Below are 56,222 nucleotides of genomic sequence, written 5' to 3'. Positions count from 1 at the left end.
AGCAGGGGGCGGGCCGCGATCTCGGCCGCGGCCGTCGCGGCCTTGCGGGCCCGGGCGACCGCTCCGACGCGCAACGCCTCCTCGGCGGCCGCGACATGCCGTGCGGCCTCGTCCACGTCGGTTTCCACGTCGGTGTCCACGTCCGCCGTCGCCATCGGGCCGAACCGGTAGGCCCCCCGGCCGCCCGTCAGGAGCGGCGGAGCGCCCGGCACCGCGAGGACACTGCGCAGCTTGCTCACCACTGCCGAGAGCGAGGCCTCCCACGCCGGCGGCGGTGTTCCGGCCCAGAGCACGTCGGCGAGCTCCGCGCGCGGAACCGGCCGGGCACGATTGAGGACGAGATAGGCGAGGGCGAGCCGCCCCTGCCGCCCGGGCAGGGCGGCGTCCTCGATCCTCCGCTCGCCGATGGTCACCAGCAGGGCTCCGGTCAGAGCCACGTGTACGTCCACCGGCCCTCCCGGTTCACCACCGACGTGCACGGACACTCGTCCCCCGGGGCATCCGCACGAGCCGCGACAAGCGCTCGACAAGCCCACGGCAACGGCCGGTTCCTACGGTTCGCAGCAGAGTCTCCTCCGCAGACCGACGAGGGGGAAGGAGCATCCCGATGCCGACCGTGACGACGACGATGCCGAGCCCGGGCGCCGTGATCTGTGCCGAGCTGCAGCGAGATCCCACTCCGCGTCGCAGCGCCGTCGAGTACGTCGGCGGCCCGCGCTGCGGCGAGATCGAGGTCGTCGACCATCCGGGAGTGATGCCTCCGCGAACGCTGCCCGGACCCTATCGGCGGATGGGGCGCCGGCTCTGCGCCAGCGGCGCCCACCGCTACGAACACCGGCGCGGCGACGAATCACCCAGGTCGGCCTGCTCGGCAGGCTGACCGTGCCGAGCGAGGCTCGGTCACCCGACGAGCTCGCCGTCGACCACCCGCGGGCGGCCGGCACGCTCCCACTCGAGGAAGCGCTGCGTCTCGACGAGCAGCGCGCCGCCGAGCCAGACGGCGACGACGCCGTCGTCGACCAGGCCGAACACCGCGGTCAGGGCCTCCGGGACGAGGTCGACCGGCGACACGAGGTAGGCGACGGCCAGGATCAGGAGCCCGAGCCGGCCGCGGCCGAGCACGCCCGAGCGCCCGCTCAGGGCACCGCCCACCATGCGGGGCAGCGCACGCGCCCGGTCGCCCAGGCTCGGCGTACCCGGCTTGCGGCTCTGCACGATCACGCGGGCGAGGGTGAGGTACGCGGCCCGCCGCCCCGCGAAGGAGCGCGAGCCGGAAGAGGTCGTCATGTCCGGTTCAACGCCGGGCGCGTCGGGCACGTTCCTCCGCGGGTGGATGCCGTGTGTGACAGGCGCGACCCCGGGGTCAGCGCCGGAGGCGGCCCGACCCCGCGCGGCTCGTCATGGACCACACCACGACCCCGGCGAACACCAGCGCACCCACGGCGACCGCCCATGCCAGCACCTGGTACAGCGCTCCGGCCAACGTGAACGCCAGCACCACGAGGAGCGCGGCCCCGAGCACCCGCAGCATGGACACCTCCCGACTCGTGCGCCCCTCCAGGATCGCACGAACCGGACGAAGGGGACCAGCCCGGCCCGATCGGGTGATCGCGGCCATACCGCACGCCGGGCGCCGACCGGTGCGCGCGACGGACCGAATAGGTTGCGTCGGAGATAGCTTCCGATATATCGTGATGCCACGCGAGCTACTGAGAAGGACTCAGGGGAGGCTCGGACACCACGAAGGAGATCGACATGACTGCCATGAACCCGTCCTGGGACGCCCCGTTCGGCCCCCGGTTCGGCGGGCGCCGCGGGCGCTGGCACCCGCGTCCGCCCTTCGGCCCCGGCGCGCGCTCCGCCGTCGGCCCGGCCGGTCCGGACACCACCGTGAACATCGACGCCGACCCGGCCGGCGAGGGCCGGGATCGCCTGCGCGGCCGCCGTGGCGGCCGCGTCGGGCCCGGCGGCCCGTTCGGCCCGGGCTTCGGCCCGGGCGCACCGTTCGGCCCGGGCTTCGGCCCCTTCGGACGCGGCGGCCCGGGTCCGCGCGGCCGGCGCGGACGCCGCACCAGCCGCGGCGACGTCCGGCTGGCCGTGCTCGCACTCGTCGCCGAGCAGCCACGGCACGGCTACGAGATCATCCAGGAGATCGGCGAACGCTCCGGCGGCCGCTGGCGCCCGAGCCCCGGGTCCGTCTACCCCACGTTGAACCAGCTGGAGGACGAGGGCCTGGTCCGCGTCGAGCAGGCCGAGGGTCGCCGGGTCGTCCACCTCACCGAGGAGGGCACCCGGTACGTCGAGGCGCACCGCGAGGAGCTCGAGAAGGTCTGGGCCGCCTTCGCCGGCGACGGCGACGACGGCCCCGAGAGCGTGCTCTGGGAGCAGCTCGGCCAGCTGCACGCGGCCGCGCAGCAGGTGCTGGCGGCCGGCACGCCCGACCAGATCGAGCAGGCCACTGCCGCGCTCACCGAGGCGCGCAAGACGATCTACCGCCTGCTCGCGGAGTGACACCCCCCGGGCCGCACCATGGAACCATAATGCGGCCCACACCGCCCTCCGGAGCGCACTATGGAACCATATTGCGCTCCGGAGGGCCTTCCGGTCAGCAGTCCCGCAGCTCCGGGGACTGGTTGAGGATCTGCCCGCGCGGGCTGATGAACTCGCGGTAGATCTCGGAGTCGACGGCGGCCGGGGCGAAGGCGGCGACGCGGTGGCAGTTCTGGAAGGCCAGGACCACGCCGAAGTGCCGCTCCAGGGCGCCGCGGATCGAGGTGCTCGCCAGCGCCCGCAGCAGCTGGCCCCGCTCGTGCTCCGACGGCGGCGGGACCTCGTGCTCTCCGAAGGGCTCGTCGCCGGTGCGGTCGGCGGCGGCCGCCGAGACGACCTCCCACGCGTAGGGAAGGGAGTCGCGGACGACGGCGAGGAACTGCGCGTCGTCCATCTCGCGGCGCTCGGCGGCCTCGAGGACGGCGGTGGGGACGTCGAGGGACATGGTTTCCTTTCTGCAGGGTGAACGGGTGGTCGTGGAGCCTCAGGCGTGCTGCGGGCTCACGGGCAGGAAGTCCGGGACCACCTGGGCCGCGAGGTCGACCCCGGTGGCGCCGTCGCCCCAGGCCCGGGCGTTGCGCAGGTGGAAGGCCACGGTGTCGCGGTGGTACGCCGCCCAGTCGCGGGTGCGGCCGTCGAGGTCGGCGAGGACCCGGGCCAGCACGGTGAGGTTGGCGGGCTCCAGCTCGTCGACCGGCCGGGGCCGCCCGCGCTCGGCGGCGCGGACCCAGCCGGACTGGGAGAAGCAGCCGATCAGTGCGTCGCCGACCTCTCCGCGCAGGTAGGCGACGTCCTCGGCGTCGGTGACCTTGTTGCCCACCACGCGCAGCGCCACGCCGTGGTCCGCGGCGTGCGTCGCATACTGCCGGTACACGCCCACGCCGCGTCGGGTCGGCTCGCACACCAGCACGGTGAGGTCGAAGCGGGTGAACAGGCCGGAGGCGAAGGCGTCCGCCCCGGCGGTCATGTCGACGGCGACGTACTCCCCCGGCCCGTCGACCAGGTGGTTGAGGTAGAGCTCCACCGCCCCGGTCTTCGAGTGGTAGCAGGACACGCCGATGTCGGACTCGTCGAACTCGCCGGTCACCAGGTAGCGCACGGCGCCGACCTCCGCCGAGTACCGCCGCAGCAGCTCACCGGCGGGGTCGAGGTCGAGCAGCCGGGAACCGGGCCCCGGCGGGGTCGTCTTGATCACGACGTCGGCGGAGGGCAGCAGCGGGTTCTCGCCGCGCAGGTGGTCCTTCAGCCAGGCCAGGTCGCCGCCCAGCGCGCGCGGCGGGGCGTCCTCCGGATCCGCCCCCAGCGCGACGCCGAGGTGCTGGTTGATGTCGGCGTCGATCGCCAGGACCGGCAGGCCCCGCGCCGCCACGTAGCGCGCGAAGAGCGCCGCCGTCGTCGTCTTGCCGCTGCCGCCCTTGCCGACGAACGCGATCCGCATCGTTCCGCTCCCCTCCGTCATCGAGGATGGTAACGGTAACGATGTTCACCAACGGGTGATCAACCCGGGGGTCTCCTCAGGCCCGCGCGCGGCGCTCGCGGACCAACTCGCGCAGCGTGGGGACCACGGTGCCGGCGTCGCGGAGGTTGCGGCGTGCCCGCGCCCGCATCACCACGATCCCCACCAGGGCGATCGCCCAGAGGACGTACTGGACGGTCCAGGCCGCACGGAACGCGCCCGGGGTGTAGCCGCCGAGCACGTCGAGCACGAGCCCGACGACGAGCGCCAGAACCAGGGACGCGGAGAACCCGCCGACGTTGACGATCCCGACCGCCGTGCCCTGCCGCCGGCTCGGGTTGAAGGTGCGCGCGTAGTCGAACCCGACCATCGAGCCCGGCGGCCCCAGGGCCAGCACCACGATCAGCACGACGAGCAACCAGAGCGGGGCGGGCGGCGGGACCAGCAGGACCACCGTCCACATCGCCGCGGTCAGCGCGATCACCGCGATGACCAGGTACGAACGCCGGAACGGGTGCCGGGCGGTGAAGGTGCCGAACAGCGGGCCCGCCACGATCCCGACGCCCACCAGCAGGGTGAGCAACGCGCTCGCCGTCCCCGGTCCGAGGCCGTGCCCCGCGACCAGGTACGGCACGCCCCACAGCAGGCCGAACACCGTCCCGGAGAACTGCGTGCCCATGTGGGTGAAGAAGCCGAGCCGGGTGCCCGGCTCCCGCCAGGAGGACCGCAGCCCGTCGAGCACCTCGCGCGGGGTGGGCGCCTCCGGCCGGTCCGCCGACCCCGCCGGGCTCTCCCGGAACACCGCGAGCACGGCCAGCGCGGCCAGCAGGCCCACGCCCGCGGCGGAGAGGAACGCCGGTGTCCAGCCCGGCCCGTGCAGGATCGCCGCGAGCGGGACCGCCGAGAGCACCTGGCCGATCTGCCCGAGCAGACCGGTGAGCTGGGTGAGCACCGGGACCTGGCGGGCCGGGAACCACGCGCCCAGCACCGACAGCACACTGATGAAGGTGAGGGCGTCGCCCGCGCCGACGAGCACGCGCGCGGTGATGGCCAGCGGCAGCGAGGTCGCGAGCGCCAACGCGGCCTGCCCGGCGGCCATCAGCACCGCCCCGGCCACCACCAGGGCCTTCGCGCCGAAGCGGTCCAGCAGGACCCCGGTGGGCACCTGCAGCGAGGCGTAGACCAGCAGCTGCAGCACGACGAAACCGGAGAGCACCGCCGGGGTCGCGCCGAACCGTTCGGCCGCGTCGAGCCCGGCGACTCCGAACGACGTCCGGTGCATGACGCCCACCAGGTAGGCCAGTAGCCCTGCCGACCAGACCAGATACGCACGCCAGCTCCCCATCGGGCCCGATCCTCCGCCCTCGGACGACGACACGCCCGCGTCCGCCGACGACGTCACGCCCCGATCGGCCCGGATCACACCCCGAGCCCCGTCCATCGCCGGCGGACGGCCGTCGCCACCGGGCGCCGCACGGGGGATGCTGTGCGGGAGCCGCGGTGTCGCACGTCCGGGACGTACGTGGAGGATGGGCGGTGCAAGGGTCACGGAACGGACGCAGAACGGGCGGCCGACGAGGAGGTACGACAGGTGCTGGATCCCGCGGAGCTGTACCGGGTCGAGGAGGGCGTGACCGCCGACCCCGACGGATCGGTGCTGCTGGTGGTGCTCGACGGGTTCGTCGATGCCGGCGGTGCGGGGCGGCTCGCGGTCGAGGCCCTGCGCGAGGGCAAGGAGCCGCGCGTGCGCGCCTCGTTCGACGTCGACCAGCTCGTCGACTACCGCTCGCGGCGGCCGCCGCTGACCTTCGACACCGACCGGTGGACGGCCTACGAGCCCCCGGCGCTCGACGTCGTCGCCCTCACCGACGCCGCCGACGCCGAGTTCCTGCTGCTCGCCGGCCCCGAGCCGGACACGCAGTGGGAGCGCTTCGTCGCCGCGCTCGAGCAGCTCGTGCGCCGGCTGAACGTGCGGCTGGTCGTCACGCTCGCCGGCATCCCGATGGCCGTGCCGCACACCCGGCCGATCGGGGTGACCGCGCACGCCTCGCGCAAGGAGCTCATCGAGGGCCACCAGCCGTGGTTCGCCGAGGCGCAGGTGCCCGGCAGCGCGGCGGCCCTGCTCGAGTACCGGCTCGGCGAGGCCGGCATCGACGCGATGGGCTTCGCGGTGCACGTGCCGCACTACCTGGCCCGCGCCGAGTACCCGCAGGCCGCGCGCACCCTGCTGGACCACACCGCCGTCGCCACCGGGCTGTACCTGTCGACGGAGGAGCTGTCGAAGGCCGCCGAGCGCACCGAGGCGGAGATCGCCGAGCAGGTGGCCGGGTCGGCCGAGGTCGCCGAGGTGGTCGAGGCGCTGGAGAAGCAGTACGACGCCGTCGCCGCCGGTCGCGAGCAGGGATCCGGCGAGCTGGGCGGGGACCTGCCGAGCGCCGACGAGCTGGCCGCCGAGGTCGAGCGGTTCCTCGCCGGGCAGGGCGACGACAAGGACGGCGGGTTCGGCGAGGGCGGTGAGCCGGGCCGCTGAGGGCCCTCCGCCCGCGCTCGCGGCCCGCCGCGCCCGACCGCGGCGGGTCCAGGTCACGCGGTCACCTCAGCCCACGCACAGGCGGAGCACAGGAAAGGGGCGGATTCTCGGTGGTGCGGCGCGGTGGCGCCGGCCGGGAGCCCCCCTCACGGCCCGCCCCCGCGCCCCCTACCTCGGGAGGTGCGTGCATGACACCGGTGACGAGCCCCGGACGGCCGACCGACCGCCTGCCCCGGCCCGATCCCGTCGGCCCTCCCCCGGCGCGTACGGCGCCGGACGCATCGCCCTCGGACACCCAGCCGCTGCGGCCCGCGACGGCCCGCCGCGAGCCCGGGTGCGTCGGCTCCGCCTCGGTGCGCGGCCCGCGCCGGACCGCCGCCGACGCGACCGCCGTCCAGGGGGCCGGCGCGGACCTCGCGGTCGCCGTGGCCGACGGCGTCGGGGACACCGACCTGGCCGCGCGGGCCGCCCGGGTCGCCGCGGACGTGGCGACGACGATGGCCCCGCTGGCCGGGTCGCGCGAGGCGCTGCTCGCCGCGCGGGACGCGGTGCGGCTCGAGCCCGACGACGCCGACGCCGTCATGGTCGTGGCGGCCGGGCTGCCGGGCGGCGGCTGGTCCGTGTCCTGGGTCGGCGACTGCCGGGCCCTGCTCGTCACCGACCGCGGCGTCGCACGGCTCACCCACGACCACACGGTCGCGCAATGGCTCCGCGACCGCGGCAAGGACGCGTTGCCGGAGTGGGAGCACGTCGTCATGACGACGGTCGGCAGTGCCGGCCCCGACACCCTCGGCCACGTCCGCGGTCCGGCCGCTCAGGGCACGCTCGTGCTGGTCAGCGACGGGGTGCACCGCCCGCTCGACGACGCCACGATCGCCTTCCTCGTCCGGCGGGCGGTCACGCCCGCCCGGGCGGCGCGGGATCTCGTGGACGCCGCCCTCGCCGCGGGCGGCCGGGACAACGCGAGCGCCGCGGTCGTGCCGGTGCCCGCGGCCTGGGCCTGACGACCCGCGGCCGCAGGGCCGGGGGTCGGGTCCCTACAGCAGGTCGAGGGCGGCGGCGACCACGCTGTCGGCGTCGATGCCGTGGTAGCGGTACACGCTGTCGAGGTCGCCGGACTGCCCGAACCGCGTCACGCCGAGGTGCGTGGCCCGGACCTGGTTGATCCCGGCGAGGAAGGCCAGCGTGTGCGGGTGCCCGTCGAGCAGCGTCACCAGGGGGGTCGCGCGGCGGCCGGGGAACGCCGCGTCGAGGACCCAGGTGTCCGCGCTGCCGTGCCCGGCCCGGGCCTGGAGGGCGTCGAACACCAGCCCCGGACTCGTCACCACGACCACGTCGACGGGCGTGCCCAGCGACTCCAGCCGCTCGGCCGCGGCCAGTGCCTCGGGCACCATGGCGCCCATCGCGGCGATCGTCACCGCGGGCCGCTCGCCGGTCCGCAGCGGGTAGGCACCGGCGACGACCTGCCGGCGCCGCCGCTCCCGGGCCGCCGGGTCGGTCGGCACCGCGGCCAGCGACTGGTCCACCGGTCGGGTGGACAGCCGCAGGTAGGCGCTCGTGCCGTCCGGGCGACCGAGCCGGGCCAGCGCGGCCAGCAGGGTCCACTCGACGTCGATCGCGAACGCCGGCTCGTAGGTGGTGCAGCCCGGCTGCTCCAGCCCCACCGACGGGGTGGTGATCGACTGGTGCGCCCCGCCCTCCGGCGCGAGCGACACCCCGGACGGCGTGCCGACCAGGATCGACTGACCGCCCGCGTAGATGCCGAACGACCACGGCTCGAGCGCCCGCTCGACGAACGGGTCGTAGAGCACCCCGATCGGCAGCAGCGGCTGCCCCCACCGGGACCAGGTCGCGCCCAGCTCACCGAGCGCGCCGACCAGGTTCCCCTCGGCGATGCCCAGCTCGATGTGCTGCCCCGTCGGCCGTTCCCGCCAGTGCAGGATCGTCTCCGGGTCGTCGTCGAACCAGTCCTTGCGCTCGGCCGGCGACCAGACCCCGACCTTGTTCACCCAGCCGCCGAGGTTGGTCGAGCTCGAGACGTCCGGGCACAGCGTGACCACCCGTCGGGCGGCCTCGGGCGCCTCCCGGGTCAGGTCCAGCAGCGCCCGGCCCAGCGCGGCCTGCGTGGTCGCGCGCCCCGACGGCGTCCGCCCGATGTCCGTCGGCAGCGCCGGCACCGGCACGCCCTCGACCGGGCCCCGGCGCAGCCGCTCGGCGGTCCGCGCGCACAGCCGGCCCGCCGGCGAGTCCGGGGCGAAGCGCTGCCAGGGGGCCTCGAGCGACATGCCCGACCGCCCCGCCAGCTCGGCGATCTGTTGGGCCGACAGCAGCGACGAGTGGTTCTGCGGATGCCCCTCGCTGGCCAGCCCGAAGCCCTTGACCGTGTAGGCGAACAGCACGGTCGGGCGGCCGTCGTCGATCTGCGCGAAGACGTCGCCGACGGCCTGCAGGTCGTGCCCGCCGAGGTTGCGGATCGCGGCGTGCAGCGTGGCGTCGTCGAGCGTGCCGACCAGCTGCGCCAGCTCCGGCGAGTCCGGCAGCCGCTCGCGCAACTGCTCCGGGGTGCAGCGCAGCAGCCGCTGGTACTCCGGGTTGGACATCTCGTCGATCCGACGGCGCAGCACCTCCCCACCCGGCCGCTCGAACAGCTCGTGCAGCAGGCGCCCGTACTTGACCGTCAGCACCTGCCAGCCGGCCGCGGCGAACATGCCCTGCAACCTCGGCGCGCCGATGTTGGGCACCACCCGGTCGAGGCTCTGCCGGTTCAGGTCGACGATCCACACGACCTCGCCCAGCTCGGCGACCATCGGGTCCAGGATCGCCTCCCAGACCGCGCCCTCGTCGAGCTCGGCGTCGCCGACCAGCGAGTACTGCCGTCCGGCGCCGGTCTGCTCGCCCAGGGTGGCGATGTAGCGCCGCGCCAGCGCGCCCCAGATCGGGGCCGTGGCGCCGATGCCGACCGACCCCGTCGAGTAGTCCACCGGGTCCGGGTCCTTCGACCGCGACGGGTAGGACTGCAGCCCGCCGAACTCCCGCAGCGTGGTCAGGTAGGACTCGTCGAGCTCGCCGAGCAGGTAGTTGATCGCGTGCAGCACCGGCGAGGCGTGCGGCTTCACCGAGACCCGGTCGCCGGAGCGCAGGTGCTCGAACCACAGCGCCGTCATCAACGTGGTCATCGACGCCGACGACGCCTGGTGCCCACCCACCTTCAACCCCGTCGGGTTGGGCCGGACCCGGTTGGCGTGGTCGATGATCGCGGTGGCGAGCCAACGCACCCGCTGCTCGATCTCCCCCAGTACCGCGAGCCGGTCCCCCGCGCCGGTGGGGGCGGCGGAAGCGGACGGTGCGGTCATCGACGACTCCTTCGACGGTGGGCAGATGTCCCCGACAAGGGCACCACCGCGCTCAGCCCTGCACAAGTGGAGGACCTCGATGCGTGCAGAATGCCCGTGGCACCGTCGGACGTGCGGAGAGGCGCGAGCAGGATGCACGACCCCCGGCCCGGACCGGTCGACGACATCGACGCCCGGCTGCTGCGCGCGCTGGTCGCGAACCCGCGCGGCACGGCGCTCGCGCTCGCCGAGGCGGCCGGTCTCTCCCGCAACACCGTGCAGGCCCGGCTGGCCCGGTTCGAGGAGCGCGGGGTGCTGCGCAGCGAGGAGCGTCGGATCGACCCCGCCGCCCTCGGCTACCCGCTCACCGCCTACGTCACGGTCGTGGTCGTGCAGCGGCTGCTCGACCCGGTGGCGGAGGCGCTCGCGGCGATCCCGGAGGTGCTGGAGGTCGTCGGGGTCTCGGGGCAGGGCGACCTGCAGGTGCAGGTCGTGGCGCGGGACGCGGACGACCTCTACCGCATCGCGGGCCGCCTGCTCGCGATCGACGGCGTCGAGCGCACCACCACCTCGCTGGTCATGCGCCGGCTGGTCGACCACCGCGTCACCCAGCTCCTCCCCTGACCGTGCGTGGCGGGTGGTCCCGGAGCCCCACGTCCCGCGCACGGGCGACGCGGTCGCTAGCGTCCGATCATGAGCTCCCTGCTGCCGTCGACCGAACGCACCCTGCTCGCCCGCGTGGCCCGTGCGCAGCGCGACGGGCGCTGCCCCTCGCTCGTCGCCGGCGTGGTGCGCGAGGGTGTGCCGGCCTGGTCCGTGGGTCGCGGCGCGGTGGAGGAGCCGCACACGGACGTCCAGTACCGGCTCGGCTCCCTCTCCAAGACCGTCTGCGCGGTCACCGTGTTGCGGTTGCGCGACGAGGGCCGGCTCGATCTCGACGACCCGCTGGAGACGCACGTGCCCGGCACCCCGCTCGGCGACCGCACGCTCACCCAGTTGCTCTCGCACACCGCCGGCGCGACCTCCGAGAGCCCCGGGGCCTGGTGGGAGCGCACCCCCGGCGGCACCCTGGACGAGCTCGGGCTGACCGGGGAGCACCGGGTCCTGCCCGGCGGTCGCCGGTTCCACTACTCCAACCTCGGGTTCGGGCTGCTCGGCGAGCTGGTCGCGCGCGTGCGCGGGCGCGCGTGGGAGGACGTGGCCCGGGACGAGGTGCTGCTCCCGCTGGGGATGCGCCGCACCACCCCGCGCCCCGAGGGCCGGGCGGCGCAGGGCTACGCCGTGCACCCCTGGTCGGACGAGCTGCTCGCCGAACCCGAGTACCACGCGGGCGTGATGGCCGCGGCCGGGCAGCTGTGGTCCACCGCGGCGGACCTCGCGCGGCTCGGCGCGTTCCTGCTCGGCGACTCCGGCGACGTCCTCTCCCCCGCGACGGTGGTGGAGATGACGCTCCCGGCCGGTGTCGACTTCTCCGGGCCCACCTGGTCGTCCTACGGGCTGGGTGTGCAGGTGCAGAAGCACGAGGACCGCACCCTGGTGGGCCACGGCGGCTCCATGCCGGGCTTCCTCGCCGGCCTCTGGGCCGACCGCGAGGAGGGCACCGCCGCACTCGCCCTGGCGAACGTCACCTCCGGGCTCGACGGCGCTCTCCCCGCCCGGCTGCTGGCCGACCTCCGCGCGGCCGAGCCGACCGTCGTCGGGGCCTGGTCCCCGGCGCCCTCGCCGGTCCCCGCCGAGCTGCTCGGGCCCTGGTACTGGGGCCCGTCACCGTACGTGCTGCGGGCGGTTCCCGGCGGGTTGCTGCACCTGGGCGGGCTGGGCAGACCGGGCCGCTCGTCCCGCTTCGCGCCCCGCGCGGACGGCACCTGGGTCGGCCTGGACGGCTACTTCGCGGGGGAGACACTGCGGCTCGACCCGGTCGCGCTGAACCTGGCGACGTTCGTCTTCACCCGCTCGCCGTACGACCCGGCCGCCCCGATCCCGGGCGGCGTGGACGTCCGCGGGTGGTCGTCGAACGGTTGAGGTCCGCCTCGACCTGCCGACCGGGGTCAGCTCCGGTCGTCGCGCTCGGCGCCGTGCACCAGCCCGCTCTCGGCCAGGTGCTTCGAGACGTGCTCGGTCAGCTCCGCACGGCGTTGCCGACGCTGGATGCGCAGGAAGGTCCTCCGTTCCAGACGGAACTCCCGGTAGAGCCCGACGCACATCAGCAGCATCACGAGGCTGAACGGGAAGGCGATGACGATCGCCGCCGTCTGCAGTGCGGACAGGGCGTTGCCCTCGGTGCTCGCCAACAGCAGTCCGATCGCGACGAGGCCCTCGGCGGCCGCCCAGAACACGCGGCTCCAGACGGGAGGGTCGGTCTCGCCGCCCGACGCGAGCATGTCGACGACCAGCGAGCCGGAGTCGGAAGAGGTCACGAAGAACAACACGATCAGGATGACCGCGCCGAACGCCACCACGGACCCGGCGGGCAAGCCCTCGAGCAGGCCGAACAGCGCGCCGTCGGTGTCGACCGAGCCGTCCGGCCCGACGAGCCCGCCCGATCCGTTCAGCTCCCGCTGCAGGGCCGTGCCGCCCATGGCGGTGAACCACAGGAACGTCACCAGGGAGGGCACGGCGAGCACGCCGACCACGAACTCCCGCACCGACCGGCCACGGGAGATCCGCGCGATGAAGACGCCGACGAACGGCGCCCAGGAGATCCACCAGCCCCAGTAGAAGGTGGCCCAGCTGGCCTGCCAGGCCTGGCCCTCCGCGCCCTGCAGCGCCGTGGTGTCGAAGCTCAGCGCGAACAGGTTCTGGAAGTAGAGGCCGATCGACTGGACGAAGTCGCGCAGCAGGAAGAGCGTCGGCCCGGTGATGACCACGAACAGCAGCAGCGCGACGGCCAGCCCCATGTTCGTGTTCGACAGCCACTTGATGCCCTTCTTCACGCCGGTGACGACGGAGAAGATCGCGAGCGTGGTGATCCCGCCGATCAGCACGACGAGGGTCAGGTTCCCCGGGTCGCTGACGATGCCGAGGAAGTCCAGGCCGGAGGCGATCTGCAGCACACCCAGGCCCAGCGACGTCGCGACACCGAACAGGGTGCCGACGATCGCGATGACGTCGACGACGTCCCCGACCCAGCCCTTCACCCGGCTCCCGAAGAGCGGCTCGAGCGCCCAGCGGATGGACACCGAGCGGTTCTTGCGGTGGATGGAGTAGGCCACGGCGAGGCCGACCACGACGTAGATCGCCCACGGGTGCAGGCCCCAGTGCAGGAAGGTCTGCACGAGGGACTGCTGGGCGAGCTCCTGCGGGGTCCCGACGACGCCTGGTTTGGGCGAGGCGAAGTGGTTCAGCGGTTCCGCGACGCCCCAGAAGACCAGGCCGATGCCCATACCCGCCGCGAACAGCATCGCGAACCACGAACCGAGACCGAACTCGGGCTTCTCCTCGTCCGGCCCGAGCTTGATGTCCCCGAAATGGCTGAAGCCCAGCCACAGGGCGAACACCACGAACCCGGTGACCAGCAGGGTGTAGTACCACCCGAAGCCGCCGATGATGGTGCTCTGCACGGCGGAGATCCCGCTGCTCATCGGGTCCGGGAACACGATGGTGGCCACGACGAACAGGGCGATGACGGCGGCCGCCGGGTAGAAGACGGCGGGCGCGACCGACCGTGTCTCACGGCCCGGAGCCGGTCGCCCCGGCTCGTGAGCCGTCTCCGCCGGTGTCTCTGTGGGTGTCGCCACAACTCTCCTCGTCGTTCAGGTCTGCGCCGCGGCGCCCGGCCGTCGAGCGGGCGCGCGGCGGCGCCGTCCGGCCGGTCGCGGCACCCGGGCCGTGGCGCCCGCATCGATTCGCCGGTGCGCGCGCCGGTCCGCTGCGTCGAGTCCGGTCGGGCCATGGTAGGTGGACCCGAGGTCGCCGGCAGTGCGGCGGCGGGACAGCGCCGCGTCCGTCACGACCGCACACATCCGACGGCCGGACAGGATCGCATCCGCCGCGTCCGCCGGGGCGCCCACCCCGGACCCGGAGCGCCCTCGGGGGCCTGCCAAGGTGGACCGCGATGCGTCTCGTCTTCGCCCCCGGTGACGACCAGGGCTACGCCGGAGCTCGGGACCGGTTGCTGGAGGCCTTCCTGACGTGGGCCCGCCGGACCCGGGTCTCGGCGGACGTCTTCCTGGTCGCCGCCGCGCTCGACTACAAGTACGCGCTGGACCGCAGGCTCGGCCGCTGGACCCGCGCGCACGTCGCCGACGCCCTCGGCATGTGGTTCCCGCGCCACGTCACCGTGCTCGACGCCGAGGAGGTCCCCGAGGCCTTCCACGCACTGATCGACTTCCTGGCCGACGCGGACGGGCTCGACCACCGCTCGGCCTCCCGTGCGGAGCTGCACGCGCAGGTGCGTGACTCCACGCCGGCGCTGCTCGACGGCATCGCCGACGAGCGCAACTACGACCTCGGCAAGTTCTGGGGCGTCCAGCTGCGCCGGCACGGCGTCGATCCCGCCGATCCCCGTGCGGTGCAGCGCTTCCTCGACCGCGCCCGCTCCGGCGAGGTGCACATCGACCGGGCCGCCCTCGCCGAGATCACCCGGCGCGAGGAGGAGACCTCGCGCGACCCGGCGCCCGCGCCGGAGCTGCCCCCGGTGCTGCTGCCCAGCGCGGCCGAGATGGTCACCGCCGCGCAGGAGAGCAGCGCGCTCGACCTGCTCCGCAAGCTCACGGTGTGGGTGCGGGCGGGCCGCCGGCTCACCCGCGACGGCAAGCTCGGCCTGGCCGACGCGCTGTCCCTCGCCGACCTGCTCGGCCTCGACCAGCTCTACCGCGACAGCGCCCGCAGCAGCACGGACCTGCCCGAGACCTCGATGCTGCTGCACTGGGCCAAGGCCGCGCGCCTGGTCCGCCCGCTGCAGGGCCGGCTGGTCCCGGTGAAGAGCGCGGCGAAGGACCTGCACCGGCCGATCGAGCTGTGGCGGCGGGTGTTCTCGGCCGTCGGGCGGATCGGCGACCACCTCGGCGGCACGGACGTGTTCGGGGCGCCGTCGTTGTTCGGCATGTCGCTGGCCGACGCCTTCCCGATCCTCTGGCTCGAGCTCTACGCCGCCGGCGGCGGGCCGGTCCCGGTCGAGCTGTTCCACCGGCTGGTGCGCGAGGCCGTCAACGAGGAGTGCGGCTGCGTGGTCGACGACCTCGCCGGCGACGCCGAGGGGCGGCTCTGGCGGCGGGACGTCACCGCCCTGCTCGACGCGCTGGAGCTGCTGGGCGCCGTCGAGCTCGGCGAGCTGCTCGACGCCGAGGAGCTCGACGGGCTGGTCGAGCTCGCGGGCCGGGACGACCCCGACCCCACGATCGTCTCGCTCACCCCGATGGGGCTGTGGGCGGTGCACGAGACCCTGATCGACCAGGGTCTGCACGCGCCGCTGCCCGGCGAGCTGGCCGACGAGGACCTCGAGTACGTGTGCGTGCGCATGGCCGAGGTGCGCAGTGCGGTCGCCCAGGCCGAGCTCGACGCCTGGGTCGCCGCCCGCACCCCCGCCGACGCCGCGCGGGAGATCGGCCGGTTCCTCGCCCGCACGGACGACCCGGTGCACCGTGACCTGGCCCTGCACGCCCTGGCGCGCACCGGCCCCGCCGGGCTCGCGCAGGCCAAGCGGCTGCGCGGCGAGCCGGGCGCAGGTGGTCGCGGCGACCGCTACGACGACCGCCCCGACTCCCACTCCGAGAAGCTGCTCCCCTCCTGACCCACCCGCGAGTCGCGCCCTGAGCTCCCGCGAGTCGCGCCGTGTGCTCCCGCGAGTCGCGCCCAGGCCCCCCGAGTCGGGGGCTACGCGGCGACGGGGAGGTGGCGGCGCGAGTGCCGAAGGATCGTCGCGGTCCCGCCCAGCGCGACCAGCACCAGGCAGCCCAGCAGTACCGGGTAGCTCGCCACCCCGCTGAGCACCGCCAGGATCGACGGCAGCAGGAACCCCACGTAGGCCAGCGCGTAGTAGACCCCGGTGAGCGCGGCCAGCTCCCCCGGCCGGGCCAGGCGCTGCAGCTCCAGCAGCCCCGACACCATGGCGATGCCGTACGCGGCCCCGAGGGTCACGGCCGCGGCCAGCGCGACGACGGGCGAGCGGACCACGGCCGCGACCGCGCTCACCGCCAGCCCGGCGGACATCACGACCATGGAGATGACGACACCCCGCGCGCTCGTCGTCCGGTCGAGACGCTTGGCCAGCGGCTGTACCAGCGCGCCGGCGCCGAGCGTGCACACGGTGAGCAACGTCGAGTAGGCCAGCCCCCACGTCCCCAGCCGGTCCCCCACCAGCTGCGGCATGATCGCGTACGCGACGCCGGCCGAGCCGAAGATCCACGGCGCCATCGGTGTGATCACGCGGCGGAACCGCGGGTGCCGGACCCCGGCGAACCGCCCGGTGGTGCGGGCCGACGGCTCCACGCGGGTCTCGGGCAACCGGACGATCCCGACGAGCGCCGCCGCGGCCAGCACCGCGTGCACGACGTACGGCAGTTCCCCCGGGGAGGGCGCCAGCTGCGCGAGCGCGCCCGCCACGCCGGCGCCGAGTCCGAACCCGAGGGTCAGCCACAGCGCGCCTCGCCGGGTACCGGTGGCGCGCTCCGCGCCGCCGCGCACGGACAGCTCGGTGACCCACGTCGACCCGACGGCCATCGCCACGGCGACGCCGACACCCGTCACGAACCGGCCCGCCGCGATCCAGCCGACACTCCCGAACGCCAGGAACACGCTCGCGAGCAGCGACGCTGCCGTACCGGCGAGCATGACCGGCTTGCGGCCGTACCGCTCCGACAGCGCCCCCACGGTCAGCAGACCGGGCACGAGACCCACCACGTACGCGCCCAGCAGCGCGTCGACGGTCAGGATCGAGAGCCCGGACTCGCGGTACATGACCAGCAGCGGGGTGAACTGGTTGCCACCCCAGCCGCACACGAAGACCGCGCCCGCGGCAGCGCGCCAGAGGTTCTGCTCCCTCAGCGACCGACTCACCGTCGGTGTGTCCCGTCCAGGTGCGCGCGCAGCGCGGGGGCGAACGCCGCCTCGTCCCGTGTCTCGACGATCCCGATCAACGCCTCGTGCTGGCCCAGCACCACCGGCAGCTGCTCGGGCACCGGGCCGAGCGCGTGCACGCTCATCCGCCGCTGGCGGTCGGCGAGCGTGGTGTAGAACCGCATGGTCAGGGCGTTGCGGCCGGCCGCGACGAGGGTGCGGTGGAAGACCTCGTCCGCTTCGGCGAAGGCGGGCAGGTCGCCCCGCTCGGCGTGCCCGCGCTGGACGTCGAGCGCCGCGCGGAGCTCGGCGACCGCCGCGGGCACCTGGTCGGGGCGACGCAGCAACCTGCGGACGGCGGCGGTCTCGACGGCCTCGCGGGCGTCGAGCACGTCGTCCGCCTCCCCCGGCGGCACGGGCACGACGACGGCGCCGCGCTTCGGGATCAGCGTCAGCAGGTCCTCGGCCTGCAACCGCAGGAACGCCTCGCGCACGGGCGTACGGCTCACACCGAGCCGCGCCGCGATGTCGCCCTCGCTGAACAGGTGCCCACCGGGCAGTTCCCCGGTGAGCACCAGCTCCTTGGTCAGGGCGTAGGCCCGGTCGGCCGCAGGCGCGCGGCCGTCGGGGCCGGACGGGGAGGACGCCGGGGCGGTGCCGCGATCCGGGGACACGCCCCGGACCTTAGCAGCTCGGATGCAAGCTTGTATCTATGCTTGCCGTCACGCCCTCACGCGAGCGGGGCGTCGTCGCCGTACCGCACGGCCGGCGCCTGCCCGGTGAGCTCGTCGCAGAGATCGGACAGCCGCGAGTCCAGGCGCTGCTGGACGCGCTCGAGCGAGTCCAGTTCGGTCATGATCTCCAGAGTCGGGCGGGGCCCGTCGATGCCGGACAACGCCCGGCGCAGTTCCCCGCGGAGCTCGCTGATCCGCTCGCGGCACTCCTCGACGGCGCTGCGGTGCGCGGCGAGGCGCGCCCGCTGACCGGCATCGAGCGAGTCGGGCACGGAGTCGAGACGCTCCTGCAGGCGGTACGGGTTCACGGACGTTCCTCCCCGGTGGTGGACGGGCGGCGGCGACGAGATCGACAGTGGTGCCGATCACAGTGATCGCCGACACACGCGACGGTAGCCGAGGGCGCACCTGATCGAAAGGTGAAGCGTGAACGCGTCCCGGCTTCCGGGGACGGCCCGGTCGGGGCCGGGCCGGGGAGATCAGGCGGAGCGGCGGTCCTGCTGTCGCGGGATCGCGGCGAGTGCGGCCGCAGCCCGCGGGTCGAGCGGGCTCTCGGTGGCCTGCTCCGGGACCGCGACGGCGCCCGTGGGCCGCTGCCGCTCGCGCACCAGGTCGGTCGTGAGGTGGTAGTGCCCGTGCCGGGAGCGCTTGCAGACGTAGGCCCGCTGCGCCCGCGCGCCCAGCTCCTCCAGCTCGCGCGCGGCGGCCTCGGCGGACTCCCGGTCCGGGTAGATGACCTTGCCGTCCGCCCCGATCCCCTGCCGGCGCGGGGCCGTGCCGGCGAGCTCCGCACGGCTCGGCTTGCAGAAGACGGGACGGCCGGTGCTCATCAGCCGCGCGTAGCGCAGCAGGACGCGGGCGCGTTCGGGGTCACGGACCGGCCCCCGGGGCTCCATCGGCTCGCGCTGCCCGGCCTCCGGGGAGACCCGCGGGTGCGGGATCAGGCGCCGGACCCTCCCGAGGTCGGAGGGCGACGGAGCGTGGCGCGGGACCGACGGCCGCACGCCCTCGGCGTCCCCGGTGCCGTCGGGGGTGCCGTGCTCCTGCTCGCCGTTCATCTCGTCCTCCGACCGTCCGTCGCCGTGGATCACCCGTCGTCTGCGGAATCGTGGTGGCCATCCTGCCCCGTTACCGGCCGGCCGCGGTGTCCCACGATCGTGTCGTTTCTCGTTCCCGATCACGGTGGGTAGCGACTGGTCGCCGGTATGACGACCGTGCGTGCCCGGATCGGTGCACAGCACTGCAGGACCGTCGACGCCGCACCTATGCTCGAACCACTCGGGGGAGGTGCGATGGGGCAATCGGGCGTATGGGTCGGTCTGTTCCGCCGTTCCCCACTCGCGCCGACCGTCTTCGAGGTCCTTCCCGGCGCCCGCCCCCGGGTCCGCGCGTGGCTCGCCACCCAACGCGTGGCGACGGCCTGGACACGGGACCCGCACGCCCCCGCCCTGGAGGCGTGGGCCCTGGCCGACGGCGGAGTCCTGGCGGTCGCGCGCTGGGCGCGCGCCGAGGTCCCCGCTGCCGCCGACGCGCTCCCCAGCGGTCTCCTGGTCGTCGGGTTCGGGGCGTTCCGGCTGCTCACCGCGGTGCTCGGGGTGCCCCGGCCGACCCGCCCGCTCCCCGGGGAACCACTGTCCGACCTCGACGCGCTCCGCCGGGCCCACGAGGCCGCCTCCGCCTGCTCTCCGGACGAGATCGAGCAGGCCGAGCTCCTCGCGACCTGCGTCGACCGACCGACCCTGCGGTGGGTGGCGGCCGCCCTGGCCGCCGCGACGGCCTCCCGCCCCCTCGCGGCCGGCGCGGCGGCGGCGCGCCCGACCCCGGGCCCGGCACCGCGCCCGTCCCCCCGTGACCGCCCGCCCACGACGGGCACACTCGCGGGGTGACCCGCTGGGTGCTGCACATCGACCTGGACCAGTTCCTGGCCGCCGTCGAGCAGCGGCGGCACCCCGAACTGGCCGGCCGGCCCGTGGTCGTCGGCGGCAACGGCGACCCGGCCGCGCGCACCGTGGTGGCGACCGCTTCGTACGAGGCGCGCGAGTTCGGCGTGCACTCCGGGATGCCGATGCGGCTGGCCGCGCGGAAGTGCCCCGACGCCGTCTTCCTCCCCGCGGACAACCCCGCCTACGAGGTGGCGTCGGCCGAGGTCATGGCGGTGCTGCGGGAGTTCCCGGTGGTCGTCGAGGTGATCGGCTGGGACGAGGCGTTCCTGCAGTGGGACGGGGAGGACCCCGAGGCCCTGGCCCGGGCCGTCCAGGCCGAGGTGCGGGCGCGGACCGGTTTGTCCTGCGCGGTCGGGATCGGCGACAACACGTTGCGCGCCAAGATGGCGACGGGCTTCGCCAAGCCCGGCGGCGTCCACCGGATCACCGCGCACACCTGGTTCGCGACCCTGGGCGAGCGGCCGACCGAGACCCTGCACGGGATCGGCGTGAAGACCGCCCGCAAGCTCGCCGAACTGGGCATCCACACCGTGAGCCAGCTCGCCGAGGCCTCGCCCAGCGCCGTCGGCGACCGGCTCGGCCCCCGCATGGGCCCGTACTACGTCTCGCTCGGCCGCGGCATGGGCCGCACCGAGATGGAGGCTTCGCCCTACGTCCCGCGCTCGCGCAGCCGGGAGACCACGTTCCCGGAGAACCTCGAGGACTGGGCGGCGGTGCTCGCCGAGGTGTCCGCCCTGGCCGCGCGGGTGGCCGAGGACGTCGCCGCCGAGGACCGCGACGTCGCCCGGGTCGGGGTGAAGGTGCGCTTCGCCCCGTTCCTGACCCGAACCCGCAGCGTCACCCTGCCCACCCCGACGCGCGACCCCGGGGTCCTCGCTGCCGCCGCCCTCGAGGTCGCCGGCCGGTTCCGCCGGGACCGCGCCGTGCGGCTGCTCGGGGTCCGCGCCGAGTTCGTGGACGACACGTGACGAACGGACCGGTCGTTGCGACGGATGGCCGACACCCTGCTGCACCCACGTGGAGATCTGGTGCCGGGCCCGCTCGTGCGGCCGCCGGTGCGGCCGCCGTTGGCGCAACCCGCGGGCAGCACGCCGGCGCCGCCCGACGCCCCTTATCCGGGCACCCCGGATGCCGGGATGACGCGTTCCGGGGCAAGACCTGGGAGCCGTGCGGACGCTGTAACGGCCGGTGCCGGGAAACGGAGCTCAGGGGGCGCGGGACGACCGCTCGGCGCACGGTTCCCCGGAATCGTCGGTGCCCGGTGGGACGCTCCGCTGCGCACCGGCATCCGCTGCCCCGGAGGAGATCGCCATGCCCTTCACCGACACCACCTGGCCGAACGGCTCGCCCTGCTGGACCGACATCGCCGTGCCCGACCTGCCGAAGGCGCTCGACTTCTACGGCGCCGTCGTCGGCTGGTCGTTCGCCGACACCGGGGAGGAGTACGGGCACTTCACCATCTGTCAGACCGAGGGCCGGGCCGCCGCGGGCATCGGGTCGGTCATGCAGGAGGGCCAGCCGAGCTTCTGGACGCTCTACCTGGCCACGGACGACGTCGACGCCACCGCCAAGCTCGTCACGGACGGCGGCGGGTCGGTGCTCGCCGGACCGATGGACATCCCGGACACCGGCCGCATGGCCGTGTGCACCGACGCGACCGGCGGGGTGTTCGGGCTGTGGCAGGCGGCGGGGCAGGTCGGGATCGAGGTGTTCAACCAGCCCGGGTCGCTGGTCTGGGAGGACGCCCGGCTCACGGACGTGGCGCGCGGGCGCGAGTTCTACGCGGGCCTGTTCGGCTACTCGTACGCCGAGGTCCCCGGCATGGCACTGGAGGAGTACGGCACGTTCGGGCTCGACGAGAACCCGCTCGGCGGGATGGGCGGCACGATGGGCGCACCGGAGGGCACCCCGAGCCACTGGCTCGTCTACTTCGGGGTCGAGTCGGCCGATGCCGCCGTCGCCGCCGCGTCCGAGCGGGGTGGCACGGTCATGATGCCCGTCCAGGACACTCCGTTCGGGCGGATGGCCGTGCTCGCCGACCCCTTCGGCGCCCCGTTCGCGGTGCACCAGGAGACCGCGGCGGCGACCGACCAGGGCTGACCACGCTTGCTTTGCTTGTGTCAAGCAAACTACTGTTCCCGGTAACCGACCGGGAAAGCAGGTGGCGCCCTCGTGTCCGAGACCGTCCGCGGCAGGGCGCCCGAGGAGGCGCCGCCGGCGGCGGACCCGCAGGACCTCGCCCCCGAGCCCCGGAGGTGGTGGGTCTTCGCGGTCGTCGGCACCGCCCTGCTGATGTTCTCGCTGGACCAGACCTCGGTGGCGACCGCCCTGACCACGCTCCAGCGGGACCTGGGCGCCAGCCTGGCGTGGACGAGCTGGACGGTCACGATCTACGCGGTCGGCCAGATCCTCGCGCTCCCCCTGGGCGGGCGGCTCGGCGAGCAGTTCGGCAGGCGGCGGGTGTTCCTGTGGGCCGTCGCCACCTTCGCGGTCGTCTCCTGCGCCTGCGCGGCGACCACGGGGATCGGTCAGCTGATCGCGTGCCGGTTCGTGCAGGGTCTGGCGGGCGGGCTCATGCTGCCCGCGGCCAACGGCATCGTCGCGCACGCCTTCGGCCGGGACCGCGACCGGGCGCTGGCGCTGTTCACCAGCGTGTTCCCGATCGGCGCGATCCTCGGCCCGCTGGTCGGGGGCGTGATCCTCACGGTGTGGTCCTGGCACGGGATCTTCCTGGTCAACCTGCCGATCGGCGCCCTGCTCGTCGTGGCCGGGACACTCCTGGTCCGGGACCCGCCGCGCAGTCGGCCGGAACGCGTGGACCTCGCCGGCATCGCGCTGCTGACCGGCACGCTGCTCGCCGCGATGGTCGCGATCACCCGGATCGGCTCGATCGGCGACGGGGTCGCGGGCCCGGTCGGCGTGGCCGCGGCCGCGGTCGTGGCCGCGACGCTGGGCTGGTCCTTCCTCCGGCACGCGCGCCGGCACGCCGATGCCGTCGTCCCGGCCCGGCTGCTCGCCGGCGGCGGCCTCGGGATCATGAACACGACGAACGTGCTGTTCGGGGCGGCGATCATCGGCTTCTCCGCGCTCCTGCCGCTCTACGCACAGGTCCGCTACGCACTGCTCCCGCTGGCCGCCGGGGTCCTGCTCACCGCCCGCGCGGTCGGCACGATCGCGTCGTCCGGGGTGTCGGTCGCCCTGCTGCGCCGCGCCGGACACCGGCCGTTGCTGCTCGCCGGGCTGGGCGGGATCGTGATCGGCCTGGTCCTGGCGGCGCTGCCGCCCGCCGGGTTCCCCCCGGCGGTGTGGCTGAGCGTCGCCGCGACCGTCACCGGGCTCGGCATGGGACTCGCGGGGCCGGCCGCGAACAACGCCGGGATGCACCTCGTGCGCGACGACGTCACCGCCGTGTCCGGCCTGCGGATCATGTTCCGACAGATCGGCGGGATCGCGGCGGTCTCGGTGACGACCGCGGCCGTCACCGCCGCGGACGATCCGGGCCTCGCCGCCGCGGTCTGCTTCGTCGTGCTGGCCGGCCTGCTCACCGTGGCGGCGGTCGCGGCCGCCCGGCTGCCCAACCACCGCGGCCGATGGTGACGTCCACTAAGGTGATCGCTCGTCACCTATCGTGGAGGTCGCGATGGCCCGCGTGTCCGATCTGGGCGGCACTCCCGGTCACGGCCGCGTCCCGGCACCCGAGCCGGGCGAGCCGGTCTTCGGCGAGCGTTGGGAGGGCCGCGCCTTCGCCCTGACGGCCTTCACCATGGGCCGGATCGCCGGCCGCAACCTGGAGGCCTTCCGGGAGACCCTGGACGGGCTCTCCCCCGCCGAGTACCACGGGTCCGGCTACTACGGCCGGTGGCTGCACGCCGCCGAGGCGATGCTCGTGGCCTCGGCGATCCTCGCCCCCGGCGCGGTCGACGCGCGCGCCCGCCGGCTGGCCGGCGAGGCCGTCGACGAACCGCCGGACCCGGTCGCGCCGGCCAGACCCGACTACGCCCCGACCGCCCCGGGCTCGTTGCGCACGATCGAGGCGGCACCGGCCTTCGCGCCCGGCGACGCCGTGCGCGCGCGGGAGGGTGCCCGGCTCCCCGGTTACGTGCGGGGGCACGTCGGGACCGTCGCGGGGGTTCGGCCCGCGCACGTCCTCCCGGACACCCATGCGGTGTTCGCCGGCGAGAACCCCCAGCACGTCTACACGGTCCGGTTCACCGCCCGGCAACTCTGGGACGAGGGCTCCGACGAGGCCGTCGCCGTCACCGTCGAGCTGTTCGAGACCTACCTGGAGCGCGCGTGACCGACCCCCTCCCCCCGGCCCTGCGGGCCGAGGCCCTCGAGCAGCTGCTCACCGAGCGGGGCCTCGTGCGCACCGACGTGATCGACGCCTTCGTGGCGAAGTACGAGTCCGAGGTGGGCCCGCGGGGCGGGGCCACGGTCGTCGCACGGGCGTGGGTGGACCCGGAGTACAAGGCCCGGCTGCTCGCCGACGCCACGCCGGCGATCAAGGAGGTCGCCTGGGGCGGCGGGGCGAACGGCGAGCACATCGTCGTCGTCGAGAACACCCCCGACCGGCACCACGTGGTGGTCTGCACGCTGTGTTCCTGCTACCCGTGGCCGATCCTCGGGCTGCCGCCCTCCTGGTACAAGGACCCGGCCTACCGCGCACGGGTCGTGCGCGAGCCGCGGGCGGTGCTCGCCGAGATGGGTCTGGAGCTGCCGGCGGACGTCGCGATCGAGGTGCACGACTCCAGCGCCGAGGTGCGTTGGCTGGTCCTGCCCGAGCGCCCCGCCGGCACCGAGGACCTCACCGAGGAGGAGCTCGCCGCACTGGTCACCCGGGACGCGATGGTCGGCGTCGCGACGGTGACCGCACCGTGAGCGCCCCGCTGGCCGTCGACGGTCCGGCGGCTCCCCCGCGCAGCAACGGGGAGCTGCTGTTCACCGCGCCCTGGGAGTCGCGGGCGTTCGGTATGGCGGTCGCCCTGTACGAGGCCGACGCCTTCGCCTGGCCGGACTTCCAGCAGGCGTTGATCGCGCGGATCGCCGCCTGGGAGGCGGCCCCGGCCGGCGAGTGGAGCTACTACGCGCACTGGCTGGCCGCGTTGGAGGACGTCCTGGTCCGGACCGACCCCGCCCTGGCCGAGGCCCTCGGCGAGCGGGCCGCCGCCCTCGCCACCCGCACGCCGGGCCACGACCACGACGAGCACCGCAGCGACCACGGGCACGGGCACTGATCCGCTCCGCGGGACCGAGGAGACCGCGCGCCGACCCCGTCCTCCTGCTCGCGCCGGCCGGGGCCGTCGCGCACTCTCCTAGGATCGGAGCGTGGAGAGCTGGACGGCCGCGCAGTGCGCGGAGGCGTGGGGCGTGCGGCCCGGAACCTGGGCGAGCTACGTCTCCCGCGGCCAGGCGCCCGCCCCGCTCCCGGGCGACGGTCCCCGTCGCTGGGCCGCCGAGGAGGTCCGCGCCTTCCCCCGCCCCGGTGCCGGCCGCTCGCGCGCGGGCGCCGGCGACGAGGCCCGGCAGCTGCTCGCCGAGATGAGTGACGTGGCCGCGCGGATGGAGGAACTGCGCGCCGAGCAACGTCGGCTCCTCGTCGCGGGACGCGAGCGCGGCCTGGAGATCAGCCCCATGGCCAAGGCCCTCGGGATCTCCCGGCAGACCGCGTACTCCTGGCTGGGATGAGCAGCGGGACATCGGCGGGGGCCACGGTGGAGCCACCCGGCGGCCGCGGTGCGCTGCGCCTGCTGCAGGCCGCGGTGGCCACCAGCAGCCTCGACCGCTTCGCCATCTCGCCGCTGCTGCTGGCGATCGGCACCGAGCTGGGGGCGTCGCTGGCCGAGTCCGCGGCGGCCGCGTCGGCCTACTTCCTCGCCTACGGCCTGCTCCAACCGGTGTGGGGCATGCTCGGCGACCGGATCGGTCTGGTCCGGGTCATGCGGATCGCGCTCGTGGTCGCCGGGATCGCCGGTGTCGCGTCGGCGTTCGCCCCGTCCGTGCTGGTCCTGGCCCTGCTGCGGACGGTCACCGGGGGCTGTTTCGGCGCGGTGAACCCGGCGGGCCTGGTCTACGTCGGCGACACCTGGCCGCAGACCGTCCGGCAGCGGGCTCTCGTGGACCTGGCCGCGGCGACGTCGTTCGGCGTCGCCGTCGCGACGGCCGGCGCGGGCGCCCTCGGCGACCGCGCGGGGTGGCGGGTGGTCCTGGCGGTCACCGCCCTCCTCGCGCTCGTGCTCGGCGTCGTGCTGCGCCGGCTGCCCGAGCCGCCGCGCAAGGTGCCCTCCCGCCCGCTGCAGGCGCTGGGGACGGTGCTGCGCGAGCGGTGGGCCCTCGTCGTGCTGGTCCTGGTGTTCGCCGAGGGCGCGGTGGTGATCGGCGTGCTGACCTACGTCGCGCCCGCGATCGAGTCCCTCGGCTTCTCCCCGACGGTCTCCGGGATCGCCGCCGCCGGGTACGGCGTGGGTGTGGTGCTGTTCTCCCGGTCGGTCCGGCCGCTCGTCGGCCGGATGTCGACGGCGGCGCTCGCCACCGTGGGCGGCGTCCTGCTGGTCGCGGGGTGGGGTGTCCCCGCGATCACCGTCACCCTACCGACGGCGGTCGCGGGCGGCCTGCTGCTCGGCGGCGCCTGGGCCTTCCTGCACTCGACCCTGCAGAACTGGGCGACCTCGGTGGTCCCGCAGGAGCGTGCGACGACGATCGCGCTGTTCGCCGCGACCCTGTTCCTCGGCAGCGCAGCCGGGACCGCGGTGGCCGGGCCCGCTGCCGACGCGCGCGACTTCCCCGCGCTCTTCCGGGTCGCCCTCGTGGCCGCGGCGGTACTGGCGGTCGCGGCCCCGCCGCTCGTCGCGCGCTACGCCCGCCGTACCCCTCCGGCCTGACGACGGCGCCCCCACCACGGCGGAGGCACCGTCGTCCGGGAGCTCAGCCCACCGGCTGCGGGTCGCGCTCCACCCGGAGGTCGAGCCGGTCGTCCTTGACGCCCACGTGCACCCGGGCACCCTCGGCGATCTGCTCGGCGAGGAGCAGCCCGGCCAGCCGGTTCTCCAGTTCCCGGCGGATGGTGCGGCGCAGCGGCCGGGCACCGAACTCGGGCTGGTAGCCGTGCTCCGAGAGCCACCGCACGGCGTCGGGCTCGACGTCGAGGGCGATGTGCTGCTCGGAGAGCCGATCCTCGACCTCCCGCAGCAGGTGACCGGTGATCTCCTCGAGCTGCCCGGGCTCGAGCCGGCGGAAGACGATGGTCTCGTCGATGCGGTTGAGGAACTCCGGCCGGAACACCTCGCGCAGCCGCGGCATCAGCCGCTCCCGCAGCACCGCGTCCTCCGGCGAGTCGGACGAGCGCTCGGCGGTGGAGCCGAAACCCAGGGTCGCCCCGCGGCTGGTGATCAGCTCCGAGCCGACGTTCGAGGTCATGATGATCACCGTGTTGCGGAAGTCGACCGTGCGGCCCTGCCCGTCCGTCAACCGGCCGTCGTCGAGGACCTGCAGCAGCGTGTTGAACACGTCCGGGTGCGCCTTCTCGATCTCGTCGAGCAGCAGCACCGAGTACGGGCGGCGGCGCACCGCCTCGGTGAGCTCGCCCGACTCGCCGTAACCGACGTAACCGGGGGGCGCGCCGACCATGCGCGCGACCGTGTGCCGCTCGCCGTACTCGCTCATGTCGAGGCGGACCATCCGGTCCTCCTCGCCGAACAGCGCCACGGCGAGGGCCTTGGCCAGCTCGGTCTTCCCGACGCCGGTCGGGCCGAGGAACAGGAAGCTGCCGACCGGCCGGTCGGGGTCGCCCAGCCCGGTCCGCGAGCGGCGGATCGCCTCGGCCACCGCCTCCACGGCCTCGTCCTGCCCTACGACGCGCTGGTGCAGCTCGTCCTCCAGGCGCAGCAGCCGCTCGCGCTCGGACTCGGTCAGCTGCGCGATCGGGATCCCGGTCGAGCGGGAGATGACCTCGGCGATCTCCTCGACGCCGACCTCGGGCACGCCCCGGCTGCCGCCGGTGCGGGCCGCGAGCTCGGCGCGAACCTCGGCGATCCGGTCCCGCAGCTCCCCGGCCCGCTCGAACTGCTCGTCGGCCACGCACTGGTCCTTGTCCCGGGTCAGCTGCTCGAGCTGCTGTTCCAGGTCGCGGCGGTCGACGCTCGGGGTGCGGGTGCGCAGCCGGACGCGGGCGCCGGCCTGGTCGACCAGGTCGATCGCCTTGTCCGGCAGGAAGCGGTCGGTGATGTAGCGGTCGGCGAGCTCGGCGGCCGCCTTCAGCGCGTCCTCCGTGTAGCGGACCTGGTGGTGCGCCTCGTAGCGGTCGCGCAGCCCGCACAGGATGGCGTAGGCGTCCTCCACCGACGGCTCCGGCACGTAGACGGCCTGGAAACGGCGCGCCAGGGCGGCGTCGGACTCGATGTGGCGGCGGTACTCGTCGAGCGTGGTCGCGCCGATGACGTGCAGCTCGCCACGGGCGAGCGCGGGCTTGAGCAGGTTGCCGGCGTCCATCGACCCGCCGCCCTCGCCGCCGCCGGCCCCGGCGCCGACCATCGTGTGCAGTTCGTCGATGAAGACGATGAGCTCCTTGGTGTTCGCCCGGATCTCCTCGATCACCGAGCGCATGCGCTCCTCGAAGTCACCGCGGTAGCGCGTGCCCGCGACGATCCCGGACAGGTCGAGCTGCACGACGCGGCGGCCCTGCAGGGTGTCCGGCACGTCCCCGTCGGCGATCCGCTGCGCGATGCCCTCGACCACGGCGGTCTTGCCCACCCCGGCCTCGCCGATCAGCACGGGGTTGTTCTTGGTCCGCCGCGAGAGGACCTCGATGGTCTGCTCGATCTCGTCGGCCCGGCCGATCACCGGGTCGAGCCGACCGTTGCGGGCCGCCTGGGTGAGGTCCTGGCCGTACTGGTCGACCGTCGGGGTGGCGGAGTTCGCCGGGGTCTCGGGGGCGGGTCCGGGACGGGACCCGGCCGGAGCGGCGAACCGGGCCTCGGCGAGCAACCGCCCCGCCGCGGACTCCTCGTTCGCGGCCAGCGCGAGCAGCAGGTGCTCGGGCCCGATGTAGGTGGAGCCGAGCGAGCGGGAGATCTGGTGCCCGTCGAGCAGCGCGCGCTTCGCGGCGGGCGTGAGGGCGGGGGCCCGGTTGGTCTGCTCGCCGCGCGGCAGCCCCTCCTCGAGGGCGCGGGAGACGGTGTCCGGATCCGCGCCGGCCCGGCTGAGCCACTTGCGGGTGGGCTCGAACCGGGTGGTCGCGAGCAACATGTGCGTGGCGTCCAGGTCGATGTCGCCCCGGTCGATCGCCTCCTGGGCCGCGGCGGCCATGATCTCCTTCGCGCCCTGGCTCATGAGGCGCGTCAGGTCGATCCGGTGCACGGGGCCACGTGGATCGCCGGGGCCCATGTGCGGGAAGCCGGATCCGGGCCCGAAGAAGCCGGTCACGGGGAGTCTCCTCTCGACGGGTGTGCGACCGGGATGTGTTCCCGTCGAACACCCGGCGAAACCGTTCGGGTGGCCCGCGCCACGCCGCCCCGGAGACACGATCGGGGCCCTCGCTCACCACACGTGAACGAGAGCGCCGTTCGCTCACGCCCTGGTCGGCGCCGGCTCAGCGGCCCTTCCACACCGGCGCGCGCTTCTCGGCGAACGCCGTGGCGCCCTCCTTCGCGTCCTCCGAGGAGAACACCGGGCGGATGATCGGCTCCTGCTTCGCCCACATGTCGGCGAGCGTCCAGTCCACGGTCTGCCGGGCGACCTCCTTGGTCGCGGCCACGGCGAGCGGCCCGTTCGCGGCGATCGTCTCGCCGAGCGCCACCGCGCCGTCGAGCGCGCCGCCCTCGTCCGTCACCCGGTTGACCAGGCCCACCTCGGCGGCCCGCTCCGCGGAGATCGGGTCACCGGTCAGCAGCAGCTCCAGCGCGATCGCCGGCGGCAGCCGCCGCGGCAGGTGCAGCGCGGCCCCGCCCGCGGCGATCAGCGACCGCTTGACCTCCGGAACCCCGAACCGCGCGGTCCGGGCGGCGACGACGAGGTCGCACGCCAGCAGGAGCTCGAACCCGCCGGCCAGCGCCCACCCCTCGACGGCACCGATCAGCGGCTTGCGCGGCGGGGTCTGGGTGATCCCGCACAGCCCGCGGCCCTCGATCGCCGGGCTCTCCCCACGCAGGAACGCCTTGAGGTCCATGCCCGCGGAGAAGGCGCCACCGGCGCCGGTGAGGACGCCGACCCACAGTTCGTCCGACGCGTCGAGCTCGTCGACGGCCGCCGCGATCCCCTGCGCCACACCGAGGTTCAGCGCGTTCTTCTGCTCCGGCCGGTTGATCGTGATGACCTGCACCGCGCCCCGGCGCTCGACGAGGACCTCGTCCGACACGTTTCCTCCCTCTGCCCGCCCCTCTGCCCGGCCCTCTGCGTGCCCGAGCTGAACGAACGCTCTACAAGAACACCTTAGGGTGCGTCCGGCCCGCCCGACAGCCCGACGGGGCGGCCGCCGGCGAGCCGGCGAACGGGTGCCGGCCGTCGCGGGTCGTCCCCACGACGCAGCCGACCCCGGACACGCCACCGCCCGTCCCTCGACCGTGGAGAGTCGACTCCGGTCGGTGGACTTTCCTTGCCGGGGCCGACCGACCGAGCGATGATTTCCGTGCACCCAACGGGCACGGCCCGTGACGGAGCGTCAGCACGATCCCGGCGGCAGCAAGGAGACGACGATGTCGGGCGATCAGGATCCGCACAGCGACTACGGCTACGACCTCGCGCACGAAGTCACGATCGCCCTGCGCACGCCGACGCGGCGCCCGCGCACCGGCGTCTCCGTCCCCGCCCAGATCCTGCGGCGGGAACTGGACCTGGACGCGGACGCCGCCCTCGACGCCGTCCCGGAGGTCTGACCCCCCACGCGAGTGACCGGGTGGCCGCGCGGTCGGCCGCCGGGGGTTTGAGGCGCCGCGCCTCTCAAGCGGCCTCAACATTCGCGCGCTAAAGCGCGCTGCTTCTGCTGTTCCGAAGCCGTGGAATCGGCACACGGGCAGGCCGAAACACGTGGTCTTTGTCGCGCCGTGGAACTGGCCTGCATGTATGTGCGGCAGAACTGCTCCCAGGAGTTCCTGGGTGATCTGCGCGGTGTCTCGCGGTCGACCGTGTCGCGCATCGTCGCCGAGCTGGTACCGGTCGTGGCCGAGGTGCTCGACGAGTTCGTGCCCGATCCGGCCGCGGCCATCGAGCTGGTCCAGGGCAGGGTGCCCCTGGTGGACGGCACGCTCGCCCGATGCTGGCCCTACGCCGACCCTCCCGAGCTGTGGAGCCGCAAGTACGCCACCACCGGCTTCAACATCCAGGTGGTCGGCCTGCTCGACGGCCGGCCGGTGTCCATCTCCGATCCGCTACCCGGCCGCACGCACGACGCACGCGCTTTCAACGAAACCCCGATCGTCGACATCGTGCGGGCCTCCGGCGGAGGAATCGGCGACAAGGGCTACCAAGGATGCGACGCTGTGGCCACCCCGCGGAAACGGCCACCCCGCGGCGAACTCAGCAGACGCGACAAACAATGCGACGCCGAACACTCGGTGCTACGCGCCCCCCTCGAACGCCTTGGCGCAGCCGTCGAAGCCTGGCGGATCCTGCACACCGATTTCCGTCGGCCATTCCACACCTACATCGACACGGTCAAAGCGACACGAGCACTGCTCTTCTTCACGGAAACATGGGGCTTTGAACAACACTCCCTTTTCTCAAACCTTGATGCCATTACCGCATGTGAAAGACAGCGTTTCAACCCTAAATGTGTAAAACGCGCGGGCGGTCGGCGCGAGGAAGTCCTCGACGGCGGTCACCTCAGGCCTCCAGGGTGGACCGGGTGGCACCCGCGGGCCGGGCCTGCTGCGCCGCGAGCAGCTCGGTGCGCAGCGCCTCGTCGAGCGCGACCTCGACGACGGTCAGGGCCAGGGCTTTCGCCCCGTCGAGCAGCGCTGCGTCGGCCGCGGGCGAGGCGGCGACGGCGGTGAACTCGGCGTTGTGCACGATGGCCTCCACCGGCCCGACCGAGACGAGCGGGTGAATCGCGGGCAACACCTGCGAGACGTTGCCCATGTCGGTGGAGCCGCCACCGAGGATCCGCGTGGGCTCGAGCTCCCGACCGAGCCCCGCGAACACCCGGTTCCAGGTCTCGGCGAGGCCGCGGTGCGGCGCGAGCGGGGCGTAGGGGTGCTCGGTGCGGCGGTGCTCCCAGGTGCAGCCGGTGGCGACCGCACCCGCCTCGAAGCACGCCAGCACCCGGCGGCGCAGGTCACGCCACTCGTCGAGGTCGTAGGCCCGGATCTCCAGGGACACGACGGTCCGATCCGGGATGATGTTGGTGGCCTCGCCGCCGTGCGACACGTAGGCGTTGACGTTCACGTTCGGACCCAGCTGCTGCCGAAGCAGGCCCAGCGCGGTCAGCGCGACGGTCGCGGCCGCCCCGGCGTTGATTCCTTTGGTCGGAGCGCCCGCGGCGTGTGCGGCCCGACCGGTGTAGATCACCGCGAGGCGCTCCACGGCGGTGGTGCGCATCGCGTCCGCCGGCGCGTCGGCGCCGGTGCCGCCGTGGGCCATCAGGGAGAACGTCACATCCTCCCAGGCGCCGGCGAGCAGCAGATCGACCTTGCCGCCGCCGTGCTCCTCGGCCGGGGTGCCGAGCAGCTTGACCCGCAGGCCCAGCTCGTCGGTGACCTCACTCAGCGCCACGGCGGCGCCGACCCCCATCGCGGCGATCAGGTTGTGCCCGCAGGCGTGCCCGACGTCGGGCAGGGCGTCGTACTCGCTGCACACGGCGACGGTCAGCTCGCCGTCGCCGGTGACCGCCTCGACCGCGGTCGGAATGGCGTACGCGCCGACCTGGGTCGCGAATCCGGCGTCGGTCATCGCCTGCCCGACGAGGGCCGCGGCCGTGTGCTCGGCGTATCCGAGCTCGGGGTTCGCGTGGATGGCGTGGCTCAGCGCGATGAAGCGGTCGGCCTGCTCGTCGACGGAGCGCACGACGCGCTCGCGCAGCTCCGCGGCGAGCGCGGCGCGGGTGGGGGCGGTGGTCATCGGGATCTCCTCAGCAGTAGGGGACGGTCACGGCGAGACCCCCGTCGGAGGTCTCCTTGTAGCGGTGGGACATGTCGCGGCCGGTCAGCCGCAGGGTCTCGACGACGACGTCGAGGGGGACCCGGTGGGTGCCGGTGCCGCGCAGGGCCAGCCGGGCGGCGTTCACCGCGGTCCCGGCGGCGATCGCGTTGCGTTCGATGCACGGGATCTGCACGAGCCCCGCGACGGGATCGCAGGTCAGGCCGAGGTGATGTTCCAAGGCGATCTCGGCGGCATTCGCGACCACGGCGGGGGCGCCGCCGAGGACGGCGCAGTACCCAGCCGCGGCCATCGCGGCGGCCGAGCCCACCTCGCCCTGGCAGCCCACGTCGGCACCGGAGATCGACGCGTTGTGCGCCACCACCCCGCCGATCGCCGCGGCGGTGAGCAGGAACCGCGGGACCGCCTCGGCCTCCCGGGTCCGAGTCGCGGTCAGCTGATAGTGCAGCACGGCGGGAACGATCCCGGCCGCCCCGTTGGTGGGCGCGGTGACCACCCGGTGGCCCGCCGCGTTCTCCTCGTTGACGGCCATCGCGTAGGCAGGCAGCCACTCCGGCGAGTCGAGCGGAACGGCCTCGGCGCGCAGGGCGTCGGCGAGTGCCCCGGCCCGACGTCGGGTGCCCAGCCCGCCCGGCAGCGTCCCGTGCGCGGCGAGCCCTGCGGTGAGACAGGCGCGCATCGCCGCCCACCGCTCGGTCAGGCCGCGGTCGAGCTCGGCTCCGTGTCGAGCGGTCTCGTTGCGCCGCACGATCTCCGCGATGTCGCAGCGCTCCGCGGCGCAGTGGTCGAGCAGCCCGGCCGCCGTGGTGTACGGGTGCGGGAGCGCGACCGTGCGGTCCTCCCCCGCGATCCCCTCCTCGACGACGGCCCCCCCGCCGACCGAGTAGAAGACGCGCTCGGTCACCGCGGCCGCACGCCACGCGCGCATCCGCAGGGCGTTGGGGTGTCCGGGCAGCCGCTCGCCCGGGACGAGCCGCACGTCCTCGGTGCGCACCGACACCGTGTGCCCGGAGGCCAGCCGCAGCGGGCGGCCCGGGCCGAGCGCCGCCCAGGCACCGTGTACCTCGGCCGGATCGCAGGTGGCCGGATCGAGCCCGCGCAGCCCGGCGACGACGGCGTCGGGCGTGCCGTGGCCGATCCCGGTGGAGCCGAGGGACCCCAGCAGCTCGACGTGCAGGCGCGTGACGTCCGGGCCGAGCGTCCGGGCGAAGGTGGTGGCGGCGCGCATCGGCCCCACGGTGTGCGACGACGACGGCCCGATCCCGATCGCGAAGAGGTCCAGCACGGACCGCAGCTCGTGGGGGCGGACGGCGGCGGTCACGCGGGGACCTCAGCCGTGACCTCGGCCTGGACGGCACCGGCGGCGCGGGCGCCCCGCCGCACGCCGATCGCGAGCGCCGCGACCACGATCGCGAGCCCGGCGCAGATGCACCAGACCGCGACGTACGCGGACTCCGCCGCCACCGCCTTGCCGTTCGACCCGGTCATCACCAGGGCGGACATGACGGCGGCGAAGACGGCACCCGCCACTGCACCGGCTGCCGTGCGGGCGGTGTTGTAGAGCCCGGAGAGGATGCCGACCGAGTCGCGCGGCGCCCGCTCCACGACGATCGTCGGCAGCGTCGCCGCGACCAGGCCGCCGCCGAAGCCGAGGCCCGCCTGCCAGAGCAGGACGAGTGCGGCGTCGACGTGCAGCAGGGCGGTCAGCAGGTACGAGACGGCCGAGATCAGCGTGCCAGTGACCAACACCGCGGTCTCTCCGACACGCTCGGCGAGCCGGGCGGCAATCGTCGTGGCCAGGAACATGAAGGCGCCGAGGACCAGCAGGGCCCCGCCGAGCGCGGCACCGGTGAGCCCGAGCCCGAAGCCGGTGGCCGCCGGGTCGGTGCCGAGGAAGACCGCCGTGGGGGCCGAGCTGCCGAACAGGTGCGCACCGAACACGAACGCAACCAGCAGGGGCAGGCCCTGCCCGCCGCGGCGCAGGACGTCGAGCGGGACGAGCGGGTGGGTCGTGCGGTTCTCCACCCGCCCCCAGACCACCAGCAGCGCCAGACCGCCCAGGATCCCGACCAGGGTGCGAGCGTCGCCCCAGCCCCACCGGCTGCCGTTGCCGACGGCGCCGAGGAAGAGGACCAGACCGACCGCGAGCAGCACGGCGCCGGGCCAGTCGATGCCGCCCGGCCTGCGGACGGTCGTCTCCGGGACGAGCCGGGCCAGCAGCAGCACGACGACGATCATCATGACCGCCGGGATCCACAGCGTCGCGGTGAGGCCGAGGAACTGGCGGGCGACACCCGCGAGCAGCAGGCCGAGGCTCCCACCGATGGTCAGCGCGCCGACCAGCAAACCGATCGCCCGGCCGGCCCGCTCCCCCGCCCGCTCGCGCACGATCGCGAACTCCAGCGGGAGGAACGCCGTGATCGCACCCTGCAGGACCCGACCGACGAGCAACAACGGGAACGACGGGGCGAGGGCCACGATCACCGAGCCGAGTGCGACCAGCGAGGCGGCCACGACGAGCAGGCGCTTGTGGCCGTAGACGTCACCGAGCTTCGACAGGAGCGGCACACAGACCACCGTCGACAACAGCGCCGAGGCGGTGATCCAGTTCGCGTCGGCCGAGGTCAGGCCGTAGCGCTCGATGAAGCTGGGCAGCAGGGGCGAGATCCAGCCCTGCGTGATCCCCGACGCCAGCTCCGTGACCACCAGGAAGCCGACGATCGAGGTGATCCGCGCCGGGACCGGCGCGGGCACTGCGGCAGGGGGACGGGTCATCCCGACACGCTCCATGGGGCTCCGACGACTGAGACCGGGCAAGAATCGACGATCACCACGGGCGAATCCCGGTTCTGCAGGATCTGGCACCGCTACGATCTCTCTGTGCAGGATTCGCCCCTCCTCGACGACCTCGACCGGCGGGTCGTCCACGCCTTGCAGCTCAGCCCGCGCGCCTCATGGGCGCAGGTGGGCGCGGTCCTCGGGGTCGACCCGGTCACGGCGGCCCGGCGCTGGGAGCGTCTCCGCGCCGACGGCGTCGCCTGGATCACCGCGTATCCCGCCCCCACTAGCACTCGGGGGCCGATGGCATTGGTCGAGATCGACAGTGCGGGCCGGTCGTTGGACATCGCCGACCGACTGGCCGACGACCGAGAGTGCGCCACCATCGACATCACGTCGGGCGGCCGGGACCTGATGCTCTCCGTGACGGCCCGAGATCTGGCCGGGCTGACCGACTACCTGCTGCACAGGTTGGGCGCGTTGGAGCACGTCCGGTCGATCCGGACACACCTCAGCACCCGGGTGATCACCGAGGGATCGGGCTGGCGGCTCCCGGCGCTCACCGAGTCCGAGCAGGCCCGACTGCAGGTGGCCAGCGGGCCGGTGGACCGTGCCGCGACCGCCGTGCTCAGCGCGGCCGAGCGTGCCGTGCTGAGCGGCCTGGTCGCCGACGGCCGGGCATCGACCGCCGAGCTGGCCGCCAGCACCGGTATGAATCCGCGGCGGGTCCGCGACCTCGTGCGAGACCTGCTCCGATCCGGGCGGCTGGTCCTGCGGACCGAGCTGCAGGCCGAGGCCAGCGGGTGGCCGATCTACGCGTGGTTCTTCCTCCGCGTGCCCGCCGCCGCGGCGACCACGATCAGCCCGCGGCTGGGCAGCCTGCCGGAGATCCGCACGGTGCTGCAGATCGCCGGTCCGAGCAACCTGATCATGGCGGTGTGGCTGCGCGAGCTCACCGACGTGAGCAGGCTCGAGGCGGCCGTCGAGAGGCAGCTCAAGGAGGTCGAGATCGTCGACCGCTGCGTGGTCCTGCGCTGCACGAAGCGGGTCGGCGTGGTCCTGGACGAGACAGGACGACGCGTGCGCACCGTCCCGATGCTCTGATTCTCAGCGCTCTCCTACGGCCCCCGCCGACGAGCACCCCTGGCCGGAGACCCTGAGGCCCCGGTTCGGCAACGTGACGCCGCTGCACTACACACGTGTGCAGCCCGAGCTCGTGGTCGAGCTGGACATCGACACAGCTCGCGATCATGGACACTGGAGGCATCCGACCGGGTATCGCCGGATCCGCCTTGATCTCCGTCGTGAGGATCTGGGCACCTTGCCGGAGGGCAAGGCCCCTCGTCGTGCGCGCCGCCCTGCTGGACCTGAGCGCGTTCGTCGAGACGATGCCCGTACCGCCGGATGACGCGGCTGCCGGAGCGGCGTAGCTCGACCTCGCGCCGTCCTCGCGGGGCGTCCTGACAGGCTGCCGAGTGTGATCGATGGTGGGGCCGGTGGTACGCCGGTCGAGCAGCCGGACCAGCCGCGCAAGCTCTCCGAGGAGGAGGTCCAGCGGGGTCTGCTGCTGACGTTCGATCGCGTCGCGCGGCTACGGGACGTGATCAGTCACGACGACCGAGTGCCGGAGCCGGGCAGTCCGCTGCGTCACCCCCCGGCAGGCGCACCGCGGCGGTCCTCCGCCCCGCGCGGTTCCTGCCCCGGCCGAACCAGGAGGCCCATCGCGTCCTCCCCTGTCGCCGGTGTCCTCGGCATGATGGCCGGAGCCGATCCACGACAGGAGGAGGAACCCGTGAGCGACGGCTTCCACCCGGACTTCCCCGCCCGGCCCGGGGACGCGCCCGCCGTGCTGCCGGACCGGGCGAGGGTGCACCTGGTCAAGGGCGGCGAACTGTCCCGCGACACCGCCCAGACCACCGGCATGCGCCGGCTGGAGGCGGTGAGCGGCGCGACCGTCGGCTCGGAGAAGCTGTGGACCGGCGAGACACACGTGGCACCCGCCACGAACTCGGGCGACCACCACCACGGCGAGGCGGAGACCTCGATCTACGTGGTCAGCGGCCGGCCCCGGTTCGTCTTCCACGACGGCACCGGCGAGGTCGTGCTGCAGACCGAGCCCGGCGACTACGTCTTCGTGCCGCCCTTCGTCCCGCACCGCGAGGAGAACCCGGACCCGGAGGTCCCGGCCGTCGTCGTGATCTCCCGCAGCACGCAGGAGGGGATCGTCGTGAACCTCCCCGCGCTCTACGCCCTGACCGACCCGCCCGCCGCACCGGAGCCGTGAGGGGCCCGTCCCGCCTCGGAACGCGCGAGCTCCGGTTCGGCCGACGCATCGCCCCTACTCGGGAAGCGGGTCCACCGCCCACTGCCGCAGCAGCGCACGCAGCGCGGTGACCAGCACCAGCGGCTGGTCGAGCATCGGGTGGTGCCCCGTCGCCGGGAGGTCGACGATCGGGACGCGGTTGCCGAGCAGGCCGTCGATCTCGGCCGCCATCGAGGGCGGGACCAGCCCGAACTCCGAGCGCAGGAAGCCGGCGCGGCACTTGAGCTCCGGCAACAGGTCGCGCAGCAGCACCCGCTCGGCGAAGAGGCCGGGATCGAACTTCCAGCTCCAGCCGCCGTCGACGGCCTTCACCGACTCCTCGGCGATGTGCCGGCGCACGTAGGGCAGCAGGATCTCCTGCGTCGGCATGGTGGTGAACCGGCCGAGGATCGTCTCGCGGTCGTCGTACACCTTCGCGGTGCGGTTCTTACGGCGCAGCCGCTCCTCCTCGGGCGGCTGCTCGTTCAGCGGCGAGTCGATGATCACGACGCCGTCGGCCTCGGCGCCCGACCGCGCGCCGACCGTCGCGGCCACCCAGCCGCCCATGCTGTGTCCGATCACGGTGGGCGGCCCGGCCGTGCCGCCCGCGGCCGCCACCGCCATGACCTCGCGGGCCCACAGCTCCAGGTCGTAGTCCGGGCGGCGGTCGCTGTCGCCGTGCCCGGTCAGGTCGAGCGCGACGACCCGGTGCCCAGCCGAGAAGAACGGCGCGATGTGGTCCCACCAGCCGGAGTGCGCGGCGCCGCCGTGCACGAGGACCAGCCCGGGCCGGCCCTCCTCACCCCAGGCGCGGTAGTGCACGCGCGCACCCTCCACCTCGGTGTCGCGGTGCACCGGCGGTTCCGCCAGCGCGGTCCGGAACCAGCGGGGGGCGTCCTCGGTCACGGTCGGGTCCACCCCCGGATCGTCGCACGTGGCGCCCGCGCCGGTCGTCCCCGACCACCGTGACGAACGACGTCACTCCCGGCGCGGCGCCGGACTACGGCGCGTCGTGGAAGATGATCCCGAGCACGAACCGCTCCCCCGTGTGCACCGCGCTCACCCCGTGCCGCAGCAGCCGGCGATGGTCGCCGCGGGCCCCGCGCACCGGCCGGTGGTGTACCGGGAACACCACGGCGTCGCCCCGTCCGGGCCGCACGACGATCGGCCGCGACTGCTGTCGCGGCACCTGCTCCACGAACACGCTCTCGCCGCCCGTGAAGTCCACGTCCGGCCGGCTGAGCATCACCAGCAACTGCAGCGGGAAGGTCAGGTCGCCGTAGACGTCCTGGTGCAACCGGTTGTGCCCGCCCGGCCCGTAGCGCAGCAGCAAGGGCGTCGGCCGGCGCTGGCCGTGCTCCGCGCACTCCGCCCGCAGCCCGGCGAGCGTGGGCGGGAAGGTGCGTTCGCCGAGCCGCTCCGCCCACCGGTTCGCGATCTGCGCGAGCGGCGGGTACCACTCCTCCCGCAGTCGCCGCACGAGGTCGGGCACCGGGTCGGCGAAGTAGCGGTACGTCCCCTCGCCGAACGCGTGCCGGGCCATGACGACCGTGCTGCGGAAGCGTGCGTCGTCGTCGAACAGGGCGGCCACCCGCGCGCACTCCTCCGGGGACAGCACCCCCGGAACGTGTGCGACACCGGCGCCGTCGAGCTGCTCCGCGAGATCCATGCCTCCACCCCACCAGCGGCGGCCGCCGGGGTCCGGCGGGAATCGGACGTCGAGCCGTAGCCCGGGTCTGTCCGCCTCCGTTCACTCAGAGCCGGGTGCGGACGTGCTCCCGGGCCAGTCGCCGGCGGCGATGCGCGGCCATCCGGACCGGCGCGTCCGTCCAGCCGTAGCCGTCGTGGCCCCCGATGCGCTGGACGAGCGCGAGGAACACCCGCCCGCCCAGGACCTCGGTGCAGACCTGCAGGTAGGCGCCCTCGGGGGTCTCCTCGTGCAGCACGCCGAGGTCGCGGTAGGCGGCCAGCCGGTCCGACGACAGGGCGAGCCGGGCGTCGAGGTCGGCGTAGTAGTTGTCCGGGATCGCCAGCAGCGGCGCCCCGGCCGCGCGGGCCGCCCGGGCGGCGTCCACGACGTCGTCGACGGCGAGGGCGACGTACTGCGGCTCGGACACCCCTGGCGCCCACTCGCCGCGGCGCAACAGCGACACGGTGAGCGCGAGCCGCACCCGCCGCTCGGGGTCGGCGACGGCACGGCTGCGGACCAGACCGAACGGCGCGGCGAACTCGCCGGTCGCGGCCGGTTCCAGGCCCAGCACGGTGCGGTAGAACAGGGCGGCCTCGTCGAAGTGGTCGAAGGGCTGGGCGAGCCCGACGTGGTCGATGCCGGTCACCCCGATCCCCGCCCCGGCCGCCCCGTCCGCCTCGGCGGTGGGCACGAAGTCGCCGGTCCAGTCCTGCCCCTCGACTGCCCGGGCGCCGGTGCGGCAGAAGAACACCGCGGTCCCGTCCGGCGCGGTGACGGCGGCGAGATCGGCCTCGGCCGGGCCCCGCTCGCGGGGTGGGCGGGGCGCGTCGAGCCGGGTCGCGCGGCGTGCCGCGGCGGGCGGGTCGCCCGACTCGACGGCCAGCGCGGCGACCGCGACCGGACCCCCGGACCGGTTGACCAGGATCCGGGCCTCGCCCTGCTCCCAGCGCTCCACCGGCTTCGTCCGGTGCCGGCCGGTGCGGACGAAGCCGAGTGCGGCCAGCACAGGGGTCAGCGACTCGTCCGCCGAGAGCTCGACGAAGGCGTGCCCGTGCAGCTCGGGCGCGGGCTCCGCCACGGGGTCGGCGATCCCTGCGGTGCCCGCGCTCCGCGCGGCCGTGGCCTCGGCGAGCGCAAGCAGGGACCGGTGCGCGTCGACGGCCGCGCGGGCGGGGTCGGCCTGGCGGAACACGTCGTTGAACACCTCCAGCGACAGCGGCCCGGCATAGCCTGCGCGCAGCACGGGCTCCAGGAAGGCAGGCAGGTCGAACGCGCCCTGTCCGGGGAACAGCCGGTGGTGGCGGCTCCACTGCAGCACGTCCATCGACAGGTGCGGGGCGTCGGCGAGCTGGAGGAAGAACAGCTTCTCGCCGGGGATGTCGGCGATCGCGGCCGGGTCCGAGCCACGGGAGAGGATGTGGAAGCTGTCCAGGCACAGCCCGAGCGCGGGGTGGTCCGCCCGCCGCACCGCCTCCCAGGAGCTGTCGCAGGTGTTCACGTGCCGCCCCCAGGCCAGGGCCTCGTAGGCGACCCGCAGCCCGCGGTCGGCGGCGCGTTCGGCCAGCGCGTGCAGCTGCTCGGCGAGCCGGTCGGCGTCGGCGACGGCGTCGGGCGCGACCGAGGAACAGACCAGCACCGTGTCGGTGCCCAGCGCCTCCATCACGCCGAACTTGTGCTCCGCCCGCCGCAGGTTGGCCGCGAACCGCTGCGGATCGACCGAGTCGAGGTCGCGGAAGGGCTGGTAGAGGTCGATCGACAGCCCGAGATCGGCACAGCGCAGCCGCACCTCGCCGGGCGGCATCGGGGAGGCGACGAGGTCCGGCTCGAAGATCTCGACGCCGTCGAACCCTGCGGCCGCGGCAGCGGGCAGCTTGTCCTCCAGCGCACCGGAGAGACAGACGGTGGCGACGGCGGTGCGGGGCTCACGCGACACGGTCGGCCGCCCCGGCGGTGGCATCCGCCGTCTCCGCGCCGATCAGCTCGGCGAGGTGACGCAGCATCCGGGCCGGGTCCGGCGCGCGGCCGCTGAACAGCCGCAAGGCCTCCGCGGCCTGGTGCACCGCCATCCGCCCACCGTCGAGCGTGCGGCAGCCCCGGGCGCGCGCCGCCCGCAGCAACGGGGTCTCCAGCGGACGGTAGACGATCTCGGCGACCCAGAGCTCCGGGCGCAGCATCGCCGCGGGCAGCGGGAGGCCGGGGTGCTCGGCCATCCCGACGGGCGTCGCGTGCACCAGGCCGTCGGCCCCGGTGAGCCGACGCCCGAGATCGGCGACGGCACCGCCGCGGGTCCGGCCGGCGCCGAACCGCGCGGAGAGGGCGTCGGCCAGGCCGGCGGCGCGGGTGGCGTCGACGTCCAGCACGGACAGCCTGCCGACGCCGAGGCTGAGCAGGGCGTGCGCCGCGGCCGCGCCGGCCCCGCCCGCGCCGAGCAGCACGACGTCGTCGAGCGGCACGCCGGGCAGCCCGGCGACGAGGCCGTCGCGGAAGCCGGACCAGTCGGTGTTGTGCCCGACGGCCCGGTCCCCGTCGAGGACGACCGTGTTGACCGCGCCGACGGCCGCGGCGTCGGGCGAGAGGTCGTCGAGGTGCGGGATGACGAGCTGCTTGCAGGGGTGGGTGACGTTCACCCCGGCCCGGCCCTCGGCCCGGACCCGCGCCAGCAGGTCGCCGACGGCCTCCGCCGGCAGGTTCAGCTCGTCGAGGTCGAAGCGGGTGTACGTGCAGTCCAGCCCCAGTTCGCGGGCCTCGCGCTCGTGCAGCGCCGGCGAGAGCGACGGGCCGATGCCGGCCCCGATCAGGCCGGTCAGCAGGTGGTCCTGGGACATGGGCACGGGCTCCCTCGCCGTCGCTGAATGTACCGTCTAGTTACTTGTACCCGCTCGGGCGACCGAAGGGAAGGGCGACCCCGATATCGTCGGCCCCGTGAGTCGACGCGTGAACCGAGCAGTCGGGACGACCCCGTGAGCGCACAGCCGAGCGGCCCCGTCGGCGTGCCCGAGCGCCAGCGCGACGCCGAGCGGACCCGCGCCGAGATCCTCGACATCGCCACCGACGAGTTCGCCGACCGCGGCTACGCGGGCGCGCGGGTCGACGAGATCGCGGCCCGCACGCGCACGACCAAGCGGATGATCTACTACTACTTCGGCAACAAGGAGGGCCTCTACGTGGCCGTCCTGGAGCGTGCCTACCAGGGCATCCGCTCCCTCGAGCAACAGCTCGACATCGACCACCTCGACCCCGCCCGGGCCATGCGCGCACTCGCCGAGCTCACCTTCGACCACCACGAGTCGCATCCGGCCTTCATCCGGCTGGTCAGCATCGAGAACATCCACCACGCCGAGCACCTGCGCACCTCGCCCGTGCTGCCCGGGCTCGCCGCGCCGGCCGTCGACGTCCTGGGCGGGATCCTCGAGCGCGGCCGCCGGGTGGGCCTGTTCCGCGAGGACGTCGACGCCCTCGACGTGCACATGGTGATCAGTGCGTTCTGCGTGTTCCGCACCGCGAACCGGCACACCTTCCAGGCCATCTTCGACCGCGACCTGCTGGATCCCGCGCGCCGCGACCACTACCGCCGCATGCTCGGTGACCTGGTGCTGGAGTACCTCACCGCGCACGTCGGCCGGGCCTGACGGCACGCCGGACCTCGACCGGGGGTTGACACAGTCGCACCCCTAACTCACTATCTGGTACGTAACCAGGCGGTACATAAAACCGGTCCGACCCGGTCCCGCTGTGTCGTGCATCGGAGCCACACTCCAGGGAGCCCCTCGTGTCCTCATCGACCCCCACCGCGCCGGCGGCCCAGCCGCGCAAGGCGGCGCTCGCCGCCTGGATCGGCAGCGCGCTCGAGTACTACGACTTCTTCATCTACGGCACCGCCGCGGCGCTGGTGTTCAGCAAGGTGTTCTTCCCCGCGGAGAACCCGGCCACCGGGACCCTCCTCGCGCTCGCGACGTTCGGCGTGGGCTACGTGGCCCGCCCGATCGGCGCCGTGGTCCTCGGCCACATCGGCGACCGCTTCGGCCGCAAGCGCGTGCTGATCTGGACACTGCTGCTCATGGGGGCATCCACGATGGCGATCGGCTGCCTGCCCTCGTACGCCCAGGCCGGCACCGTCGCCCCCGTCCTCCTCGTGGTCTGCCGGCTGCTGCAGGGCCTGTCGGCCGCCGGTGAGCAGGCCGGGGCCAACTCGATGAGTCTCGAGCACGCCCCCGAGGGCCGGCGCGCCTTCTTCACCAGCTTCACCCTCAGCGGCACCCAGGCCGGCTTCATCCTCGCCACGGCGGTGTTCCTGCCGATCGCGGCGCTGCCCGAGCCCGCGCTGCTGAGCTGGGGCTGGCGGGTGCCGTTCCTGGCGAGCGTGGTGGTCGTGGCGTTCGGCCTGGTCGTTCGACGCTCGCTGGACGAGACGCCGGTCTTCGAGGCCGAGTCCACGCAGGACGGCGCCAAGCCGGACGTGCCGCTCGTCGTCCTCGTCCGCGACCACTGGCGCGACGTGCTCCGCGTCGTCTGCGCCTCCACCGTCGCCTCGGTGAGCACGCTGTTCAGCGTGTGGGCGCTGTCCTTCGCCGTGAACACGGTCGAGCTGCCGCGCACGACCATGCTGTGGGTCGGTGTCCTGGCCAACGTCGTCGCCCTCGCGGCCATCCCGCTGCTGGCCTCCGTCGCCGACCGGATCGGCCGCAAGCCGCTGTTCGTCGCCGGCGCACTCGGCAGCGGGCTGCTGCTCGCCGGGTACCTCTGGGCGATCTCGACCGGCTCGATCGTCGCGGTGTTCGTGATGGGCGTCGCGCTGTCCGGCGTGGTCTACAGCGCCGCCAACGGCGTGTGGCCCGCCTTCTACGCGGAGATGTTCCCGACCCGGGTCCGCTTGTCCGGCATGGCGATCGGTACCCAGATCGGCTTCGCCATCGGGGGCTTCTCCCCCACCATCGCCGCCGCGGTGGCCGGCCCGGGCGTGTCCGGCTGGGTCCCGGTCGCGGTCCTCGGCGGGGCACTGTGCCTGGTGGCCGCAGTCGCCGCCGCGACCGCCCGCGAGACCTTCCGGGTCCCGACCCGCGACCTCGGCCGCAGTCCCCGCCGCACCGGGGCGGGCGCCGCGCGGACCGCGACGGTCTGATTCCGCGGCACGTCCTCCCACCGACGGGCCCCGGCGCACCCTGCGCCCGGGCCCGTCGTGCTGCCGCGCCCGACATGATCACCGAGCGGGACCGGCGACGGCCGCATGTGGCCGGAGGCGGTCCCTGACGGCGATCAGTGCGTCGATGACGCGGCGACCTCTCCGGCCGGTCGGGCCGGTCGGGCCCTGCGGGGACCGCACGCCGCCGACGCGGGAGGTCAGTAGTTGCCCTTGGCCGACCACCCGCCGTCGACCGGGTAGACCTGCCCGGTCACGAACCGGCCCTCCCGGAACAGGTACGCCACCATCGAGGCGATCTCCTCGGGCAGGCCGAGCCGGTCGATGATGTGGGCCCGGGCGTTGGCCGCCTTCATCTCCGGCGTGATGTCGCCGAGGATGGGAGTGTCGATCGTGCCCGGCGCGATCGCGTTGACCAGGATGTTCCGCGGGCCGTACTCGAAGGCGGCCTGCTGGGTCAGTCCGATCACGCCGCCCTTGGCCGCCGAGTAGGAGGCGAGGTTCGGCAGGCCGCGCAACGCCGCCAGCGAGCTGATGTTCACGATCCGCCCGCCACCGGCCTCGATCATCGACGGGATCACCGCCCGCATCCCGAGCCAGACACCTGTGAGGTCGGTGGCCAGGACGTTCTCCCACGCCTCCTCGGTCAGCCCGACGACGGTGTCCTCGCTCTGCATGTTCACGATGCCCGCGATGTTGGCCAGCAGGTCGACCCGGCCGTGCCGCTCGAGCACCCCGGCGATCCCGGCCTCCCAGTCGGCGGCGCGGCGGACGTCGAGCCGCACGCCGACGGCCTGCCCGCCCTCCTTCTCCGCGAGGGCGACGGTCTCGGCGGTGTCCTTGATGTCCGCGCACGTCACCAGCGCGCCCTCGGTGGCCAGCCGTAGGGCGGTGGCCCGGCCGATGCCCTGCGCGGCCCCGGTCACGACGGCGACCTTGTCGCGCAGCGTGGCCTCCTGCAGCGGGGGGAGATCGGACACGACGTGCCCCCTTCGTCGACGACCCGCCCGACGCTAGGAACCGGGGCCCCGGGCCGACAGGGCGGCACGACGAGCGTGTTGGGAGAGTCCACAGGGCCCGCGGACGCGGTTGGGGACGTCCACAACGCTTCGCGTACGAGGGGGATGACACCTCCGCCCGGCGCCGGGACGCTCCCCGGCAGCCGACGAAAGGGGCCACTGGTGGACGGCACGGGACCGGTCTTCGGGCTCTGGTACGACTTCCGCAATCCCGACCCCGAGCGACCGTTCGGCTCGTTCTACCGGGAGGTCCTGGAGCAGATCACCTGGGCCGAGCAGGAGGGGCTGGGTTCGGTCTGGCTGACCGAGCACCACTTCTGCGCGGACGGGTACAGCCCCTCCCCCTTCGTGCTGGCCTCGTCGATCGGCGAGCGCACCGCACGGATGCGGATCGGCACCAACCTGATCGTCTCGCCGTTGCACAACCCCGTGCGGCTGGCCGAGGACGCCGCGACGCTCTCGCTGCTCACGGACGGCCGGTTCGATCTCGGGGTCGGACAGGGCTACTGGGAGCGCGAGTTCGCCGCCTTCGGGCAGACGGTCCGCAACCGGCCGAGCCTGCTCGAGGAGGGCGTCGAGATCATCCGCCGCGCCTGGGCCGGCGACGCGAGCGGCTTCACCGGCAGGCGCTACACGCTGCCCGAGGGGCTGGCCGTGACCCCGCAGCCGGAGACGACGCCGCAGCTGCTGGTCGGGGCGATGGCCGAGCCCGCGATCGCCCGCGCCGCCCGTATCGCCGACGGCTTCCTCTCCACCCAGAACGCCCACCAGCAGACCTACCTCGACGCGGTCGCGGCGCTCGGGAGGCCCGTCGAGGAGGCCCGGATCTACGCCGGGCAGTGGGCCGTGATCGCCGAGGACCCGGAACGCACGTGGGCCCGCATCGGCGAGCACGCCCTCTACCAGCTCAACGAGTACATCTCCTGGGGCGCCTTCGGCCCGCCCGACGCGACCCCGCGCTTCACCGACCCCCAGCAGATCGTCGACGCCGGCGCGTACCTGCTGTGGGACGCCGACACCGCGATCACCGAGCTGACCGCGCTGCTGAGCGGGCGGCCGCAGATCCGCGACGTGCACTTCTGGGCGCAGCTGCCCGGCGAGCCCGTCGACAGCGGCTCCGAGCGCATCGAGTACCTGGCCACGAAGGTCATGCCGCAGGTCCGCGAGCGGCTGGCGGCCTGAGTCCGGCGACAGCACCGACCCGAGAAGGAGACGACATGGCGTACCTGGAGCGCGACGGCAAGCAGGTCTACTACGAGCACCACCGCGGCGCCGGCGGCCGCCCGATCGTGCTGGTGCACGGCTGGGGCGCGACGAGCGAGTGCTGGGACACCACCCTCACCGCGCTGCTCGACGCGGGCCACGAGGTCGCGCTGATCGAGCACCGCGCGTGCGGGCGCTCGGACAAGGACTTCGACGACGTCTCGGTCGAGGCGATCGCGTCGGACGTCGTCGCCCTGGTCCGGCACCTCGGACTGGACCGTCCGGTGCTCAACGGCTGGTCGCTGGGCGGGGCGGTCGTGGTCGCCGCGGCGGCGGAGCTGGGCGACGAGATCTCCGGTGTGGTCCTCACCGGCGGGGCGAGCCCGCGCTACACGGCGACGGACGGCTGGCCGCACGGCGGCGCCCCCGCGGACACCGAGGCGGTGCTCGCGGGGCTGGCCGCGGACCGGCCGGCGACCTTCCGCGGGATCACCTCGGCGGTGGCCGCCAAGCCGCTCTCCGACGACCTCATGCAGTCCATCTGGCTGCAGTTCATGCAGACGGGCGCGCGGGCCGCCGACACGATGCGGGGGCTGATCGACCTCGACCAGCGCGAGCTCCTCGCCGGGCTGTCGGTTCCCGTGCTGTCCCTGCACGGCACGGACGACGCCTTCGTGTCGTTCTCGGGGGCGCAGGCGGGCATCGAGCTCTGCCGCGACGGCCGACTGGTCGAGTTCGCCGGGGTCGGCCACGCGCCGTTCCTGGAGGACCCGGAGACCTACCGGGCCGAGCTGCTGCGCTTCCTCGCCTGACCCCGGCCCGGCCCGGCGGGTGCCCCCGGGGCCGGTTCCGCCCCCACCAGCCGCAGCGCCAGGGCGGCGTACCGGGCGGCCAGCTCGTCGATGGCGAGCCGGCCGCCCGGTTCCCACCACTCGTTCGGCCCGTTGATCATGTCCAGCACCGCGAGCGCGGACAGGCGCGGGTCCTCGCAGGAGAACTCGCCCGCCGCGGCGCCCGCGGCCAGGAACTCGCCCAGGGCGTGCTGGTAGCGGCGCCGGTAGACCTGCACCTCGTCGAGCTTCTCCGGGGACAGCGCGCGCAGCTCGCGTCCCGCCACCCACCAGGCGTCCCGGTTGGCGCCGATGTGCCTCACGTGCCCGCGGACCAGCCGGCCGAACCGCTCCCGGTACGTGCCCGCACCCTCCAGGATCGGCAGCTGGTCCACCACGAGGTCGCGGTCGACCACGTAGATCGACTCGAGGAGCAGCTCCTCCTTGCTGGCGAAGTGGTGGTACAGCGAGGCGGCCTGGATGTCGGCGGCCTCGGCGATCGCGCGCATCCCGACGCCGTGGTAGCCCCGTTCGCGGAACAGCCGGCTCGCCACCGCCACGATCTCGGCCCGGCGCGCGGCCGTCCCCGGCCGGGACCGGGTCGCGCGGACCGTCCCGGTCTCCGCCGTCCGTGCCTGGATCACCGTGGATCCCCCCGTCGTCGGCCCCCGGTTCGTCCGGATGGTGGCACGCACGGCCGGTTCAGCCGGCGCCGCCCCGCGCCAGGTCGTCGACCTGCAGGGCCAGCTGGGCCGCCAGCAGGGCGTCGAACCGCCGCAGGTCGAGGCCGCCGACGTGCTCGATGCGACCCAGCCGGTAGCGGATGGTGTTCTCGTGCACGCCCAGCACCTTCGCCGTGGCGCGCACCTGCGCGCCGCAGGCCAGGTAGTGCCGGAGCGTGTCCGTGAGATCGCCGCCCGTCTCCGCGTCGTTACGGCGCAGCGGGCCGAGCAGCGTCTCGGCGAACCGCACCGCCACCGAGGTGCGCTCGCCGTTGACCACCAGCCGCAGCGTGCGGAAGTCGGCGGCGTCCGCCACCCCGGGCCGGCCGCCGAAGCCCGCCACGATCGCCTCGGCGTCGCGGCACTCGGCGTGTGCGGCCGGATAGTCCGCGACCCGCCGGCAGACCGCCGAGACGACCGCCCGGCGACAGCCCGTCAGCGGCCCGAGCCGGTCGAGCACCTCGCCCAGCCGCGCCTTGATCCGGGCCTCCGGAGCGCTACCGGCGGGCAGACCCGCGAGCAGGACGACGGCGTCGGGCTCGGCGATCGCGAGCACCGGCACCCCGAGCGCCTCCGCGACCACCGTCGACGCCGCGTCCCTTCCGTCGCGGGCGCTGCGCCCGTCGGCCACCGGCAGCCGCACCAGCAGGTGCGGCCGGTCCACCTCGAGGCCGACATGCGCGGCCATCCGCCGCAGGTCGTCCGGCGTGCGGGAGCCGCGCAGCAGCTCGCCGAGGACGTCGTCGCGGGCCTGCACGACCGCCTGCGCGCGGCGGGTCTCCGACAACGACTGCAGGGCCAGCACGGCCGCGGCGTACTCGGCGACCGCCGCGTCGGCCGGGCCGAAGCGCCGCCCCGTCTCGACGACGTCGAGGTAGCCGGACACCTCGCCCTCGCCGACGAGCGCGGCGACGAGGTGGCGGCGCATCAGGCCTGCGTCGGGATCGGGCGGCAGCACGGTCGTGGTGCGTTCCGGCCCGAGGTCGGCGAGCCCCGCACGCACCCGGGCAGTGCCGGGCAGGAAGGAGGACTCGTGCAGCACCGCGGGCCCGTCGGGCCTGCTCCAGGTCACCGGGTGCAGCGCGGCGTCGAGCAGGGCGACACCGGTGCCGAGCAGCGACGCCAGCAGCGCGACCAGCGCCTGGCCCTCGGTGCCGCTCGCCACGGCCGCGGACAGCCGCCGCTGCAGCTCCCGGGTCCGGCCCAACTCCGCGAGCTCGCGACGCTGGCGGGCGCCGACGTCGGCCTGCCGCTCGCGGCCGAGGATCGTCTCGGCGAGGCCGGCGTACGGGGCCGCCGCGGTGGCGTCGCGCTCGGCCGCGGTGTCGTCCGGCGGGCGGCCGTCGACCGCGTGGCGCTCGACCTCGAGCACCCCGGCGACCTCGCCCCCGACGAGCAGCGGCACCGCGGCGCTGGTGTGCACGCACTCGCGCGGATCGCCGTCGGCGGCGAGCCGCGCGAGACCGCCGTCGGGCCGGCGGGCGTACACCACGCAGCGCGCGGCGCCGAGCTCCGCGCGCAGCGCACGCGCGACCAGCGTCAACTCCGCCGTCACGTCCTGTTGCGGCGGCTCGGGACGAACCGTTGTAGGACTCGCCATGGCTCCCCCTCGACGTCGTTGGTTCGGCAGGGCCCTGCGACTACCGTCACAATCTGCCTCCCTAACACTCGTTAGGCAAGAGTCGACGCGGGACGAGACACGGAAGGACGCCCACATGGATGTCGGTGTGCTGCTGGTGTTCCAGAACTGGCACGAGAACCTGTCCGACGGCGAGATGTTCCGGCAGGAGGCCGAGCTCGGCGCCCTGGCCGAGGAGTACGGATTCGACTCCGTCTGGGCCGCCGAGCACCACTTCGACGACTACTCGATGTGCCCGGACAACCTGCAGCTGATGAGCTACCTGGCCGCGAGGACCTCGCGGATCAAGCTGGGGACCGGCGCGGTGATCCTGCCGTGGAACGACCCGCTGCGGGTCGTCGAGAAGGCGATCATGCTCGACCACCTGTCCGGCGGGCGGGTGCTGCTCGGGATGGGTCGCGGTCTGGCGAAGATGGAGTACGAGCAGTTCGGCGTGGACATGAACGAGTCGCGCCAGCGCTTCGACGAGGCGGCCCCGGTGATCGTCGCGGGCCTGCGGAACGGGTACGTCGAGAACGACGGGCCCTTCTACCCGCAGCCCCGGGCGGTCGTGCGGCCCGGCCCGAACCCGGAGTACGACTGGGCGGGCCGGATCTACGGCGTCGCGATGTCGCCGGACTCGGTGCCCGCGGTGGCCAAGGTCGGCGCCCGGATGATGACCTTCATGCAGTACCCGGCGGAGGTCCACGCCGAGTCGATCAACCGCTACCGCGACATCTACCGCGAGGAGCACGGCACCGAGCCGCTGCCGGTGCACACCCAGGACTTCGTCTACTGCCACGAGGACCCGGAGGAGGCCGAGAAGACCGCCCGCGAGTACCTGTCGCGCTACTTCCTGTCCGTGGTGAAGCACTACGACTTCGCCGGCAAGCACTGGCGCGAGACCAAGGGCTACGAGGCCTACCAGGTCGGCGCGGACATGATCCGTGAGGCCGGCATGGAGGCCGCGGCCGCCGGCTATGCGGACACGCAGGTGTGGGGCACCCCCGAGCAGTGCATCGAGAAGTACCGCCACCGCCTCGAGGTGCTCGGCCCGCACCACCCGAGCATCGCGCCGTCGTTCGCGGGCCTGCCGTTCGACAAGGTCCGGGCGAGCCTGAAGCTGTTCGGCGAGAAGGTCGTGCCCGAGCTGAAGAAGCTCGGCGTCGAGGCTCCGGTGGGGGTGTGAGGTGGGCGCGCTCGAGGAGGAGAACAAGAAGGTCGTCACCGAGTTCATGGAGGTCTTCTCCTCCGGTGACGTGAACGGGATCCTCGATTCGCTCACCGACGACGCCACGTGGTGGGTCGCCGGGAACATCCCCGGGATCTCCGGCACCAAGGACAAGGCGGGCTTCGGCGAGATGCTCGGCGGGATCGCCGAGGGCACGAAGACCGGCGCGATCACGCTGACCCCGCTGGCCTTCACGGCCGAGGGCAAGCGGGTGGCGGTGGAGACCGAGTCCTACGCGGAGCTGAAGAACGGACGGGTCTACAACAACCTGTACCACTTCGTCTTCACGGTGCGGGACGGCAAGATCAGCTCGGTGAAGGAGTTCCTCGACACCGAGCACACCACCGCGGTCTTCGTCGCCCCCTGACCCACCCCGGTGAGTGGCGATAGTCGCTATGGCGACTATCGCCACTCACGGCTACGTGGGGACGGTGACCGACTCCCGGAGGGCACGCTTGTCGAGCTTGCCGACGCTGGTCCTCGGCAGGCTCTCCACGATCTCGATGCGCTCGGGCAGCCACCAACGCGGCACCCGCTCCCCCAGCCGGGCCGTGAGCTCCTCCCCGGTCGCGGACGAGCCGGGGTTCAGCACCACGAGCGCCAGCGGCCGCTCCTGCCAGCGCGGGTGCGGCACGGCGACCACGGCGGCCTCCGCCACCTCGGGATCGACCAGCAGCGCCTGCTCCAGGGCCAGCGAGCTGATCCACTCGCCCCCGCTCTTGATCAGGTCCTTGGCGCGGTCGACGATCCGCATCCAGCCGTCCGGGTCGATCACGGCGACGTCCCCGGTCAGCAACCAGCCGTCGTCGAACCGCTCGGGGGCCTCGCCGAGGTAGTACCCCGTGGCCACCCACGCCCCCTTGATCTGCAGCTCCCCGGCGGACTCGCCGTCCCACGGCAGCTCCCGGCCGGCGTCGTCGACGATCCGCCACTGCAGGCCCGGCAGCAGCCGGCCCTGGCTCTGCGTGCGCCGCCGGCGCTCCTCGGTGTCGGCGATCGGCCGCGGCGGACGGGTGAAGCTGGCCATCGGGGACAGCTCGGTCATGCCCCAGCCCTGGTAGACGGGGATGCCCAGCTCCTCCTCGAGGTCGCGGATCAGGGCGAGGCTCGGCGTGGAGCCGCCGAGCACCAGCGCGCGCAGGCTGCGCAGGTCGCCGCCGTGCTCGCGGACGTGCCGGAGGATGTCGACCGCCACGGTCGGCACCATCCCGACGTAGGTGACCTGCTCGCGCTCGATGATCCGGGCGATCTCCGCCGGGGTCGGGTGCGGGCCCGGGAGCACCTGGGTGGCCCCGGTCATCGTGGCCGCGTAGGGGACGCCCCAGGCGTTGGCGTGGAACATCGGGACGACGTGCAGGACCGTGTCGGCGGCGGAGATGGCGTGCCCGTCGGCGAGGCACGCGGCGAAGGTGTGCAGGTAGAGGCCGCGGTGGCTGTACCCGACGCCCTTCGGGCGGCCGGTCGTGCCGGAGGTGTAGCAGAGGACCGCGAGGGCGTCCTCGCCGACGCCGGGGTCGCCCTCGTACGCGGGCCCCTCGACCAGCAGGGCCTCGTAGGCGTCGCCGGTGTCGAGCACCCCCAGCTCCGGCTGCACGCCGTCCAGCAGGTGCCGCAGCTCGGCGTCGGCGACGACCAGCCGGTCGTCGGCGTGCCCCACGATGTAGGCGATCTCCTCGGCGGAGAGCCGGAGGTTGAGCGTGTGCAACACGGCCCCGACCTGGGGGACCGCGGCGTAGAGCTCGAGGTGTCGGTGGTGGTTCCAGGCCAGGCTGGCCACCCGGTCGCCCGCCCGGACGCCGAGCCGGCGCAGCGCCCCCGCGAGCCGGGCGACCCGCTCGGCGTGGGCGGCGTAGTCGTGGCGCAGGACCTCCTCGCCGTGCGCGTACGCCACGATCTCGCGGTCGGGATGGTGCCGGCGCGCCCGGCGCAGGAAGTCGGTGATCAGCAGTTCGCCGGGGCGCGTGGTCATGGCGTCAGCGTCGTCGGGCGGGCGGGCACTGTCACCCGGCCGCGGTGCGACGGCTTGTGGGCTCCTTCAATCACCGGCCGCGCGGGCGGGTGCGCAGGTGGTCGAGGCTGTAGCGGCCGGCGCCGATCGCGCAGAGCAGCAGGAAGATCCAGCTGTAGAGCGCGGCGGGCTCGCCCAGGTTGGCGATCGGGTTCCAGCCCTGCGGCAGGTGCACGCCGAAGTAGGCGAAGGCCATCATCCCGGAGAGCAGGAAGCAGGTCGGCCGCACGTACAGGCCGATCGCGACGAGCACCGCGCCGACGAGCTCGACCACGGAGACCCACCAGTAGAGCGTGAGGGGTGGCAGCCCGGTGCCGGCACCGTCGACGCCGCCGAGGACGCCGAACCCCATCACGGCGTGCAGCGAGTACAGGAACCCGACGACGACGCGGAAGCCCAGCAGCACCAGCTGCGGGGCGGCCGCGCGCAGGCCGGTGACCGTGCCCTCGTCGCCGCGGCGGGTCCGGGCGCGGGTGATGTCGAGCGTGCTCATGGCGGTGTCCTCTCGTCCGGTCCGTCCGGGCTCCCGTCCGGAGCCGTCGCGGTGGTGGACCGGCACGGGTGGCGGAACTCATCGGCAGGCGCGGTTCGGTTGCCCGCGGAACGGATATCCGGGGGCGTGGGCGCGGTTCTGGCGGTGGTGGCGGCGGTGCTCAACGCCGCCGCCTCGGTGCTGCAGCGCAAGGCAGCGCGTGACGAGCCCGACGACCGCGGCTTCTCCCTGGCGCTCCTGTTCGACCTGGTCAAGCGGAGGTCGTGGCTGGCCGGGATCGCGTGTGTGATCGTCGGGTTCCTGGTGCAGGCCGTGGCGCTGACGCTCAGCGGGGTGGCCGTCGTGCAGCCCCTGCTGGTGGCCGAGCTGCCCTTCACGGTGCTGCTCGCCGCGTGGGCGTTCGGCGCCCGGCCGCGGGCCAGGGAATGGACCGCCATCGGGGTGCTCGCGGCGGGCCTGGTCCTGGTCGTGGTGGCGCTGGCACCCCGGGGCGGCGACCCCGTGGCGGTCGAGGGCTGGACCTGGGCGATCGGGTCGGCCGTCGTCGCCGTGCTCGTCGGCGGGACCGTCGCGGCCGGGCGCGGCGCGTCCGGGTCGGTACGGGCGGGCTGGCTCGGGATCGCGACCGGCACCGCGTTCGGCTACGTCGCCGTGCTGGTGGCGGTGGTCGGTGCCATCGCCGGGCGCGCGGGTGCGTCCGGCGTGGTCACCGCCTGGCAGACGTGGGCGGTGGTGGTCGTCGGCCCACTGTCGTTCTTCCTGCTCCAGACGGCGCTGCAGGCGGGGAGCCTCGTCGCCTCGCAGCCCGGCTTCACGCTGGCGAACCCGCTCCTGGCGACGGCCTGGGGTGTGGTGATCTACGAGGAGCAGGTCCGGGGCGGCGCCTGGTACGCGATGGCGGCACTCGGCGGGGCCGCGCTGGTTCTGGGCACCTTCGTGCTGGTCCGCTCGCCGCTGCTCGGCGGCGGCGAGGGCGGGGACCGCCGCAGCGCGGACGCCGAGGAGGCCGAGGCGGCGAGCTGAGCGGCGCTCCCGCGACCGGCGGCGCGTCCCCCGATCACCCGACCGCCGACGCGGACGGCAAGTCCTGGCGCGCGGCCGCCCGGCGCCCCCGGAGCGGCCACGGGATCCGCCGGCGCAGCCGGGCCGTCCGGCTCGGCAGCCGGCCCGCGACGGCGTCGTCCAGCAGGGCCTTCACGGTCTCGGCGGGGTCGGTGCGGTTGGCACCGATCCCGCCGGTGGAGCCGCGCTTGATCCAGCCGACGACATAGGTGCCCGGCCGGCCCTCCGGGTCAGCTCGCGCTGCTGCTCCGGGGTCAGCTCGTCCCAGTAGGTCGTGCCGTAGAGGGTGCTCCACTCCGGGCTCGCGCCGTGGAAGTCCCGGTCCAGCGGCGTCTCCCGAAGCGGAGGGGCCGGGCGCCTACTCCCCGTTGCCCTGGAAGAGCGGGCGGCCGCGGTGCGCGACCGCCGGCGCGGCACCGGCTGGGGCCGTGGGCCGCGACGGGTGTGTCGTAGCCGAGCAGGCCGCCGAGGGTGAGGGCGTCTCCGCGACGGCGGGGAACAGGCCGAAGTCCCGGGGGCCCAGGACGTCGTCGACGAGGACCGTGAAGAGCCAGAGGTCGGCCGCGTCGACCGCGGGCCCGACGGCCACGAACAGCAGGCAGATCGCCAGCCGGCCCCGGTAGGGCCTCGTCAGCGGCCAGAACCGGGCGAAGATCGTCCGGACCGGCAGTGCCGGGGTCGCCGGGCGGTCCGCCTGCTGGACGTCCGCTCCTCCTCGGGGCGCGGGCGGTCCCGCCCCGGGGTGCCGGGGCGGGGCCGCCGCACGTTCATGCGGTCAGTGCTTGTGGTGGTGGCGGCGGTGACCGCGCTCGTGGCCCTCGAAGTAGCGGTACTCCTTGGACTCGCTCTTCACGTAGGTGTCGTACTCGATGCCGAGGTGGATCCCGGACTCCGAGGACTTCTTGCTCTTGAGCACGGACACGATGTCGCTGAATGCGTTGGACACTGACGCGCCTCTCCACTTCGAGGAGCGATCCATTCCGTGGGCGCCCGGTCGCACACCCCAGGTGAGCAATCGACGGAGCAGGCGTTTGGGTGCGGCCGGAACGCCTTGATCGCCGGAAAGTTCGGCCTGCTTCTCCGAGTGGCAAACATGCGACCTAGCAGGGCTAGTACGCACCGAGAAGGGTGTCCTCGTGCGCGCGGATTTCACGGTTCGCCGAAGTCCCGACGTTGTTCGTCACACCTTCCCGGCCGTATCCAGGCGGCACCTGTCTCGTCCGACATGCTCGGTCGTTCGACCGCGGGAGACTGTTCCCGGAATTCCGGCAGGTCGGGCGACTCCACCCCGCCGTGAATTGCCGGCGCAAGTATCGCGGCATCACGACACCGCCGTCGGGTGTTCCACGGCGGCTCACCGACCTTTGCCCTGGAAGCGGCTTCTCGACATCTCGAATGCTGAGATCGGAATTCGCCGCCGGTGTCTGCCCCTGCGGCCCGGGACCGGCTGATCCGGCGTCCTCACAGCGCTCGGACACGTCTCGCACAGCCCGCACCTCGGACCG

Annotated in this window: 54 protein-coding genes and 2 pseudogenes (1 of these 56 cut by a window edge); 27 read left to right on the top strand and 29 right to left on the bottom strand. The window is 74.1% G+C overall.

All coding sequences use genetic code 11. The features are described from left to right. On the bottom strand, positions 1-437 hold the beginning of the coding sequence (locus ACL02T_RS09445) for an ATP-binding protein (RefSeq protein WP_412830238.1). 3,064 nt of this gene lie to the left of the window's left edge; 437 of the gene's 3,501 nt are visible here — the first part of the coding sequence; its start codon is at positions 435-437; its stop codon lies off the left edge, out of view. 170 nt (positions 438-607) lie between these two features. Here ACL02T_RS09445 and ACL02T_RS09440 point away from each other — a divergent pair, with 170 nt between their 5' ends. Continuing rightward, positions 608-880 carry a hypothetical protein gene (locus ACL02T_RS09440; protein ID WP_412830237.1) on the top strand — a complete coding sequence of 91 codons (273 nt, stop codon included), beginning with the start codon at positions 608-610 and terminating at the stop codon, positions 878-880. Between the two features lie 20 nt (positions 881-900). Here the strand turns inward: ACL02T_RS09440 and ACL02T_RS09435 are convergent, their stop codons facing one another. Both ACL02T_RS09435 and ACL02T_RS09430 read right to left on the bottom strand, forming a co-directional pair. Continuing rightward, on the bottom strand, positions 901-1,287 hold the full coding sequence (locus tag ACL02T_RS09435; RefSeq protein ID WP_412830236.1) for a YkvA family protein: 387 nt from the start codon (positions 1,285-1,287) through the stop codon (positions 901-903). Between the two features lie 76 nt (positions 1,288-1,363). After that, positions 1,364-1,531, bottom strand: coding sequence for a hypothetical protein (locus tag ACL02T_RS09430; protein WP_412830235.1), 168 nt, complete (start codon positions 1,529-1,531; stop codon positions 1,364-1,366). A 224-nt stretch (positions 1,532-1,755) separates the two neighbouring features. Here ACL02T_RS09430 and ACL02T_RS09425 point away from each other — a divergent pair, with 224 nt between their 5' ends. Continuing rightward, entirely contained in the window at positions 1,756-2,511 is a 756-nt protein-coding gene (locus ACL02T_RS09425; RefSeq protein WP_412830234.1) for a PadR family transcriptional regulator, read from the top strand. 94 nt (positions 2,512-2,605) lie between these two features. Here ACL02T_RS09425 and ACL02T_RS09420 read toward each other — a convergent pair whose 3' ends face one another. From ACL02T_RS09420 to ACL02T_RS09410, 3 genes are all read right to left on the bottom strand, one after another. Beyond that, on the bottom strand, positions 2,606-2,995 hold the full coding sequence (locus ACL02T_RS09420) for an SCO5389 family protein (RefSeq protein WP_412830233.1): 390 nt from the start codon (positions 2,993-2,995) through the stop codon (positions 2,606-2,608). Between the two features lie 39 nt (positions 2,996-3,034). Then, the gene (locus tag ACL02T_RS09415; protein WP_412830275.1) at positions 3,035-3,988 is read right to left on the bottom strand and encodes an ATP-binding protein; all 954 of its coding nucleotides are present in this window, start codon (positions 3,986-3,988) and stop codon (positions 3,035-3,037) included. A 76-nt stretch (positions 3,989-4,064) separates the two neighbouring features. After that, positions 4,065-5,351 carry an MFS transporter gene (locus tag ACL02T_RS09410; protein WP_412830232.1) on the bottom strand — a complete coding sequence of 429 codons (1,287 nt, stop codon included), beginning with the start codon at positions 5,349-5,351 and terminating at the stop codon, positions 4,065-4,067. A gap of 246 nt (positions 5,352-5,597) precedes the next feature. Here ACL02T_RS09410 and ACL02T_RS09405 point away from each other — a divergent pair, with 246 nt between their 5' ends. After that, positions 5,598-6,536: a proteasome assembly chaperone family protein gene (locus tag ACL02T_RS09405; protein ID WP_412830231.1), complete on the top strand. Its 939-nt coding sequence runs from the start codon at positions 5,598-5,600 to the stop codon at positions 6,534-6,536. A 188-nt stretch (positions 6,537-6,724) separates the two neighbouring features. After that, positions 6,725-7,540, top strand: a complete 816-nt coding sequence (locus tag ACL02T_RS09400; protein WP_412830230.1) for a PP2C family protein-serine/threonine phosphatase — start codon at positions 6,725-6,727, stop codon at positions 7,538-7,540. A gap of 33 nt (positions 7,541-7,573) precedes the next feature. Here ACL02T_RS09400 and ACL02T_RS09395 read toward each other — a convergent pair whose 3' ends face one another. Continuing rightward, on the bottom strand, positions 7,574-9,889 hold the full coding sequence (locus tag ACL02T_RS09395; RefSeq protein ID WP_412830229.1) for a thiamine pyrophosphate-binding protein: 2,316 nt from the start codon (positions 9,887-9,889) through the stop codon (positions 7,574-7,576). 132 nt (positions 9,890-10,021) lie between these two features. Between ACL02T_RS09395 and ACL02T_RS09390 the strand changes: the two genes are divergently transcribed. Continuing rightward, entirely contained in the window at positions 10,022-10,492 is a 471-nt protein-coding gene (locus ACL02T_RS09390; protein WP_412830228.1) for an Lrp/AsnC family transcriptional regulator, read from the top strand. A gap of 69 nt (positions 10,493-10,561) precedes the next feature. Further along, entirely contained in the window at positions 10,562-11,890 is a 1,329-nt protein-coding gene (locus tag ACL02T_RS09385) for a serine hydrolase domain-containing protein (protein WP_412830227.1), read from the top strand. Positions 11,891-11,916: 26 nt separating this feature from the next. Here ACL02T_RS09385 and ACL02T_RS09380 read toward each other — a convergent pair whose 3' ends face one another. Further along, entirely contained in the window at positions 11,917-13,605 is a 1,689-nt protein-coding gene (locus ACL02T_RS09380) for a BCCT family transporter (RefSeq protein WP_412830226.1), read from the bottom strand. Positions 13,606-13,922: 317 nt separating this feature from the next. Here ACL02T_RS09380 and ACL02T_RS09375 point away from each other — a divergent pair, with 317 nt between their 5' ends. After that, the gene (locus ACL02T_RS09375) at positions 13,923-15,599 is read left to right on the top strand and encodes a hypothetical protein (RefSeq protein ID WP_412830225.1); all 1,677 of its coding nucleotides are present in this window, start codon (positions 13,923-13,925) and stop codon (positions 15,597-15,599) included. An 83-nt stretch (positions 15,600-15,682) separates the two neighbouring features. On the opposite strand, the gene ACL02T_RS09370 is transcribed toward ACL02T_RS09375, so the two are convergent. From ACL02T_RS09370 to ACL02T_RS09355, 4 genes are all read right to left on the bottom strand, one after another. After that, entirely contained in the window at positions 15,683-16,864 is a 1,182-nt protein-coding gene (locus ACL02T_RS09370; RefSeq protein ID WP_412830224.1) for an MFS transporter, read from the bottom strand. Then, entirely contained in the window at positions 16,861-17,538 is a 678-nt protein-coding gene (locus tag ACL02T_RS09365; RefSeq protein WP_412830223.1) for a GntR family transcriptional regulator, read from the bottom strand. Before ACL02T_RS09365 ends, ACL02T_RS09370 begins: the two co-directional genes overlap by 4 nt. Before the next feature lie 56 nt (positions 17,539-17,594). Next, a complete protein-coding gene (locus ACL02T_RS09360) occupies positions 17,595-17,906 on the bottom strand; it encodes a hypothetical protein (protein WP_412830222.1) in 312 nt (103 codons plus the stop codon). Between the two features lie 171 nt (positions 17,907-18,077). Continuing rightward, positions 18,078-18,656, bottom strand: coding sequence for a hypothetical protein (locus tag ACL02T_RS09355; RefSeq protein WP_412830221.1), 579 nt, complete (start codon positions 18,654-18,656; stop codon positions 18,078-18,080). Between the two features lie 234 nt (positions 18,657-18,890). On the opposite strand from ACL02T_RS09355, the gene ACL02T_RS09350 reads away from it, so the two are divergent. The 9 genes from ACL02T_RS09350 to ACL02T_RS09310 all read left to right on the top strand — a co-directional run bounded on the left by ACL02T_RS09350 (position 18,891) and on the right by ACL02T_RS09310 (position 26,419). Continuing rightward, complete coding sequence (locus ACL02T_RS09350) at positions 18,891-19,484, top strand: hypothetical protein (protein WP_412830220.1); 594 nt, start codon at positions 18,891-18,893, stop codon at positions 19,482-19,484. Continuing rightward, a complete protein-coding gene (locus ACL02T_RS09345; RefSeq protein ID WP_412830219.1) occupies positions 19,481-20,509 on the top strand; it encodes a DNA polymerase IV in 1,029 nt (342 codons plus the stop codon). Before ACL02T_RS09350 ends, ACL02T_RS09345 begins: the two co-directional genes overlap by 4 nt. A 343-nt stretch (positions 20,510-20,852) precedes the next feature. Then, a complete protein-coding gene (locus tag ACL02T_RS09340) occupies positions 20,853-21,641 on the top strand; it encodes a VOC family protein (protein ID WP_412830218.1) in 789 nt (262 codons plus the stop codon). Positions 21,642-21,713: 72 nt separating this feature from the next. Next, entirely contained in the window at positions 21,714-23,138 is a 1,425-nt protein-coding gene (locus ACL02T_RS09335) for an MFS transporter (protein ID WP_412830217.1), read from the top strand. A 43-nt stretch (positions 23,139-23,181) separates the two neighbouring features. Beyond that, positions 23,182-23,838, top strand: coding sequence for an SH3-like domain-containing protein (locus ACL02T_RS09330; protein WP_412830216.1), 657 nt, complete (start codon positions 23,182-23,184; stop codon positions 23,836-23,838). Next, positions 23,835-24,419: a nitrile hydratase subunit alpha gene (nthA, locus tag ACL02T_RS09325; protein ID WP_412830215.1), complete on the top strand. Its 585-nt coding sequence runs from the start codon at positions 23,835-23,837 to the stop codon at positions 24,417-24,419. The genes ACL02T_RS09330 and nthA overlap by 4 nt, the downstream gene beginning before the upstream one ends. Continuing rightward, entirely contained in the window at positions 24,416-24,775 is a 360-nt protein-coding gene (locus ACL02T_RS09320; RefSeq protein ID WP_412830214.1) for a nitrile hydratase accessory protein, read from the top strand. Before nthA ends, ACL02T_RS09320 begins: the two co-directional genes overlap by 4 nt. A gap of 91 nt (positions 24,776-24,866) precedes the next feature. Next, positions 24,867-25,226: a hypothetical protein gene (locus ACL02T_RS09315; protein WP_412830213.1), complete on the top strand. Its 360-nt coding sequence runs from the start codon at positions 24,867-24,869 to the stop codon at positions 25,224-25,226. After that, positions 25,223-26,419 (top strand): MFS transporter, encoded by a 1,197-nt coding sequence (locus tag ACL02T_RS09310; protein ID WP_412830212.1) that lies wholly within the window; start codon positions 25,223-25,225, stop codon positions 26,417-26,419. Before ACL02T_RS09315 ends, ACL02T_RS09310 begins: the two co-directional genes overlap by 4 nt. A gap of 43 nt (positions 26,420-26,462) precedes the next feature. Here the strand turns inward: ACL02T_RS09310 and ACL02T_RS09305 are convergent, their stop codons facing one another. After that, positions 26,463-28,958, bottom strand: coding sequence for an ATP-dependent Clp protease ATP-binding subunit (locus tag ACL02T_RS09305; RefSeq protein ID WP_412830211.1), 2,496 nt, complete (start codon positions 28,956-28,958; stop codon positions 26,463-26,465). Positions 28,959-29,124: 166 nt separating this feature from the next. Beyond that, positions 29,125-29,889: a crotonase/enoyl-CoA hydratase family protein gene (locus ACL02T_RS09300; RefSeq protein WP_412830210.1), complete on the bottom strand. Its 765-nt coding sequence runs from the start codon at positions 29,887-29,889 to the stop codon at positions 29,125-29,127. Between the two features lie 337 nt (positions 29,890-30,226). On the opposite strand from ACL02T_RS09300, the gene ACL02T_RS09295 reads away from it, so the two are divergent. Both ACL02T_RS09295 and ACL02T_RS09290 read left to right on the top strand, forming a co-directional pair. Beyond that, a complete protein-coding gene (locus ACL02T_RS09295) occupies positions 30,227-30,406 on the top strand; it encodes a hypothetical protein (protein WP_412830209.1) in 180 nt (59 codons plus the stop codon). A gap of 183 nt (positions 30,407-30,589) precedes the next feature. Next, positions 30,590-31,180: pseudogene (locus ACL02T_RS09290) on the top strand (transposase); the annotation flags it as partial. A 172-nt stretch (positions 31,181-31,352) separates the two neighbouring features. On the opposite strand, the gene ACL02T_RS09285 reads toward ACL02T_RS09290, so the two are convergent. The 3 genes from ACL02T_RS09285 to ACL02T_RS09275 are packed head-to-tail and all read right to left on the bottom strand — an operon-like array spanning position 31,353 to position 35,399. After that, positions 31,353-32,585 carry an amidohydrolase gene (locus ACL02T_RS09285; protein WP_412830208.1) on the bottom strand — a complete coding sequence of 411 codons (1,233 nt, stop codon included), beginning with the start codon at positions 32,583-32,585 and terminating at the stop codon, positions 31,353-31,355. 10 nt (positions 32,586-32,595) lie between these two features. Then, on the bottom strand, positions 32,596-33,945 hold the full coding sequence (locus tag ACL02T_RS09280) for an L-serine ammonia-lyase (RefSeq protein WP_412830207.1): 1,350 nt from the start codon (positions 33,943-33,945) through the stop codon (positions 32,596-32,598). After that, positions 33,942-35,399 (bottom strand): MFS transporter, encoded by a 1,458-nt coding sequence (locus tag ACL02T_RS09275; RefSeq protein ID WP_412830206.1) that lies wholly within the window; start codon positions 35,397-35,399, stop codon positions 33,942-33,944. The genes ACL02T_RS09280 and ACL02T_RS09275 overlap by 4 nt, the downstream gene beginning before the upstream one ends. Before the next feature lie 105 nt (positions 35,400-35,504). Between ACL02T_RS09275 and ACL02T_RS09270 the strand changes: the two genes are divergently transcribed. Then, positions 35,505-36,506 carry an Lrp/AsnC family transcriptional regulator gene (locus ACL02T_RS09270; protein WP_412830205.1) on the top strand — a complete coding sequence of 334 codons (1,002 nt, stop codon included), beginning with the start codon at positions 35,505-35,507 and terminating at the stop codon, positions 36,504-36,506. Between the two features lie 742 nt (positions 36,507-37,248). Beyond that, entirely contained in the window at positions 37,249-37,686 is a 438-nt protein-coding gene (locus tag ACL02T_RS09265) for a cupin domain-containing protein (RefSeq protein ID WP_412830274.1), read from the top strand. Positions 37,687-37,740: 54 nt separating this feature from the next. On the opposite strand, the gene ACL02T_RS09260 is transcribed toward ACL02T_RS09265, so the two are convergent. From ACL02T_RS09260 to ACL02T_RS09245, 4 genes are all read right to left on the bottom strand, one after another. Continuing rightward, positions 37,741-38,622: an alpha/beta fold hydrolase gene (locus ACL02T_RS09260; RefSeq protein ID WP_412830204.1), complete on the bottom strand. Its 882-nt coding sequence runs from the start codon at positions 38,620-38,622 to the stop codon at positions 37,741-37,743. 82 nt (positions 38,623-38,704) lie between these two features. Next, positions 38,705-39,373 (bottom strand): 2OG-Fe(II) oxygenase, encoded by a 669-nt coding sequence (locus ACL02T_RS09255; RefSeq protein ID WP_412830203.1) that lies wholly within the window; start codon positions 39,371-39,373, stop codon positions 38,705-38,707. 85 nt (positions 39,374-39,458) lie between these two features. Further along, complete coding sequence (locus tag ACL02T_RS09250) at positions 39,459-41,351, bottom strand: sugar phosphate isomerase/epimerase and 4-hydroxyphenylpyruvate domain-containing protein (RefSeq protein WP_412830202.1); 1,893 nt, start codon at positions 41,349-41,351, stop codon at positions 39,459-39,461. After that, positions 41,317-42,219 carry a shikimate dehydrogenase gene (locus ACL02T_RS09245; protein WP_412830201.1) on the bottom strand — a complete coding sequence of 301 codons (903 nt, stop codon included), beginning with the start codon at positions 42,217-42,219 and terminating at the stop codon, positions 41,317-41,319. Before ACL02T_RS09245 ends, ACL02T_RS09250 begins: the two co-directional genes overlap by 35 nt. A 135-nt stretch (positions 42,220-42,354) precedes the next feature. On the opposite strand from ACL02T_RS09245, the gene ACL02T_RS09240 reads away from it, so the two are divergent. Together ACL02T_RS09240 and ACL02T_RS09235 are read left to right on the top strand one after the other, a co-directional pair. After that, a complete protein-coding gene (locus ACL02T_RS09240; protein WP_412830200.1) occupies positions 42,355-43,023 on the top strand; it encodes a TetR/AcrR family transcriptional regulator in 669 nt (222 codons plus the stop codon). A gap of 140 nt (positions 43,024-43,163) precedes the next feature. Further along, a complete protein-coding gene (locus tag ACL02T_RS09235; RefSeq protein ID WP_412830199.1) occupies positions 43,164-44,513 on the top strand; it encodes an MFS transporter in 1,350 nt (449 codons plus the stop codon). A gap of 218 nt (positions 44,514-44,731) precedes the next feature. Here ACL02T_RS09235 and ACL02T_RS09230 read toward each other — a convergent pair whose 3' ends face one another. After that, positions 44,732-45,511, bottom strand: a complete 780-nt coding sequence (locus ACL02T_RS09230; protein WP_412830198.1) for an SDR family NAD(P)-dependent oxidoreductase — start codon at positions 45,509-45,511, stop codon at positions 44,732-44,734. Between the two features lie 201 nt (positions 45,512-45,712). On the opposite strand from ACL02T_RS09230, the gene ACL02T_RS09225 reads away from it, so the two are divergent. Beyond that, positions 45,713-46,732 (top strand): LLM class flavin-dependent oxidoreductase, encoded by a 1,020-nt coding sequence (locus ACL02T_RS09225; protein ID WP_412830197.1) that lies wholly within the window; start codon positions 45,713-45,715, stop codon positions 46,730-46,732. Positions 46,733-46,767: 35 nt separating this feature from the next. Further along, complete coding sequence (locus tag ACL02T_RS09220) at positions 46,768-47,565, top strand: alpha/beta fold hydrolase (RefSeq protein ID WP_412830196.1); 798 nt, start codon at positions 46,768-46,770, stop codon at positions 47,563-47,565. On the opposite strand, the gene ACL02T_RS09215 is transcribed toward ACL02T_RS09220, so the two are convergent. After that, positions 47,532-48,227 carry a TetR/AcrR family transcriptional regulator gene (locus tag ACL02T_RS09215; protein WP_412830195.1) on the bottom strand — a complete coding sequence of 232 codons (696 nt, stop codon included), beginning with the start codon at positions 48,225-48,227 and terminating at the stop codon, positions 47,532-47,534. The genes ACL02T_RS09220 and ACL02T_RS09215 overlap by 34 nt on opposite strands. A gap of 58 nt (positions 48,228-48,285) precedes the next feature. Further along, positions 48,286-49,905: a helix-turn-helix domain-containing protein gene (locus ACL02T_RS09210; protein WP_412830194.1), complete on the bottom strand. Its 1,620-nt coding sequence runs from the start codon at positions 49,903-49,905 to the stop codon at positions 48,286-48,288. A gap of 115 nt (positions 49,906-50,020) precedes the next feature. Between ACL02T_RS09210 and ACL02T_RS09205 the strand changes: the two genes are divergently transcribed. Continuing rightward, complete coding sequence (locus ACL02T_RS09205) at positions 50,021-51,112, top strand: LLM class flavin-dependent oxidoreductase (protein ID WP_412830193.1); 1,092 nt, start codon at positions 50,021-50,023, stop codon at positions 51,110-51,112. Between the two features lies 1 nt (position 51,113). Continuing rightward, positions 51,114-51,521, top strand: a complete 408-nt coding sequence (locus ACL02T_RS09200) for a nuclear transport factor 2 family protein (RefSeq protein WP_412830192.1) — start codon at positions 51,114-51,116, stop codon at positions 51,519-51,521. Between the two features lie 51 nt (positions 51,522-51,572). On the opposite strand, the gene ACL02T_RS09195 is transcribed toward ACL02T_RS09200, so the two are convergent. Beyond that, entirely contained in the window at positions 51,573-53,123 is a 1,551-nt protein-coding gene (locus tag ACL02T_RS09195) for a long-chain-fatty-acid--CoA ligase (RefSeq protein WP_412830191.1), read from the bottom strand. 70 nt (positions 53,124-53,193) lie between these two features. Then, positions 53,194-53,655, bottom strand: coding sequence for a DoxX family protein (locus ACL02T_RS09190; RefSeq protein ID WP_412830190.1), 462 nt, complete (start codon positions 53,653-53,655; stop codon positions 53,194-53,196). A 126-nt stretch (positions 53,656-53,781) separates the two neighbouring features. Between ACL02T_RS09190 and ACL02T_RS09185 the strand changes: the two genes are divergently transcribed. After that, positions 53,782-54,678, top strand: a complete 897-nt coding sequence (locus tag ACL02T_RS09185) for a DMT family transporter (RefSeq protein ID WP_412830189.1) — start codon at positions 53,782-53,784, stop codon at positions 54,676-54,678. A 34-nt stretch (positions 54,679-54,712) separates the two neighbouring features. On the opposite strand, the pseudogene ACL02T_RS09180 reads toward ACL02T_RS09185, so the two are convergent. From ACL02T_RS09180 to ACL02T_RS09170, 3 genes and pseudogenes are all read right to left on the bottom strand, one after another. Further along, positions 54,713-54,943 (bottom strand): annotated as a pseudogene (locus ACL02T_RS09180) (hypothetical protein); the annotation flags it as partial. Positions 54,944-55,075: 132 nt separating this feature from the next. After that, positions 55,076-55,306 (bottom strand): hypothetical protein, encoded by a 231-nt coding sequence (locus ACL02T_RS09175; RefSeq protein ID WP_412830188.1) that lies wholly within the window; start codon positions 55,304-55,306, stop codon positions 55,076-55,078. Positions 55,307-55,492: 186 nt separating this feature from the next. Continuing rightward, positions 55,493-55,663 (bottom strand): hypothetical protein, encoded by a 171-nt coding sequence (locus ACL02T_RS09170; RefSeq protein ID WP_412830187.1) that lies wholly within the window; start codon positions 55,661-55,663, stop codon positions 55,493-55,495. Positions 55,664-56,222: the final 559 nt, after the last annotated feature.

The organism is Pseudonocardia oceanicola (assembly GCF_047200735.1).
Taxonomy (GTDB): Bacteria; Actinomycetota; Actinomycetes; order Mycobacteriales; family Pseudonocardiaceae; genus Pseudonocardia.
The sequence above is the reverse complement of the archived record's forward strand: the minus strand, read 5'-3'. Positions and strand labels throughout refer to the sequence as shown.

Excerpts from the sequence above, each read along its gene's own strand:
- ACL02T_RS09440 (WP_412830237.1), top strand. The coding sequence starts at position 608 with ATGCCGACCGTGACGACGACGATGCCGAGCCCGGGCGCCGTGATCTGT.
- ACL02T_RS09220 (WP_412830196.1), top strand. The coding sequence starts at position 46,768 with ATGGCGTACCTGGAGCGCGACGGCAAGCAGGTCTACTACGAGCACCAC.
- ACL02T_RS09390 (WP_412830228.1), top strand. The coding sequence starts at position 10,022 with ATGCACGACCCCCGGCCCGGACCGGTCGACGACATCGACGCCCGGCTG.
- ACL02T_RS09355 (WP_412830221.1), bottom strand. The coding sequence starts at position 18,656 with ATGAACGGCGAGCAGGAGCACGGCACCCCCGACGGCACCGGGGACGCC.
- ACL02T_RS09245 (WP_412830201.1), bottom strand. The coding sequence starts at position 42,219 with ATGTCCCAGGACCACCTGCTGACCGGCCTGATCGGGGCCGGCATCGGC.
- ACL02T_RS09285 (WP_412830208.1), bottom strand. The coding sequence starts at position 32,585 with ATGACCACCGCCCCCACCCGCGCCGCGCTCGCCGCGGAGCTGCGCGAG.
- ACL02T_RS09350 (WP_412830220.1), top strand. The coding sequence starts at position 18,891 with ATGGGGCAATCGGGCGTATGGGTCGGTCTGTTCCGCCGTTCCCCACTC.
- ACL02T_RS09395 (WP_412830229.1), bottom strand. The coding sequence starts at position 9,889 with ATGACCGCACCGTCCGCTTCCGCCGCCCCCACCGGCGCGGGGGACCGG.
- ACL02T_RS09210 (WP_412830194.1), bottom strand. The coding sequence starts at position 49,905 with ATGGCGAGTCCTACAACGGTTCGTCCCGAGCCGCCGCAACAGGACGTG.
- ACL02T_RS09430 (WP_412830235.1), bottom strand. The coding sequence starts at position 1,531 with ATGCTGCGGGTGCTCGGGGCCGCGCTCCTCGTGGTGCTGGCGTTCACG.
- ACL02T_RS09275 (WP_412830206.1), bottom strand. The coding sequence starts at position 35,399 with ATGACCCGTCCCCCTGCCGCAGTGCCCGCGCCGGTCCCGGCGCGGATC.
- ACL02T_RS09385 (WP_412830227.1), top strand. The coding sequence starts at position 10,562 with ATGAGCTCCCTGCTGCCGTCGACCGAACGCACCCTGCTCGCCCGCGTG.
- ACL02T_RS09415 (WP_412830275.1), bottom strand. The coding sequence starts at position 3,988 with ATGCGGATCGCGTTCGTCGGCAAGGGCGGCAGCGGCAAGACGACGACG.
- ACL02T_RS09250 (WP_412830202.1), bottom strand. The coding sequence starts at position 41,351 with ATGCCACCGCCGGGGCGGCCGACCGTGTCGCGTGAGCCCCGCACCGCC.
- ACL02T_RS09190 (WP_412830190.1), bottom strand. The coding sequence starts at position 53,655 with ATGAGCACGCTCGACATCACCCGCGCCCGGACCCGCCGCGGCGACGAG.
- ACL02T_RS09425 (WP_412830234.1), top strand. The coding sequence starts at position 1,756 with ATGACTGCCATGAACCCGTCCTGGGACGCCCCGTTCGGCCCCCGGTTC.
- ACL02T_RS09420 (WP_412830233.1), bottom strand. The coding sequence starts at position 2,995 with ATGTCCCTCGACGTCCCCACCGCCGTCCTCGAGGCCGCCGAGCGCCGC.
- ACL02T_RS09255 (WP_412830203.1), bottom strand. The coding sequence starts at position 39,373 with ATGGATCTCGCGGAGCAGCTCGACGGCGCCGGTGTCGCACACGTTCCG.
- ACL02T_RS09340 (WP_412830218.1), top strand. The coding sequence starts at position 20,853 with ATGCCCTTCACCGACACCACCTGGCCGAACGGCTCGCCCTGCTGGACC.
- ACL02T_RS09330 (WP_412830216.1), top strand. The coding sequence starts at position 23,182 with ATGGCCCGCGTGTCCGATCTGGGCGGCACTCCCGGTCACGGCCGCGTC.
- ACL02T_RS09435 (WP_412830236.1), bottom strand. The coding sequence starts at position 1,287 with ATGACGACCTCTTCCGGCTCGCGCTCCTTCGCGGGGCGGCGGGCCGCG.
- ACL02T_RS09295 (WP_412830209.1), top strand. The coding sequence starts at position 30,227 with ATGTCGGGCGATCAGGATCCGCACAGCGACTACGGCTACGACCTCGCG.
- ACL02T_RS09400 (WP_412830230.1), top strand. The coding sequence starts at position 6,725 with ATGACACCGGTGACGAGCCCCGGACGGCCGACCGACCGCCTGCCCCGG.
- ACL02T_RS09310 (WP_412830212.1), top strand. The coding sequence starts at position 25,223 with ATGAGCAGCGGGACATCGGCGGGGGCCACGGTGGAGCCACCCGGCGGC.
- ACL02T_RS09205 (WP_412830193.1), top strand. The coding sequence starts at position 50,021 with ATGGATGTCGGTGTGCTGCTGGTGTTCCAGAACTGGCACGAGAACCTG.
- ACL02T_RS09410 (WP_412830232.1), bottom strand. The coding sequence starts at position 5,351 with ATGGGGAGCTGGCGTGCGTATCTGGTCTGGTCGGCAGGGCTACTGGCC.
- ACL02T_RS09195 (WP_412830191.1), bottom strand. The coding sequence starts at position 53,123 with ATGACCACGCGCCCCGGCGAACTGCTGATCACCGACTTCCTGCGCCGG.
- ACL02T_RS09375 (WP_412830225.1), top strand. The coding sequence starts at position 13,923 with ATGCGTCTCGTCTTCGCCCCCGGTGACGACCAGGGCTACGCCGGAGCT.